This is a genomic window from Litchfieldella rifensis (assembly GCF_042646605.1).
Classification (GTDB): domain Bacteria; phylum Pseudomonadota; class Gammaproteobacteria; order Pseudomonadales; family Halomonadaceae; genus Litchfieldella; species Litchfieldella rifensis.
Window position 1 is genome coordinate 1 of record NZ_JBHRUG010000026.1, and the last position, 54,748, is coordinate 54,748.

Annotated in this window: 57 protein-coding genes, 1 tRNA gene and 1 rRNA gene (1 of these 59 cut by a window edge); 36 read left to right on the forward strand and 23 right to left on the reverse strand. The window is 63.9% G+C overall.

Annotated features, from left to right (window positions below):
- A 5S ribosomal RNA gene (rrf, locus tag ACFOEV_RS22425) occupies positions 1–80 on the forward strand; the annotation flags it as partial.
- 184 nt (positions 81–264) lie between these two features.
- Entirely contained in the window at positions 265–462 is a 198-nt protein-coding gene (locus tag ACFOEV_RS11700; protein ID WP_386774087.1) for a hypothetical protein, read from the forward strand.
- Positions 463–553: 91 nt separating this feature from the next.
- Here the strand turns inward: ACFOEV_RS11700 and ACFOEV_RS11705 are convergent, their stop codons facing one another.
- Positions 554–1,375 (reverse strand): Tim44 domain-containing protein, encoded by an 822-nt coding sequence (locus ACFOEV_RS11705; protein ID WP_386774089.1) that lies wholly within the window; start codon positions 1,373–1,375, stop codon positions 554–556.
- An 89-nt stretch (positions 1,376–1,464) separates the two neighbouring features.
- Between ACFOEV_RS11705 and ACFOEV_RS11710 the strand changes: the two genes are divergently transcribed.
- Positions 1,465–2,037 carry an isochorismatase family protein gene (locus ACFOEV_RS11710; RefSeq protein ID WP_386774091.1) on the forward strand — a complete coding sequence of 191 codons (573 nt, stop codon included), beginning with the start codon at positions 1,465–1,467 and terminating at the stop codon, positions 2,035–2,037.
- Between the two features lie 10 nt (positions 2,038–2,047).
- On the opposite strand, the gene yaaA is transcribed toward ACFOEV_RS11710, so the two are convergent.
- A complete protein-coding gene (gene yaaA / locus ACFOEV_RS11715) occupies positions 2,048–2,827 on the reverse strand; it encodes a peroxide stress protein YaaA (protein WP_386774093.1) in 780 nt (259 codons plus the stop codon).
- Positions 2,828–2,934: 107 nt separating this feature from the next.
- Complete coding sequence (locus ACFOEV_RS11720) at positions 2,935–3,966, reverse strand: NADP(H)-dependent aldo-keto reductase (RefSeq protein WP_386774095.1); 1,032 nt, start codon at positions 3,964–3,966, stop codon at positions 2,935–2,937.
- Between the two features lie 229 nt (positions 3,967–4,195).
- On the opposite strand from ACFOEV_RS11720, the gene ACFOEV_RS11725 reads away from it, so the two are divergent.
- A complete protein-coding gene (locus ACFOEV_RS11725; protein ID WP_386774097.1) occupies positions 4,196–4,705 on the forward strand; it encodes a tetratricopeptide repeat protein in 510 nt (169 codons plus the stop codon).
- Between the two features lie 76 nt (positions 4,706–4,781).
- The gene (locus tag ACFOEV_RS11730; protein ID WP_386774099.1) at positions 4,782–5,306 is read left to right on the forward strand and encodes a hypothetical protein; all 525 of its coding nucleotides are present in this window, start codon (positions 4,782–4,784) and stop codon (positions 5,304–5,306) included.
- Here ACFOEV_RS11730 and ACFOEV_RS11735 read toward each other — a convergent pair whose 3' ends face one another.
- From ACFOEV_RS11735 to ACFOEV_RS11765, 7 genes are all read right to left on the reverse strand, one after another.
- A complete protein-coding gene (locus tag ACFOEV_RS11735) occupies positions 5,307–6,278 on the reverse strand; it encodes an NAD(P)H-quinone oxidoreductase (RefSeq protein ID WP_386774101.1) in 972 nt (323 codons plus the stop codon).
- Positions 6,279–6,297: 19 nt separating this feature from the next.
- Positions 6,298–6,849: an LOG family protein gene (locus ACFOEV_RS11740; RefSeq protein WP_386774103.1), complete on the reverse strand. Its 552-nt coding sequence runs from the start codon at positions 6,847–6,849 to the stop codon at positions 6,298–6,300.
- Positions 6,850–6,916: 67 nt separating this feature from the next.
- Positions 6,917–7,438, reverse strand: coding sequence for a DUF501 domain-containing protein (locus tag ACFOEV_RS11745; RefSeq protein ID WP_386774105.1), 522 nt, complete (start codon positions 7,436–7,438; stop codon positions 6,917–6,919).
- Complete coding sequence (locus ACFOEV_RS11750) at positions 7,410–7,736, reverse strand: hypothetical protein (RefSeq protein WP_386774107.1); 327 nt, start codon at positions 7,734–7,736, stop codon at positions 7,410–7,412. The genes ACFOEV_RS11745 and ACFOEV_RS11750 overlap by 29 nt, the downstream gene beginning before the upstream one ends.
- Before the next feature lie 53 nt (positions 7,737–7,789).
- Positions 7,790–8,260, reverse strand: a complete 471-nt coding sequence (gene ybaK / locus ACFOEV_RS11755; protein WP_386774110.1) for a Cys-tRNA(Pro) deacylase — start codon at positions 8,258–8,260, stop codon at positions 7,790–7,792.
- Positions 8,257–8,667 (reverse strand): acyl-CoA thioesterase, encoded by a 411-nt coding sequence (locus tag ACFOEV_RS11760; protein ID WP_386774112.1) that lies wholly within the window; start codon positions 8,665–8,667, stop codon positions 8,257–8,259. The genes ybaK and ACFOEV_RS11760 overlap by 4 nt, the downstream gene beginning before the upstream one ends.
- A 35-nt stretch (positions 8,668–8,702) precedes the next feature.
- Positions 8,703–9,128 (reverse strand): hypothetical protein, encoded by a 426-nt coding sequence (locus ACFOEV_RS11765; RefSeq protein WP_386774114.1) that lies wholly within the window; start codon positions 9,126–9,128, stop codon positions 8,703–8,705.
- Positions 9,129–9,178: 50 nt separating this feature from the next.
- Here ACFOEV_RS11765 and ACFOEV_RS11770 point away from each other — a divergent pair, with 50 nt between their 5' ends.
- Positions 9,179–10,345 carry a MalY/PatB family protein gene (locus ACFOEV_RS11770; RefSeq protein ID WP_386774116.1) on the forward strand — a complete coding sequence of 389 codons (1,167 nt, stop codon included), beginning with the start codon at positions 9,179–9,181 and terminating at the stop codon, positions 10,343–10,345.
- A 19-nt stretch (positions 10,346–10,364) separates the two neighbouring features.
- Here the strand turns inward: ACFOEV_RS11770 and ACFOEV_RS11775 are convergent, their stop codons facing one another.
- A complete protein-coding gene (locus ACFOEV_RS11775; RefSeq protein WP_386774118.1) occupies positions 10,365–11,297 on the reverse strand; it encodes a tetratricopeptide repeat protein in 933 nt (310 codons plus the stop codon).
- A 141-nt stretch (positions 11,298–11,438) separates the two neighbouring features.
- Here ACFOEV_RS11775 and ACFOEV_RS11780 point away from each other — a divergent pair, with 141 nt between their 5' ends.
- A complete protein-coding gene (locus tag ACFOEV_RS11780; protein WP_386774120.1) occupies positions 11,439–12,209 on the forward strand; it encodes a DUF3750 domain-containing protein in 771 nt (256 codons plus the stop codon).
- 79 nt (positions 12,210–12,288) lie between these two features.
- On the opposite strand, the gene ACFOEV_RS11785 is transcribed toward ACFOEV_RS11780, so the two are convergent.
- Positions 12,289–12,365: transfer RNA gene (locus ACFOEV_RS11785), tRNA-Met, on the reverse strand.
- A gap of 187 nt (positions 12,366–12,552) precedes the next feature.
- Here ACFOEV_RS11785 and phbB point away from each other — a divergent pair.
- Positions 12,553–13,299, forward strand: a complete 747-nt coding sequence (gene phbB, locus ACFOEV_RS11790) for an acetoacetyl-CoA reductase (RefSeq protein WP_386774122.1) — start codon at positions 12,553–12,555, stop codon at positions 13,297–13,299.
- A gap of 93 nt (positions 13,300–13,392) precedes the next feature.
- Here the strand turns inward: phbB and ACFOEV_RS11795 are convergent, their stop codons facing one another.
- Complete coding sequence (locus tag ACFOEV_RS11795) at positions 13,393–16,170, reverse strand: DUF349 domain-containing protein (RefSeq protein WP_386774124.1); 2,778 nt, start codon at positions 16,168–16,170, stop codon at positions 13,393–13,395.
- A 279-nt stretch (positions 16,171–16,449) separates the two neighbouring features.
- Between ACFOEV_RS11795 and minC the strand changes: the two genes are divergently transcribed.
- From minC to sbcB, 4 genes are all read left to right on the forward strand, one after another.
- Positions 16,450–17,193 carry a septum site-determining protein MinC gene (minC, locus tag ACFOEV_RS11800; RefSeq protein ID WP_386774126.1) on the forward strand — a complete coding sequence of 248 codons (744 nt, stop codon included), beginning with the start codon at positions 16,450–16,452 and terminating at the stop codon, positions 17,191–17,193.
- Between the two features lie 61 nt (positions 17,194–17,254).
- On the forward strand, positions 17,255–18,073 hold the full coding sequence (gene minD / locus ACFOEV_RS11805; protein ID WP_386774128.1) for a septum site-determining protein MinD: 819 nt from the start codon (positions 17,255–17,257) through the stop codon (positions 18,071–18,073).
- The gene (gene minE, locus ACFOEV_RS11810; RefSeq protein WP_386774130.1) at positions 18,070–18,321 is read left to right on the forward strand and encodes a cell division topological specificity factor MinE; all 252 of its coding nucleotides are present in this window, start codon (positions 18,070–18,072) and stop codon (positions 18,319–18,321) included. The genes minD and minE overlap by 4 nt, the downstream gene beginning before the upstream one ends.
- 96 nt (positions 18,322–18,417) lie before the next feature.
- Positions 18,418–19,878, forward strand: coding sequence for an exodeoxyribonuclease I (sbcB, locus tag ACFOEV_RS11815; RefSeq protein WP_386774131.1), 1,461 nt, complete (start codon positions 18,418–18,420; stop codon positions 19,876–19,878).
- A gap of 74 nt (positions 19,879–19,952) precedes the next feature.
- On the opposite strand, the gene ACFOEV_RS11820 is transcribed toward sbcB, so the two are convergent.
- Positions 19,953–22,859 carry an insulinase family protein gene (locus ACFOEV_RS11820; RefSeq protein WP_386774135.1) on the reverse strand — a complete coding sequence of 969 codons (2,907 nt, stop codon included), beginning with the start codon at positions 22,857–22,859 and terminating at the stop codon, positions 19,953–19,955.
- The gene (locus ACFOEV_RS11825; protein ID WP_386774137.1) at positions 22,859–23,545 is read right to left on the reverse strand and encodes an SOS response-associated peptidase; all 687 of its coding nucleotides are present in this window, start codon (positions 23,543–23,545) and stop codon (positions 22,859–22,861) included. Before ACFOEV_RS11825 ends, ACFOEV_RS11820 begins: the two co-directional genes overlap by 1 nt.
- A gap of 162 nt (positions 23,546–23,707) precedes the next feature.
- Here ACFOEV_RS11825 and ACFOEV_RS11830 point away from each other — a divergent pair, with 162 nt between their 5' ends.
- Together ACFOEV_RS11830 and ACFOEV_RS11835 are read left to right on the forward strand one after the other, a co-directional pair.
- Positions 23,708–24,322 carry a TetR/AcrR family transcriptional regulator gene (locus ACFOEV_RS11830; RefSeq protein WP_386774139.1) on the forward strand — a complete coding sequence of 205 codons (615 nt, stop codon included), beginning with the start codon at positions 23,708–23,710 and terminating at the stop codon, positions 24,320–24,322.
- Positions 24,319–26,223, forward strand: a complete 1,905-nt coding sequence (locus tag ACFOEV_RS11835) for an MFS transporter (RefSeq protein ID WP_386774141.1) — start codon at positions 24,319–24,321, stop codon at positions 26,221–26,223. The genes ACFOEV_RS11830 and ACFOEV_RS11835 overlap by 4 nt, the downstream gene beginning before the upstream one ends.
- Positions 26,224–26,229: 6 nt before the next feature.
- Here ACFOEV_RS11835 and ACFOEV_RS11840 read toward each other — a convergent pair whose 3' ends face one another.
- Positions 26,230–27,513, reverse strand: a complete 1,284-nt coding sequence (locus ACFOEV_RS11840; RefSeq protein ID WP_386774143.1) for an HlyC/CorC family transporter — start codon at positions 27,511–27,513, stop codon at positions 26,230–26,232.
- 85 nt (positions 27,514–27,598) lie between these two features.
- The gene (locus ACFOEV_RS11845; RefSeq protein ID WP_386774145.1) at positions 27,599–28,399 is read right to left on the reverse strand and encodes a cytochrome C assembly family protein; all 801 of its coding nucleotides are present in this window, start codon (positions 28,397–28,399) and stop codon (positions 27,599–27,601) included.
- A gap of 189 nt (positions 28,400–28,588) precedes the next feature.
- Between ACFOEV_RS11845 and ffh the strand changes: the two genes are divergently transcribed.
- The 10 genes from ffh (at position 28,589) to recJ (ending at position 39,103) form a co-directional block, all read left to right on the forward strand.
- On the forward strand, positions 28,589–29,992 hold the full coding sequence (gene ffh, locus ACFOEV_RS11850; RefSeq protein ID WP_386774147.1) for a signal recognition particle protein: 1,404 nt from the start codon (positions 28,589–28,591) through the stop codon (positions 29,990–29,992).
- Positions 29,993–30,248: 256 nt separating this feature from the next.
- Positions 30,249–30,497: a 30S ribosomal protein S16 gene (gene rpsP / locus ACFOEV_RS11855; protein WP_386774149.1), complete on the forward strand. Its 249-nt coding sequence runs from the start codon at positions 30,249–30,251 to the stop codon at positions 30,495–30,497.
- Positions 30,498–30,546: 49 nt separating this feature from the next.
- Complete coding sequence (rimM, locus tag ACFOEV_RS11860) at positions 30,547–31,113, forward strand: ribosome maturation factor RimM (RefSeq protein ID WP_386774151.1); 567 nt, start codon at positions 30,547–30,549, stop codon at positions 31,111–31,113.
- A gap of 63 nt (positions 31,114–31,176) precedes the next feature.
- The gene (trmD, locus tag ACFOEV_RS11865; RefSeq protein WP_386774153.1) at positions 31,177–31,962 is read left to right on the forward strand and encodes a tRNA (guanosine(37)-N1)-methyltransferase TrmD; all 786 of its coding nucleotides are present in this window, start codon (positions 31,177–31,179) and stop codon (positions 31,960–31,962) included.
- 97 nt (positions 31,963–32,059) lie between these two features.
- A complete protein-coding gene (gene rplS, locus ACFOEV_RS11870; RefSeq protein WP_386774155.1) occupies positions 32,060–32,416 on the forward strand; it encodes a 50S ribosomal protein L19 in 357 nt (118 codons plus the stop codon).
- Between the two features lie 105 nt (positions 32,417–32,521).
- Positions 32,522–33,424, forward strand: coding sequence for a site-specific tyrosine recombinase XerD (xerD, locus tag ACFOEV_RS11875; RefSeq protein ID WP_386774157.1), 903 nt, complete (start codon positions 32,522–32,524; stop codon positions 33,422–33,424).
- A gap of 2 nt (positions 33,425–33,426) precedes the next feature.
- Positions 33,427–34,176, forward strand: coding sequence for a DsbC family protein (locus ACFOEV_RS11880; protein ID WP_386774159.1), 750 nt, complete (start codon positions 33,427–33,429; stop codon positions 34,174–34,176).
- Between the two features lie 125 nt (positions 34,177–34,301).
- Positions 34,302–35,618, forward strand: a complete 1,317-nt coding sequence (locus ACFOEV_RS11885; RefSeq protein WP_386774161.1) for a homoserine dehydrogenase — start codon at positions 34,302–34,304, stop codon at positions 35,616–35,618.
- 86 nt (positions 35,619–35,704) lie between these two features.
- On the forward strand, positions 35,705–37,093 hold the full coding sequence (gene thrC, locus ACFOEV_RS11890) for a threonine synthase (protein ID WP_386774162.1): 1,389 nt from the start codon (positions 35,705–35,707) through the stop codon (positions 37,091–37,093).
- A 201-nt stretch (positions 37,094–37,294) separates the two neighbouring features.
- Positions 37,295–39,103, forward strand: coding sequence for a single-stranded-DNA-specific exonuclease RecJ (recJ, locus tag ACFOEV_RS11895; protein WP_386774164.1), 1,809 nt, complete (start codon positions 37,295–37,297; stop codon positions 39,101–39,103).
- Between the two features lie 91 nt (positions 39,104–39,194).
- Here recJ and ACFOEV_RS11900 read toward each other — a convergent pair whose 3' ends face one another.
- Positions 39,195–39,614, reverse strand: coding sequence for a VOC family protein (locus ACFOEV_RS11900; protein ID WP_386774166.1), 420 nt, complete (start codon positions 39,612–39,614; stop codon positions 39,195–39,197).
- A 333-nt stretch (positions 39,615–39,947) separates the two neighbouring features.
- Between ACFOEV_RS11900 and ACFOEV_RS11905 the strand changes: the two genes are divergently transcribed.
- From ACFOEV_RS11905 to ACFOEV_RS11940, 8 genes are all read left to right on the forward strand, one after another.
- Positions 39,948–41,285, forward strand: coding sequence for an OmpP1/FadL family transporter (locus ACFOEV_RS11905; protein WP_386774168.1), 1,338 nt, complete (start codon positions 39,948–39,950; stop codon positions 41,283–41,285).
- A gap of 196 nt (positions 41,286–41,481) precedes the next feature.
- Positions 41,482–42,580, forward strand: a protein-coding gene (prfB, locus tag ACFOEV_RS11910) for a peptide chain release factor 2 (RefSeq protein WP_386774170.1) whose coding sequence is annotated in 2 segments (ribosomal slippage) — positions 41,482–41,556 and positions 41,558–42,580 — 1,098 coding nt in all. Because the reading frame shifts where the segments join, the coding sequence is not laid out codon by codon here.
- A 129-nt stretch (positions 42,581–42,709) separates the two neighbouring features.
- A complete protein-coding gene (gene lysS / locus ACFOEV_RS11915; RefSeq protein ID WP_386774172.1) occupies positions 42,710–44,230 on the forward strand; it encodes a lysine--tRNA ligase in 1,521 nt (506 codons plus the stop codon).
- 71 nt (positions 44,231–44,301) lie between these two features.
- Positions 44,302–44,688: a hypothetical protein gene (locus ACFOEV_RS11920; protein ID WP_386774174.1), complete on the forward strand. Its 387-nt coding sequence runs from the start codon at positions 44,302–44,304 to the stop codon at positions 44,686–44,688.
- Positions 44,689–44,779: 91 nt separating this feature from the next.
- Positions 44,780–46,198, forward strand: coding sequence for an MFS transporter (locus tag ACFOEV_RS11925; RefSeq protein WP_386774176.1), 1,419 nt, complete (start codon positions 44,780–44,782; stop codon positions 46,196–46,198).
- A gap of 140 nt (positions 46,199–46,338) precedes the next feature.
- Positions 46,339–46,650 carry a BolA family protein gene (locus ACFOEV_RS11930; protein WP_386774178.1) on the forward strand — a complete coding sequence of 104 codons (312 nt, stop codon included), beginning with the start codon at positions 46,339–46,341 and terminating at the stop codon, positions 46,648–46,650.
- Entirely contained in the window at positions 46,647–47,462 is an 816-nt protein-coding gene (locus tag ACFOEV_RS11935; protein ID WP_386774180.1) for a hypothetical protein, read from the forward strand. The genes ACFOEV_RS11930 and ACFOEV_RS11935 overlap by 4 nt, the downstream gene beginning before the upstream one ends.
- Positions 47,455–47,955 (forward strand): GNAT family N-acetyltransferase, encoded by a 501-nt coding sequence (locus ACFOEV_RS11940; RefSeq protein ID WP_386774182.1) that lies wholly within the window; start codon positions 47,455–47,457, stop codon positions 47,953–47,955. Before ACFOEV_RS11935 ends, ACFOEV_RS11940 begins: the two co-directional genes overlap by 8 nt.
- Positions 47,956–47,961: 6 nt before the next feature.
- On the opposite strand, the gene ACFOEV_RS11945 is transcribed toward ACFOEV_RS11940, so the two are convergent.
- The gene (locus ACFOEV_RS11945) at positions 47,962–48,162 is read right to left on the reverse strand and encodes a cell division protein ZapB (RefSeq protein WP_386774184.1); all 201 of its coding nucleotides are present in this window, start codon (positions 48,160–48,162) and stop codon (positions 47,962–47,964) included.
- Positions 48,163–48,290: 128 nt separating this feature from the next.
- A complete protein-coding gene (gene rsmD / locus ACFOEV_RS11950) occupies positions 48,291–48,911 on the reverse strand; it encodes a 16S rRNA (guanine(966)-N(2))-methyltransferase RsmD (RefSeq protein ID WP_386774186.1) in 621 nt (206 codons plus the stop codon).
- Positions 48,912–49,004: 93 nt separating this feature from the next.
- Here rsmD and ftsY point away from each other — a divergent pair, with 93 nt between their 5' ends.
- The 4 genes from ftsY (at position 49,005) to rpoH (ending at position 52,964) form a co-directional block, all read left to right on the forward strand.
- Positions 49,005–50,333, forward strand: coding sequence for a signal recognition particle-docking protein FtsY (gene ftsY, locus ACFOEV_RS11955; protein ID WP_386774188.1), 1,329 nt, complete (start codon positions 49,005–49,007; stop codon positions 50,331–50,333).
- Positions 50,330–50,998: a cell division ATP-binding protein FtsE gene (gene ftsE / locus ACFOEV_RS11960; protein ID WP_386774190.1), complete on the forward strand. Its 669-nt coding sequence runs from the start codon at positions 50,330–50,332 to the stop codon at positions 50,996–50,998. The genes ftsY and ftsE overlap by 4 nt, the downstream gene beginning before the upstream one ends.
- On the forward strand, positions 50,995–51,975 hold the full coding sequence (gene ftsX, locus ACFOEV_RS11965) for a permease-like cell division protein FtsX (RefSeq protein WP_386774192.1): 981 nt from the start codon (positions 50,995–50,997) through the stop codon (positions 51,973–51,975). The genes ftsE and ftsX overlap by 4 nt, the downstream gene beginning before the upstream one ends.
- Positions 51,976–52,097: 122 nt before the next feature.
- Complete coding sequence (gene rpoH / locus ACFOEV_RS11970) at positions 52,098–52,964, forward strand: RNA polymerase sigma factor RpoH (protein WP_386774194.1); 867 nt, start codon at positions 52,098–52,100, stop codon at positions 52,962–52,964.
- A gap of 81 nt (positions 52,965–53,045) precedes the next feature.
- Here the strand turns inward: rpoH and slmA are convergent, their stop codons facing one another.
- The 3 genes from slmA to ACFOEV_RS11985 form a co-directional block, all read right to left on the reverse strand.
- Positions 53,046–53,663, reverse strand: coding sequence for a nucleoid occlusion factor SlmA (gene slmA / locus ACFOEV_RS11975; protein ID WP_386774196.1), 618 nt, complete (start codon positions 53,661–53,663; stop codon positions 53,046–53,048).
- 74 nt (positions 53,664–53,737) lie between these two features.
- A complete protein-coding gene (gene argB / locus ACFOEV_RS11980; protein ID WP_386774198.1) occupies positions 53,738–54,652 on the reverse strand; it encodes an acetylglutamate kinase in 915 nt (304 codons plus the stop codon).
- A 65-nt stretch (positions 54,653–54,717) separates the two neighbouring features.
- Positions 54,718–54,748 carry the final stretch of a phosphomannomutase/phosphoglucomutase gene (locus ACFOEV_RS11985; protein ID WP_386774200.1) on the reverse strand. 1,364 nt of this gene lie beyond the right edge of the window, so 31 of the gene's 1,395 nt are visible here — the last part of the coding sequence; its start codon lies off the right edge, out of view; its stop codon occupies positions 54,718–54,720.

The window sequence follows — 54,748 nt, forward strand, 5'->3', positions numbered from 1 at the left end:
ATGCCGAACTCAGCAGTGAAACCGCTCAGCGCCGATGGTAGTGTGGGGTCTCCCCATGCGAGAGTAGGTCATCGTCAGGCACCTATCCGAAACCCCCGATCTCGCATGAGATCGGGGGTTTTTGCTTTTCGGTGACCCAAAATATCCTGGGGGCATGACGTTCAGTTACGCTGTGACACAAAGGCTTTCTGGATATGGCTGGTGGATCGGGAGCGGGCTCGCTAGGGTGGGATGCTGGCAATGGCTGTCCAGAAGGAGGCACCAATGAAGGCAAGCATGACGCGTAAGCTGGGGTTGGCATTGCTGACGGTGATGATGCTAGGGGGGGTGGTGGCCTGTGATAATGAGGGGCCCGCCGAGAAGACCGGTGAGAATATCGATAAAGCCATGGAAGACACTGGCGAGAGCATGAAAGAATTGGGTGAAGAGATTCAGGATTCTGTCCAGAAGGGGCAGAACTGAGCGAAGTTCACCGGGTAGACGACAAAAGGCCGGGCATTTTGCCCGGCCTTTTTGCTTCCTGATACAAGAGGAAAGTGCGAGAAGATCAAGTTCAGGTGCCGGGATTCTGCTCTATTCCTTGAATGTGCCAAGGTGCTCCAGAGCGCATATCACGCACGAGATGCCAGGTCTCATTGAACTCATTGTGCGCACCATTCTCTTCGATGATGCCGTGAAAAATCACTGTGGCGTCGGCAGTCTTGTCGTACTCGCGAACATCGCCAAGCTCAGCGAATAGACGCACGATATCGGTCCGGTTATTAGCCGGATGGTGCTGTCGCTCTTCACGCAGCAGATTATAGAGTTCGGGGGTGACGTATTCCTGAATGCTGCTGAAATCATTGTTGTCCCAGGCGCGCTGTAGATTCATGAAGTGCTCCTTGGCGTCACCCAGGAAGCGCTCCTTGTCGAACCAACTCGGCAGGGAGGCGAAACCGTCGTTGCCCCCGAGATGCCCGGCAGTCTGGAAGGGGAGAGGTGGCATGCGGGAAGCCGCCATGTCCGGTCGATCGTCGTGCCTGCCGGCCATGGCGGGGCGGCGTCTCGCCAGGAAACGCCAGGCCAGGAAGGCCAGGCCGGCGATCAGCAGGATATCCAACAGGCGGAGCTCATCGAAGGCGCCGCCGAAGAACAGGGCGGCAAGCAGGCCGCCGGCAAGCAGGCCACCCATCATGCCGCGAGCACGAGAAGGGGGCCTCGCTCCGGCTTGCTGCTGGCCGCTGGTTGGCGACGCACTACGCGTCGGGGCGGTCTCCGTGGAACGCGAAAAGGAACCGAAGCTCTTGCCGCCGCCCAGACGGCGAGCCTCGGCATGGTCGATAGCCAGGCTGAGGCCCATCATTCCCACCAGCAGCATGATAATGAGGTTGCGCATCTTTTCGGGGGTCTCCTTGTTGGCCCGAGAGTCGAGGCCGTTCAGTTTAGCGAGTATTCTCTTCCTCGGGGCAAGTAAGAGGAAGGGATATGCGTATACAGCGAGAAAATAGTCTGCTGTTGATCGTGGATCTGCAGATAGGGTTGTTGCCGGTGATCGATGGCGGTGACCAGGCGACCAACGAGGCGGCCTGGCTGGGTGGGCTGGCGGGCGAATTGGACGTGCCGGTGTGGTTGACCGAGCAGTATCCGGATGGACTGGGCGAGACCGAGCCAAGGCTGCTGAAGGGGCTGCCGGGGGCGATTCGCTGGCGAAAGGTCCATTTTGGCGCACATGATGAGCCCGCGTTTGCCAGTGCGTTGGCGGAGAGTGATCGCCGTCAGATCGTGCTGTGCGGCGCCGAGGCGCATATCTGCGTGATGCAGACGGCGCTTGGGCTGCTGGAGGCGGGATATGAGGTCTACTGGCTAGTGGAGGCCACCGCCAGCCGTCGTCGCGAGGAGGCCAGGCTGGCGATGACGCGCGTCACCAATGCCGGGGCGGTAGCGGTGAGTGCCGATATGGTGGCCTATGAGTGGCTGCAGCGTTGTGACGACGAGCGCTTCAAGCGCGCCCACCGTCATTTTCTGAAGGCTCGCGCATCACGGTCACTGCGGTTCTGATCGGTAGCTGTCAGAGGGTCTCTTCCTCACGAGTGAACACCAGGGTGCCGCCTTCGGACATGGCTGCATTGAAGCGGTAGCCGGCAACGTCGAAGTCCTTGAGGCCTTCGGGGTCGTCGAGGCGTTCACGGATCATCCAGGCACTCATCAGCCCCCGCGCCTTCTTGGCGTAGAAGCTGATGATCTTGTATTGGCCGTTCTTGGCATCCTTGAACACCGGCGTGATGACCTCGGCCTTGAGCTGCCGGGGATCGATGGCCTTGAAGTATTCATTGGATGCCAGGTTGACCAACGCTGGACTGCCACTCGCTGCCACCGCCTTGTCCAGCTCGGCAGTCAAGGTCCCCTTCCAGAAGGCATAGAGATCCTTGCCTGCCGGATTCGGCAGTCGTGTGCCCATCTCCAGACGATAGGGCTGGATCAGGTCCAGGGGGCGCAGCAGGCCGTAGAGGCCTGACAGGATGCGCAGGTGGTCCTGGGCGAAGGCATTGTCGGCCTCGCTGAAGGAGGGGGCCTGGAGTCCTAGATAGACGTCCCCCTGGAAGGCCTGGGCGGCTTGCTTGGCGTTGTCGAGATCGAAGGGGGGTTGCCATTCGGCGAAGCGGGCGGCATTGAGTCCGGCCAGCTTGTCGCTGATGCCCATCAGCTCGGAGAGTTGCTGGGGCGAATAGTCGCGCAGGATGTCGATCAGCACCTGGCTGCGGTCGAGAAACTCGGGCTGGGTGCAGGTCGTGGTAGTGGGCGACGTCTCGAAATCCAGCGTCTTGGCGGGCGAAATCACGCTCAACATATGGCACTCCTGTAGCCCATTGGATGTTGTGGGTCAGTATATCAAGGCACTGGGGTCGGCGGGGCTATCGAGCCGATAGCCCCAACTGCTGTTGCCACCGGCTGGCCTCAGGGACATGGATTGGGCAGGCGCTTGTGCACTGCTTCGATGGCGTCGAGCACGTCATGGTCGAGACGCAGGAATTCGCTCGAGAGGTTGGATTCGAGCTGCTCCATGGTCGTGGCACCGATGATGTTGCTGGTCAGAAAGGGGCGTGAATTGACGTAGGCCAATGCCATCTGGGCTGGATCCAGGCCATGCTCACGGGCGATTTGCACGTAGGCGCGGGTGGCTTCCTCGGCGACGTCCGACGTATAGCGCTGGAAGCGTTCATACAGGGTCAGACGGGCCTTGGGCGGCCGAGCTCCATCGAGATACTTGCCCGACAGCACACCGAAGCCCAGCGGTGAGTAGGCCAACAGTCCCACATTCTCGCGATGGGCAATCTCGGCCAGACCGACCTCGAAGCTGCGATTGAGCAGGTTGTAGGGGTTCTGCACGCTGGCCACCCGCGGGACGCCAAGGGTATCGGCCAGACGCAGGCAACGCATCACGCCCCATGGGGTCTCGTTGGACAGACCGATGGCGCGGACCTTGCCGGCATCGACCAACTCCTTCAGGGCGCTGAGGGTGTCTTCCAGAGGGGTGAACTCTTCCTCTTCCTCGGGAACATAGCCGAGCTTGCCGAAGAAGTTGGTATTGCGATCCGGCCAGTGCAGTTGGTAGAGGTCGACGTAGTCGGTCTGCAGGCGAGTGAGGCTGTCGTCGATGGCCCGGTGGATGTGCTCGCGAGTCAGCCGTGGGCCGCCGCGGATATGGGCCAGTCCTGGACCGGCCGCCTTGGTGGCGATAATCACATCATCGCGGCTGCCGTGGCGCTTCAGCCAACTGCCGATATAGGCCTCGGTGAGTCCCTGAGTGTCGGCCTTGGGTGGGACGGGATACATCTCGGCGGTGTCGATGAAGTTGATGCCGAAGGCCACGGCCCGGTCGAGCTGTTCATGGGCTTCGGCTTCGCTGTTCTGCTCGCCGAAGGTCATGGTGCCCAGGCATAGCCGGCTAACCTCGATGCCAGTGTTGCCAAGGGGTCGAATCTGCATTCGTCACTCCAGTCGAAGGAAGAACAAGGGGATGACATCGCATGGTAGCCGGGGGCTGCCAAGGCGGCAAATTCCAGGGGTTGAGTCGGCTTCGAGGGGAGCGTATGCTTGCCACCCCGTTGCCCCGGTGGAGACCGGATGGCTAGTGGTACAGCGATACAATGGCGTCAGGTACAAGGTGGTACTGCAGGCGCCGTATTCCCGTACACAGGACTCAAGGTTGTTTGCCATGCCGCAGGCATCTTCTCTGTTCACCCGTCTTGAATATCGACTGGCGGAGCAGTTGTTTCATGCTCGTTGGCTACCGCGCTCGCCGCGTACCCAGCGCTTGACCATGCATCTGTTCCAGCGATGTGCCGATGCGGGTCATACGGCAGCGTTGTCTCTTTATGGGCATATGCTCTTTTATCGTGCCGTCAGCCCGCAGGACAAGGCCAAGGGGGCTCGCTATGTATTGCAGGCCGCCCACAGCGGTAACGTGCATGCCCAGTATCAGGCCGGCTGCATCCATGAACATGGTTGTGCCCAATACCCTCGTCGGGACGACCATGCCGTGACCTGGTATGCGCGGGCCGGAGAGGCGGGCCACCCGCTCGCCGCCAAGCGCCTTGCCGACGCCTACCGCGAGGGGGCGCTGGGGTTGGCCGTGGATTCGCAGCGTGCGACCTACTGGCAGCAACTGGCCGATCGAAATGTCGGCCTGTCTCACTCGGCGTTGGAAAGCCCGGTCCGGCACTGAAGTCGACCTGGGGGCGCTTTCGCCTTAGGCTGAACGGGTAAGGACCCATATCGCCACGACAGAGGATGCCGATCACGTGACGCTGCCCACCCTGCTAGACATCGAAGCGTCCGGGTTCGGGCGCGGCAGCTATCCGATCGAGATTGGCCTGGCCCGAGCCGATGGCAGCAGCTGTGCTTTCCTGATCCAGCCACTCGCGGAATGGACCCATTGGGATCCCAAGGCCGAGTTGCTGCACGGCATCTCGCGGGCTCGCCTGATACGCGAAGGGCATCCGGTGATCGAGGTGGCACGTTGGCTCAACGACGAGTTGGCGGAAGTCGGTGTGGCCTACAGCGATAGTTGGGGCTACGACAATACCTGGCTATCGTTGTTGTTCCATCATGCCGGCATGCTGCCGCGATTTCGCCTCGAAGCCCTGCGGCAATTGCTGTGCGATCGTCAGCTCGGATTATGGAATGCCACCAAGGAAGCGTTGATCCGTGAGCGCGGCATCCAGCGACATCGTGCCGGCGAGGACGCCCGTCTGCTACAACTCACCTTCGAGCGCACCCGCCGCATCGTCGACGCCGAAGACGCCCGTCGTCGCCCCGGTGCCTGATCAGCCTTCACCGCTTACCGCGAGCAGGACCTTGCCGATGCTGGCATCGCTTTGCAGGTAGGCCATGGCAGCATCGGCCTGGTCGATCGGCCAGCTCCGATCGACGATGGGGCGTATCTCGCCACGGCCCAGGCGTGGCCAGACATGCGTGTGCAGGGCATCGAGAATCATGCCCTTGGCTTGCGGTGACTTGGCGCGCAGCGTTGAGCCGATCAGGCGTTGGCGCTTCATCAGCAATCGACCGAGATCCAGCTCGGCACGCTGACCGCCCATCAGCCCGATCATGACCAGGCGCCCATCGACGTTCAGCACCTGCTGGTTGTCGGCCAGATAGCTGGCTCCTACCGGGTCGAGAATCATGTCGGCGCCGCCCCAGGCCTTCACCGCATCGATGAAGCTGCCCTGGTGGCGATTCCAGCCGCTTGCGGCACCCAATGCCAGGCAAGCCTCGAGCTTGTCGTCGCTGCCCACGGTGACGAAGCAGGGATGATCGAAGGCCTTGCACAATTGAATGGCGGCGGTACCCACGCCACTAGCACCAGCGTGCAGCAACACGCGATCGCCGGGCCTGAGCGCTCCTTCCATGAACAGGTTGAGCCAGGCGGTGGCGAAGACTTCCGGAAGCGCCGCCGCATCACGCAGGCCCAGGCCCTGGGGTAACGGCAACACTTGCTGAGCGGGAGTTACCACTTCCTCGGCATAACCGCCCCCGCTCAGCAGAGCACAGACCTGGTCGCCGAGGCGATAGCGCTCCACGTCGGGCCCCACCTCCGTGATCGTGCCACTGACTTCCAGCCCCAGGATGCCGGATGCCCCGGGGGGCGGGGGATAACGTCCCGCCCGCTGCATGATGTCGGCACGGTTCATGCCGGCCCAGGCGACACGCAGGCGGACCTCGTCGCGGCCCAGTGGTCCGGGAGACGGCCGTTCACGCCATGCGAGACGCTCCTCCTCGACGACAATGGCTTGCATGAAGACCTCCTGGTGGTGTTCAGGGATTGTCGAGCTGCCGCTCCAGGACATCGAGAAGCGACCCGGGGTGGTCGGCAGCAAGCAGCCTGGTGCGGGTTCGGGGAGCGAGAAACCCGTTGTCCACGGTCGTATCGAGGAAGCTCAACAATGGCGTATAGAAACCAGCGGTATTCAATACCCCGATGGGCTTGTCATGCAGGCCCAGATACTGCCAGGTCCAGATCTCGAATAGCTCTTCCAGGGTGCCGATGCCACCGGGAAGAGCGATGAAGGCATCGGCATGGGCCGCCATGCAGGCCTTGCGGTCGTGCATGTTGGTGACCCGAATGAGCCGGCTCAGGCCATGGTGGGCCTGCTCGCGCTCGACCAGGTGGTCGGGCATCACCCCGATCACTTCCCCACCCTCGGCCAGAGTGGCATTGGCCAGGGCACCCATCAAGCCGATGCGTGCACCGCCGTAGACCAAGCCATGGCCACGGTGGGCGAGCTCGCGCCCCAGGACCTCGGTGGCTTCACGAAAATGTGGCTCGCGACCTTCTCGTGAGCCCAGATAGACGCAGATGTTCGCCATGCTGTCCTCCTTGATGAAGCCTTGATTCTAGCAGGCACGGCGACATGTGGCGGAACCCTTGGGACCCTTAGGGCAGGCAGCCGGCGACGTCATATTCGGCGTCGAGCCACTGGCCGATGACGTTGTCGCCGCACAGATGGTGTGCGTACTGGGTATGCAGGCAGCGCACCTGATCCCAGTTGCCGATGCCGCCGATGCCGCGTTCGCGCAACAGGTCGCCATAGCCGAGGCGCTCGGCCTCGGTCTGTTGCGTCGCCGACATGTATTGCCAGCGTTGTGTCACGTAATCGCGATGACTCTGGTGATAGGCGGCGAGGAAGCCGCGGTCATCCTGAAGCCGGGCCTCGAGCTGCTTGATCACGCCCTGGGCCTCGATTCGCGACAGCTCGATCTTGAGCCGTTCGGAGCACAGCCAGTACAGCGTGGGGAAAGGCTTGCCGTCGACGATGGATTCCATGCGCAGCACCAGTGGGGTCCCTTCGCCGTCGGTGGCGGTCACGGCCTGGATGCCACGCGGCGCACGGCCGAGCTGTGCGGTAATGATCGCTAGTTGCTGTGGGTCAGGAGTCTGATCGGTGTGGATCACCATCGCGTGGGTCTCGCAGGAATTTTGGCGAACGCCCCACGGCACGAAAGAAAGCCTGGTTGAGTTGCACGGGGCTGGGAACATAGCACCACTGCCGCTGGCAATAGTCGTTGGCCCGGGCGATCAAGACGTCATAGAGGCGATTGAACGGGGCATCATAATCGTAGGGGTCGGCCCCGAACAAGCGGATATGCGGGTAATCGGCGAAACGCTCCATGAAGTAGCGTTCCAGGTCGGCCTCCACGGCTCGGTGCTGGGCCACATTGTCGGGGTCGAGCCATAGGTTGTAACGGATCGCCATGGTGGTCTCCTGGGCAGGGCATATACCTGTGACCACGCCAGTCAGCGTTCGGCTCAGGTGCGAGCCAGGTCGGCAAGCCGGGCCTGGGTGAGGCGTTCGAGATCGTGTGGGGCCAGGGCGATTTCCAGGCCGCGACGGCCGCCACTGACATGGACGGTGGCGAGTGCCGTGGCACGGGTGTCGAGGAACGTCGCCAAGCGTTTCTTTTGACCCAGTGGACTGATGCCTCCTATCACATAGCCAGTGGCGCGCTCCGCCTCGTCGGCTTCGGCCATGCGGGCCCTCTTTGACCCAGCGGCACGTGCCAGGGCCTTGAGATCGAGCTGAGTGGATACCGGGACGATGGCGACGACCAGTCGACCGTCGTCGAGCCTGGCGAGTAACGTCTTGAAGACCTCGTCCGGCGACAGGTCCAGCGCCTCAGCGGCCTCTTCCCCATAGGCTGGGGCCTTGGGGTCGTGTGGGTATTCCTTCAGTGCGAAGGCGATACCGGCATGTTCGAGGACACGCACGGCCGGTGTCATCGCCCGACCTCGGCCTGTTCGGACAGATGCTCCTGCAAGGCCTGACGCAATTCGCCGGTGATCGGGGTCGCTTGCTTGCGCTGATGGTCGAAATGGACCATTACCGTGTTGCCTTGTGCCGCCAGGCGGCCGGCTTGCCAGGCCTGCTGGGTCACGGTGAACGAGCTATTGCCCAAGTGGCTGAGAAAGGTGCGGATTTCCACTTCTTGGCCATAGAACAGCTCGGCGTGGAACTCGACATCGAAACGCGCCAGGATCAGGCGCCACTTGTGCGGATCCAGGTCCGGCGTGAATAGGCGGAACAAGTCGGTGCGGCCCTGCTCGAACCAGACCGGCAGGCGCGTATTGTTGATATGGCCCAGCGCGTCGGTGTCGGAGAATGCGGGGTCCAGGGTGCGTATGAACATGCGCCGTTTCCTTGCGGTTGGCCTCTCGGAATGGGTCAGATGAGGCGTTGGTTCCGGGCGTCGGCCCAGGCCTCGTTGAGGGCCTCGCCCAGCACGTCGCTCAGGTGCGCGGGTAACGAGGCCTCGGCTTCGTCAATGCTCTCGAAACGGCGGTTGCGCAGCCAGCAGTAGGCCCAGGCGCAGGCTTCCAGCTCGTCGCGAGGCACTGGGCGTGCCGGTACCTGCATCAGCAGAAACGTGGCCGCGCGCGCCGCCCACAGCGGAGGCTGCATGTCACCGCTCCAGGCCTGTAGCGTGGCGCCGTCGGGAGTGTCCTCGGGTTCGCCGAGCTTGGCGACCCGGGCTGTATCGGCGAGGATCATCGCCAGACGCTCGGGGTCGGCCTGGCCGATCATCAGCCAGTGACCGACCAGACGCGAGGTGCCGCGCATGGCCTTGGCATAGAAGGGGCTTTCAGGCATGTTCAAAACGTTTCCTCGGATTACCATCGGATTGTCATACAGGAGGCGCTATGCGCTTCGATTTTGCCACGCCCGTCGATCGACGCCACCCCAAACCGCACGCCTGGCCATCACAGAAATGGCACCACTACGCGGAGGATGTCCTGCCGTTGTGGGTCGCCGATATGGACTTCCACTCGCCGCCGGCAGTGATCGAGGCACTGCGCGCCCGCGTCGACCATGGCGTGTTCGGCTATGGCCTGGTACCGGACAGTCTACGCCAAACCTTGTGTGCCTGGAGTGCCGAGCATTATGGCTGGGAGATCGCGCCGGAGTGGCAGCTCTGGCTGCCCGGCGTGGTGCCGGCCCTGCACGTGGCCAGCCTGGCGCTCACCGAGCCGGGGGACGGGGTACTGACCCTGACACCGATCTATCCACCGTTTCTCAAGGTTGCCAGCCGTACCGGGCGCCTGAGTCAGACGGCGCCGCTGGGTGAGCCCCTGGCGCCGGGCGAGCCCTGGCGGCTCGATCTTGACGCCCTGGAAGCCGCCATCACGCCCGAGACGCGCCTGCTGCTCTGGTGCCATCCGCACAACCCGACCGGCCGGGTCTGGCACGAGCAGGAGCTGGCCGGCCTGGCGGCGCTGGTCGAGCGTCATGACCTGCTGATCGTCTCGGATGAGCTGCATTGCGACCTGCTGCTCGATGCGAAAGCGCGTCATCGGCCCCTGGCGGCGTTGTTTCCCGAGCTGGTCAAGCGGGTCGTCACCCTGTGGGCCCCGTCGAAGACCTTCAACCTTGCCGGCTTGACCTGTGCCTGTGCGGTGATCGAGGACCCCGAGTTGCGTCGGCGCTTCGCGGCGCAGTGTCGTGGCCTGCAGCCGGATGCCAACGTCATGGGGCTGACCGCCGCCGAGGCGGCCTACGCCCATGGGGACTCATGGCGCCGGGCACTGCTCGAGGTCCTGGGTGAACATCGAGCGCGACTGGTCGCGCAGGTGGCGAACTGGCCGGGGGTCGCCATGACCCCGCCAGCATCCACTTATCTGGCCTGGCTGGACCTGCGTCAGGCCGGCCTGGGTGACAACCCGCAGCAAGCCCTGCTGGAGCGAGCCCGAGTGGCATTGTCCGATGGCGCCGCCTTCGGCTGGCCGGGTTTCGCCCGGCTCAATTTCGGTACCACTGCCGTACAACTTGACGAGGCGCTGCGGCGTCTCGATACGGTGCTGGGGCGTTGATCTCCCGCTACCGCCCCGCTCAGTACAGCAAGGCGAACAGCTTGCGTCGATAGGTTACCGTCAGCGGATGGTCGGCGCCGAGCGCATCGAAGACCCGCAACAGGGTCTTGCGCGCGGCGTCGTCGCCATAACTGCGGTCCGCTTTCATCAGCGCCAGCAACTCGTCCAAGCCAGTCTCGTAGTCGCCGTCGGCCACCCGGCGCAAGGCGCGCTTGAAGCGGGCTTCGCTGTCGTCGCGCCCTTCCAGGTCGGCGAGTTCGTCCTGACTGGGAGCCTCCTCGCCGAACTCCAGGCGTGCCCGTACGCCGCGAGCTCGAGGAGCATCACGGTGCTCCGGGGGCAGGTTGTCGAGAATGGCGCGAGCGTCGACGGCATTGCCTTCGGCGAGCACCGCGCTGGCGAGGTCGATCTGATAGTCGTAGTGCTCGGGGTTGTCCTGCACCAGTTGCTGGTAGATCTCCCGGGCGGTCGTGGCATCGCCGGCAGCGAGTGCCGCCTGGGCCTGCTCCTCGGGACTTTCTGGAGCATCCGCGGGTGGCTGGATATATTGTGAGAGCCACTCGCGAATTTGCTTCTCGGGCAGGGCCCCCTGGAATTGGTCGTATAACTGCCCCTGCATGATCAACTTGACGTCGGGGACCGAACGAATGCCGAGCTGAGCGGCGATCTGCTGGTGCTCCTCGATGTTGAGCTTGGCCAGCACGAAAGCGCCGGCATATTCGCGGGCCAGCTTTTCCAGCACCGGCGTCAGGCTCTTGCAGGGTTCGCACCACGGAGCCCAGCAGTCGAGCAGCACCGGCGTACGCATCGAACCTTCCAGTACCACCTGCTGGAAGTTGCTCATGTCGACATCGACGATATAGCTTGCCGGGTCAGCGCCGGTGGGCGCGGAGGAAGGAGTGCTATCGGGTGCCGTCAATGGCTCGCCACTGTGTGGATCGACGATCTGCATAAGAAAATAACCCTGAAAATGGTGGAATTTACCCTTGAGATGCGGGTGATGAGCGTGTGATTCAAGCCCTTCATATAAGCATCTCTATGATGGTGGCAATGGGCAAGCCCTTGCGGCGATAAGGCGTGGGAGACAAACAGGATGAGACAGGTCGTGCATGGGCTGGCCTTGACCATACTTGGGCTAGCGCTGATTCTGGCTGGCCCCATGTTGATGCTGGCCAGTCAGCGTATCGACCTGGACACGCCCTGGCACAGCGCCGAGCGCACGCCGGCGGGGCTGGCGCCGCCGGCACGGGAGACGACGGAAGCGGTGGTGCAGGTATACGCCGCCAGAGCGTTCAACTGGCGTGGTGCCTTCAGTGTGCATACCTGGATTGCCACCAAGGAGGAGGGAGCCCCAACCTATCGTACCTATCAGGTAATGAGCTGGCGGCGGCCGACGGTCGTCATTCGGATCGATGCGCCGGATCGCGCCTGGTACGGCAGCTCGCCCGCGCTGCTGGCCGATTACCGAGGCGACCGTGCCGCCGCCCTGATCCCCATGATCGACGCCGCCGTGGCCGACTATCCCGCGCATGATCGCTACCGTGTCTGGCCGGGCCCCAACAGCAACTCTTTCGTCGCCTGGGTGGTGCGGCAGGTGCCCGGATTGGAAGTGCCGTTACCCAGCACGGCGATCGGCAAGGATTACCTGTTCGGCGAGGTATTCGCGCCCGCGCCCAGCGGCACCGGCTACCAGTTCACTCTGGGGGGCGTGCTCGGCATCCTGCTCGCTGTCGAGGAGGGGCTGGAGATCAATGTGCTGGGGCTGAACCTGGGCATCGATGGGGTGCGACCGGCGCTCAAGCTGCCAGGGATCGGTCGTGTGGGCATGTCGGCCCCCATCAAGGGGAGGGAGGATGGGTTGTGAAAAGCCGAGCCCGACGAGCGACCGTCACCACAACGAAAAAAGCCAGCACCCTGGGTCAGGTACTGGCTTCCTCTATGTTTGGTAGCGGGGACCGGATTTGAACCGATGACCTTCGGGTTATGAGCCCGACGAGCTACCAGACTGCTCCACCCCGCATCAACAGGAACGTATTCTACGCTTTTTTTGCGATGCGTCAAGGGTTGGTTCAACGCTCGTATCATTGGCGCCAAAGCAGCCATACTATGCTTCGGATGTCACGACGTTGTCATCCACCAACTCGAGACTGGTCACGCCAATTCGTATCACCAGTCGAACAAGTGTCATGAATCAGGGAGATAAAAAAATGGCCAATACAGCACCCGTAGCGTGGGTAACCGGCGGCACCGGTGGGATCGGCACAGCGATCTGCCGAGCGCTGGCCAAGGAGGGCTACCAAGTGGTGGCGGGATACAACAATCCCGACAAGGCCAAGTCCTGGTTGGAGCAACAACGTGCCGACGGCTATGACAATATCGCCCTGTCCGGTATCGACCTGACCGACTACAGTGCCTGTGAGGCGGGCGTTCGCGAAATTCGCGAGACCCATGGACCGATCAGTGTGCTGGTCAACTGCGCCGGGATCACTCGGGACGGTACCCTCAAGAAAATGACCCCCGAACAATGGAAGGAAGTGATCGATACCAACCTGAACAGTGTCTTCAATACGTGCCGCAGCGTGATCGAGGATATGCTCGAGGCGGGCTATGGGCGTATCGTCAACATCTCATCGATCAACGGCCGCAAGGGACAGTTCGGTCAGGTCAATTATGCTGCGGCCAAGGCCGGGATGCATGGTTTGACCATGTCGCTGGCTCAGGAGACCGCCACCAAGGGCATCACCGTCAATACCCTCTCGCCGGGGTATATCGCCACTGACATGATCATGAAGATTCCCGAAAAGGTTCGTGAAGCGATACGCGAGGCGATTCCCGTCAAGCGTTACGGCACCCCCGAGGAGATCGCCCGGGCCGTGGTGTTCCTGGCAGACCGGGAGTCCGGCTTCATCACCGGCGCCAACCTGGATATCAATGGCGGACAGTTCATGGGGTGATGCCCCCGGAGGTGGACGATCGCCCGCGGTGATTCCGTGGGCCAGGTAAGACGCGAGGCTCAGGTCTCGCGTCTCGCATGTCGGGGGCCACGGTCACTGGGATGACTGGTGCAACAACTTCGACAGCAGGGTATCCAACTCGCCGGCTTCCCTGGACCAGAGCGATTCGCTGACCGGCCCGGTAGCGAAGATTTCCCGCAACACGTCATGCAGCTCCTCGGCCCGGGTCAGCTCACGCCCCAGCCCATTGTTCAAGCGCTCGACCTGAATCGCCAGGCGCAAGGCATCGTCCTGAGGGCTGATCCGATCGCCCGCCAGCAAGGCGAGGTGTACCCGCAGTCGGGTCAGCGCTTCCTCGACCTCCAACTCAGGGGGTGGGTGGTGACGGGCAGCGTTGCGATGCTGATGGGCCTGCATCATGTCACCGTCCAGGGTATTGTCGCCGTCGACGTCGATGGCCTCTTCTCCCGCCAAGGTGGCCGCGTCGGCTGCCAGGTGGGCGCTGAGCAGCGGCTGCAGGGCCTGCCAGCGCTCGACCTCCTCGCTGACGGCCAGACGCATCAGGCGCTCACGCCGGGCGCGCAGAATGCCGGACCAGCGGCGGTGCATACCTTCACTGCGGCGCCCCGGTGGCAATGGTTCCAGGGCTTCGGCCTCGGCGATGGCCTGGTCGAGCACTGGCGCTTCCCGGCTGGTGTCGGGGTGCCAGGCGTCGAGGCGGTCGATCAAGGCCTGCATGGCATCGAGCCGTGCCTTGGCGCGCTCGGCGCGATTGTCGCGTTCGGCTTCCCGACTGGCGAAGATGGCGTCGCAGATGTCACGAAACTCCCGCCACAAGGCCTGCTCCTCTCCCTTGGGGGCACGACCCAGTTCGCGCCAGTGGCGTTGCAGTGTCTTGGCCTGTTCGGCGCACTGAACGGCGGACTGTGACGATGCCTGGAGCGCCCTGGCCCGCTCGATCAGCTCTCGCTTGGCATCGGCGATTTCCTGGGCGCGGCGGTCGATCAGTGCCTGCAGGTCGTGGCGTATGCGGCCAAAACGCCGTCCTATGGCTTCGGCGTGATCGCGGGGCACCGGCGAATGCCGACGCCATTGCTCACGGGCACGGTCGCGGATGTCGCGCAGGGCATCGGGGTCGGCGGAGGGATCGGGATGTTCCAGCAGCGCTTCGAGCTGCTCGCATAGCGCCTGGCGGGCCTCGAGGTTGAGCGCGCGTTGGCGATTCAGTGCTTCGCGCCAGGGGGTCAGTCGCTCGTGGATGCGATCGGAAGCGGCGCGGAACCGAGAGGACAGTTCACGGTCGGCGGCGGCATCGCCGAGCTCCCTCCACTCCTTGACCAGCTGTCGGTGACGGCGGTCAAGCTCGGCATCGACGATACTGTCGTCGTCGGCAAGCTCGGCAATGGCCTGGCATAGCTGGTCGCGCTTGGGGCCCGCGACGAAGCCGCGCCAGTCGCGCAGCTCGGCGAGTTGCGCGCCCAGGCGCTTGAGGGTTCCCAAGTGGGGGCGCAGGCGTGATCCGGGCAAGTGCTCGGTACGATGGCGCAGGCTCTGGTGCAGGCGGCTGGCCCCCTTGAAGGCGCCTCGCTGCAACAGGCGCTCGAGTTCCCGCAGGTCATGCTCGAAGGCCTCCAGCCGCTCGTCATGGCTGGGGGGCTCGGAGGCGGTGTCCTGTTCCAACTGGCGCCGGGCGCGTTCGAGAAGTGCCGTGGGTGGCAGCCATTCGGGCCACGCGCAATCATCGAGCAGGGTGGCGAGACGGGGGCGGTCGTTGTCGTCCAGGGCCTGTTCCAGTGCCGCAGCATGTTGGCCCAATCGTTCCCAGGCCTGGCCGAGGCGCTCGTACTCGTCGAGGGCGGCATCGTAGCGTTGGCGCAGTGCGTCATCGGGCGAATGGTGGTCGGAGAGCGTTTGCCAGCGGCTGGCCAGCAGGCGCTTCTGCGCCCGCAGGCTGTCGATGTCCTGGGCGCTGAGACGTTCTCCCAGGCGTAGCCCGTGCAGTGACTCTTCGAGGGCTTCAACCAGTGCCTGGCGCGTCTGGGCGGCATCCTCTCGCTGCCGATCGGCGGCCTCGTGGACGTGCAACTGAGCATCATGATCGGTGATCGTCTTGCGGCAGCGCAGACAGGCGTCCTGGTAGCGGCGTTCCTGCTCGGTGCTCGGCAGGTTCTTGAGAGCCTCCCATTCCCGTTGCAGATGGCGATAGCGTCCGGCATACAAGGGTTCCCAGGCATGCTGGCCATGCTGTTCGAGAGCTTGCAGGATACGCTCGCGTTCGGCATGGGCCGCCGCCACTTGGGCCGCATCGGCTCGCTGTTGATTGAGCCGCTCGCGAGCCAGGCGGGTGACGTGCTTGTCGCGCTTGGCATGGCGCATCAGGCGGACGAGTCCTTCCTCGCTCTGTACTCGGGTCGCGGCGGCATGACGTACCGCGGCAATGCCGTTCTCGCAGGCTTGGTGGATCAGTACGTCCTCGTCGGTAAGGCGCTCCAGGGCGGTCAGGCGCAATTGCTGATTGTCGCCCTGCATGGCGATGTCCGCCAGCAGCGCCTCGTCGTCGAGGCGTTCCACCAAGGCCAGTCTCTCGTGCAAGGCGATGCCGGTTTCGCGCCCCACCAGGAGAGCGACGAGGCGTAAGCGCAGCTGGGGAGAGTCGGCGCCATTCGCCAGCAGGGCCAGCAACTGAGCGGGGTCGTTCAATTTTGCCAAGGCATTCAGGCGCACCTCAGCGTCGTCGTCGACGCAGAGTTGTTCGAGCGCGTGTCGATCCTCTGCGCGCGCGGGATCCAGTCGCGCCACGGCTTGCACCCGGATGTGGGCGTCCGAGTGCTGCCAGCGGGGGCTGAACAAGCGATGAAACCATCCAGACATGAACGATCCTGACATAGTGGCGCGCATCCCTATGGTGACTGGCGAAAACGAGAGGTGCACGGACGACCGGCACTGGCGCCATAAAAAGGTTGGACAACGAACGAGCCAGTGTTATCTAAGCATGTGATGAGATCGTGGAAAAGCCTGACCGCCGTCGATGACATCCACGATGTTGCTTTCTGGAGACACTGACAGCGGCGCAAGCTGGCCTTATGATCAGTTGCAGTCGCGAGACGTGTCGCTTAGCTTTACTCTCATCACCTGACGTGGAGTCCGGCAATGAGTCTTAATGTGGACAGGGCAAGCATGGCATTTTCCTTCAAGGGTGGCATGCTGCCCATGACGGTCATGGAACTGACTAGCGCCGATCCCGAGCGGGTTCGCGAGCAACTGGCCGGCAAACTGAGTCAGGCCCCCGCCTTCTTTCAGCATACCCCTGTGGTACTCAGCGTGGAAAAGCTCGATGAGCCCCACCTGGCGTTGGAGCGTATCTGTGCGGTATGCCGTGCGCACAAGTTGCTGCCGGTGGCGGTGCGCGGTGGCTCGGATCCGGTCAAGCAGTCGGCTTGGGCATTGGGGCTTGGCTGGTTTCCTCCGCAGGAGATCAAGCCGCGCAACCTGGAAAGCGTGGCCGCGGCAAGCGAAGCTCCCAGCGATGCTGGCTGCGACGAGGTAGCACCGACCAGTGTTGCCAGTGGTGGCCGCATTCATCGTGGCACGGTGCGCTCTGGCCAGCAGGTCAGTGCCCCCGACGGCGACCTGGTGGTCATCGGGGCAGTCAATGCCGGTGCCGAGGTGTTGGCAGGCGGCAGCGTGCATGTCTATGGCGCGTTGCGTGGTCGTGCGCTGGCGGGTATCCACGGCGATCATCAGGCCGGCATCTTCTGCCGTGAGCTGCATGCCGAGCTGCTCTCGGTGGCCGGTAATTACAAGCGTCTGGAAGACATCGATCCGCGTCTGCTGGGATCCTCGGTGCAGGTACAATTGAGCGATGATCAGTTGACCATTGCCTCTCTTGCCTGATCCCGGGGCCCGCGTGACGCCTCACTCAGTACCCTATCCCACTAGCAACAGGAAGCTTATCTTGGCCAAGATCATTGTAGTGACCTCCGGCAAGGGCGGGGTCGGCAAGACGACCAGTGCGGCAGCCATCGCCACCGGGCTGGCGCTGCGTGGCAACAAGACGGTGGTGATCGATTTCGATGTGGGCCTGCGTAACCTGGACCTGATCATGGGCTGCGAGCGCCGCGTAGTCTACGACCTGGTCAACGTCATCCAGGGTGAGGCCGGCTTGAATCAGGCGCTTATCCGTGACAAGCGGGTCGATAACCTGCATATCCTGCCGGCCTCGCAGACCCGCGACAAGGATGCGCTGACCAGCGAAGGCGTCGAGAAGATTCTCGATATGCTGGGCAAGGATTTCGATTACATCATCTGCGATTCGCCAGCGGGCATCGAGCGTGGTGCTCAACTGGCCATGTACTTCGCCGACGAGGCGGTCGTCGTCACCAATCCCGAGGTATCATCGGTGCGCGATTCGGATCGCATCCTTGGGTTGCTGGGGTCGAAGACGCGCCGCGCCGAGCGCAACCAGGATCCGGTCAAGGAACATCTGTTGATCACCCGCTATAACCCGTCGCGTGTGGATGACGGTGACATGCTGAATCTCGAGGATATCCAGGAGATCCTGGCCATCGATCTGTTGGGATTGATCCCCGAATCCGAGGCAGTGCTGCGAGCATCCAACCAGGGGATTCCGGTGACCCACGATGCCAAGAGCGATGCCGGTCAGGCTTATACCGATACGGTGTCGCGCTTGCTGGGTGAAGACGTGCCGCTGCGTTTTCATGAGTTTCAGAAGAAAGGTTTGCTAAGCCGCATGTTCGGAGGAGGTCGCCGTTGAAACTGCTGGATTTTCTCAGGGGCGAGCGCAAGAAGACGGCATCTGTGGCCAAGGAACGGCTGCAGATCATCGTGGCGCACCAGCGAAGCCAGCGCGATCAGCCGGATTACATGCCGATGCTGGAGCGTGAGTTGCTGGAAGTGATTCGTCGCTATGTCAAGGTGGAGCAGGATGCCATCAACATCAGCCTCGATCGCGATGACGACTGTTCGGTGCTCGAACTCAATGTGACGCTGCCGCGTAGCTGAGCCGGCGTCCGTAGTGGATAGTGGTGGCTGAGTGAAACCGAGCACTGTGCTAGGCTGAGCGTCTTTGGCATCCCGGCCCGTTTGGAGAGATCGCCCATGGCGCAGCCCCTCGCCGCCCCTCGAAGCTTTTTGTGGCACGATTACGAGACGTTCGGTGCCGACCCTCGCCGTGATCGTGCCTCGCAGTTTGCGGCCATCCGCACCGATGCCGAATTCCAGGAGATCGGCGCGCCGGTGACGTGGTATTGTCGGCCTGCCGACGATTATTTGCCGCATCCGCAGGCGTGCCTGATCACCGGCATCACGCCGCAACAGGCCACTCGGCGTGGGCTGTCCGAAGCCGAGTTCGCCGGGCGTATCAATGCCTTGATGAGCGAGCCCGGTACTTGCGTGCTGGGCTACAACAGCTTGCGCTTCGATGACGAAGTCAGCCGCCATCTGTTCTACCGCAACTTCCTCGACCCTTATGCGCGCGAATGGCAGAACGGCAATTCGCGCTGGGATTTGATCGATGTGGTCCGGGCTTTCCACGCCTTGCGCCCGGAAGGCATCGAATGGCCCGGACGCGAGGATGGGGCGCCCAGCTTCAAGCTCGAGCACCTCACCGCTGCCAATGGCATCGAGCATGTCGGTGCTCACGATGCCCTGGCCGATGTGCGTGCCACTATTGCCCTGGCGCGTCTGCTGAAGACACGCAATGCCAAGCTGTTCGACTATCTGCTGCGCTTGCGCAGCAAGCGCGAGGTGGCCAGGCTGCTGGATATACCCTCACGCAAGCCGGTGCTGCACATTTCGCGACGCTATCCCGCCAGTCGCGGTTGTGCGGCACTGGTGGTGCCGCTGGCCGCGCATCCGAGCAACCCCAATGGCATCGTCGTCTATGATCTGTCGGTGGATCCGACGCCGTTGTTTTCACTCTCGGTCGAGGCGGTTCGTGAACGGGTCTTCGTCGGTGCCGATGACCTCGCAGAGGGCGAGTCGCGCATTCCGCTCAAGGTAATTCATATCAACAAGAGTCCGGTGGTATTGCCGATCTCGACTGTCACCGATGATGTGGCCGCGCGGGTCGGCCTCGACAGAGGACTGTGCGAACGGCATTGGCAGGCGCTATGCAACGATGCCGACTCGGCCCGCAAGGCCGCCGCCGTCTTCGCCGAGGCCCCGCCGGAGGGGCCCCGCGATCCGGACCTGATGCTCTATTCCGGCGGGTTCTTCTCGCCGGCGGATCGTCAGGAGATGCAGCGCGTGCGTGACACCGACCCCTGGCAACTCGCCGAGACATCATTCGCCTTCCAGGACCCGCGGCTGGAGGAAATGCTGTTCCGTTACCGAGCGCGCAGCTATCCCGAGACCCTGGCGGCGGAAGAGCAGACCCAGTGGGAGGCTTATCGCTGGGCACGGATGAACGATGCAAGCCTTGGCGGGTTGACCTTGGCGGGATTTGCGCGCGAGATCGAGCGCCTCAATCAGACCGCGCTGTCCGATCGTGACCGCCAGCTCCTCGAGGAACTGGTGATGTATGTGGAGGCGATCATGCCGCCGCAAGCTTTCGGCTGAGTCGGCAGCCGCCTTTTGCCTGTGCCAGCGCCCGGATCCATGATCCGGGCGCTGGCGTTTCCAGGGTGGGTATTTCAGTCATCGCCTTCGGGCAACGGTGGCAGCTCGGCGGTCAGGGCCAACACATCGCTCGGTGTATCGCCGGGATCGTAGGTGATATTGACCGCGGTGCCGTTGCGCAGCCCGCGCCAGCTCTCGCGCAGCGCGTCGGGTGTGACCGCCATCACTTGCGCGGCCAGTCGCTTGCGGCGATCGAAGTCGGTATCGCCATAGGCCAGGGCGCGCCATAGGCGGTTGGTCATGCCGTCGAGCGATGTATCGCGCTCCAGGAGTTGGTCGCGGACCGCCCGACGGAAGGGGGTCAAGTCTTCGTCGTCGAAGCCTTCCAGCCGCTGGGTGAAGTCTTCCAGAAAGGCGTCGATATGCGCCTGGATCTGATCGCTCGGGGTGTCCGGCGACTGAACCAACAACGCCACTCCAGGCGCATCGAGCAGTGGCGCATAGCTGGCATTGACGATATAGCCGAGCTGCTGTTCGGTACGCAGCTGTGTATAGAAGGGGGTCTCGATCAATTGTCCCAGCAGGGCCAGGCGTGCCTGGCTGGTCAGGGAACGGTCGGGACCTTGCAGGTAGCGTAGTGCCAGCGAATCCTGGCGGGTGGTCTCGGGGTGTAGCTCGGGCAGTGCGGCCGATGCCTGTAGCGGCGCGAGATCGGGAATCTGGTCGGCGGCCAGGCGCGGGAGTAGCGCGTCGGCGACCAGGCGCGCTTCGCGTTTGGCCAATTTATCATCCAGGTTGCCGACTGCCATGGCTTCGATCCGCAAGTCGTTGAGGAAGCGGTGACGGAATTCGCGCAGGTCCTCGACGTCGAGCGTCCTCATGGCCTCGAGCAGTCTGCTGGTTGGCCACTGCGGGCGAATCAGGGCCTCGCCGAGGGTACGGTTGGCTTGTTGGTAGAGGGAGTCCTGCGGCGCATTCCGCCATTCGCGCTCCAGCCGGTAGCGCACGCGATTCACACTGGCAGCGCCGATCTCGCCCTCGATCAACTGCGCCAGGACCTGGCGCATCACCAGGTCCTGGCGGTCACGCCAGCCCGAGAACGACAAGGTGATCCCTCGGGCATGGGCATAAGCTTCGAAGTGGTGTCCGGCCAGGCGGGCCGGATAGAGGTCTTCATTCAGGCTATCGTCGAGCCAGCCCGCCAACAGTCGCGAAAGGGCGGCATCACGGGCCTTGGCGGCGGCGTCGGGATGCTGCAGGCTGAAGCGCCACTCCACCTTGGGAGTGTTGAAGCGAGCATCGGCCTGGTGCCATAGCGAGAAGCCGTCCTCGTCGATCAACCGCTGCGGCACGTCATCCTGCATCTCGAGCAGGTTCAGGTTCTCGGCGATGAAGGGGTTGGGAGGCGGCAGCGAAAGGCCGGCCAGGGGGGCGCCGTCGGGCCAGTCACGCGGGTGCTCCACGCGGTAGGGAGCCTGGAACCAGGGGGAGACCTGGTCACCGTCGACCTCGGGTCCGCTGTAGACACGCAAGAGGTTGTCGGGGCGCAGGGCATCCAGGTATCCGTGGATCTGTGCGCGCGGGAAGCCGTCCATGCGGTAAGGCGCATAGTTGACGTCTTTCAACGGGAAAAGCGCCAGGTTCATGGACAGCTGCATGGCGCTGTGCAGCGGCGAGCCGTGCTGCTGGAAGCGGAACTCCTGCTCGGACAGGCTGGCTTGTTCCCGGTAGCGCCATGCTTCCAGCCCTTCTTCGGCGATCAGGGCGATGGCCTCGAACAGGCTGGCCTGGATGCGCGGCAATTGTCTGGCGCCGGCCGGCGTCAGGCTGATATCGATCGAGAACAGTGCTTCGTTACCGTCGCCGTGGGTGACGCCCGCCGAGAGCCCATCGGCCAGGCCGGCGTCACGCAACGCCGCCAGCAGGCTGCCCTCGCCCTCGTGGCCCAACAGGTTGGCGAGGTAGGCGGCCGGTTTGTGGCGATAGTGGTTGATGGGGTCGACGACCGGAAACAGGAAGCGTACCTGGCGGCTATCGCGCACCGACTTGACGTCGACAGCCAGCGGCAGACTGCCCTTCTCGACCAGAGGCGCGTCCACCTGGGGGCGTGACAGGTCGCGGTCGGCAATATCGATGAAACGCTCTTGCACCATGGCTTCGAGTCTGTCCAGCGGCTGTGGTGCCACGATCGCCAGGTGCATGACGTTGGCGCCGTAGTGATTCTCGTAGAAGTCGATGACCCGCTCGCGCAGGCTCGGCTCGCCTTCCTCGCGGTCGGCCAGGGTCTCGCGGCTGCCGACCGAGAAGCCGGTGGTGGGATTGTCCGGATTCAGCACCTGGTTGAGTGCGTCATTGACCCGACGTCCGTCGTCACGAAGACGGGCCTGGTACTCCGAGTGGACGATATTGCGTTCGCTTTCGAGCTGGTCGGCATTGAACAACGGTGCGATGAAGAAACGGCCGAAGCGGTCCAGGGCACCGGGCAAGGCCTCTGGCTCGATATCGAAGAAGTAGTTGGTATCCTGAGGTGCAGTGAAGGCGTTATGGGTGCCGCCGTGCCGGTTGAGGTAGTTCTGGTAGGCGTCGGCCTCGGGGTATTTGTCGGTACCCAAGAACAACATGTGTTCGACGAAGTGAGCCAGGCCGGCGAGATCGCTGGGGTCGCTGGCGCTACCCACACCGACGTTCATCGAGGCGGCGGCCTTGTCGGCTTTCGCATCGCTGACCAGCAGCACGGTCAGGCCGTTGGCGAGCGTCAGGATGCGGTAGTCGCGCTCATCGTGGGGACTGACGCGCGGAGTTTCCACGCGGGCGATGCTTTCACCAGCATCGCTGTCATCGGCGAGCAAGGGCGCGGCAGCCAGGACCGCAAGGCTCACTGCCAGACCGCCGAGGAGTCGGCCAAGACGCCACCACCCGTGACGGATGGTGACATGATGGTGCCGACGGGAGTCGGCAGTCGAGAGGTAGGGGATATGCATCATGTCTCCTTGGCGATGTTCCAGCGCAGCATGGGGCCGGTAGGATGGCCGCAAGCCCAGTCCTGGTTCGAGGGGTCGTTCACTCGCCTTGATACCGGAAAAGCGCCCAACAGTTCCAGCGGTGCGGGAGTCAACAGGTGGCCGGCTTCGTCTTCTGGCGTCGCCGGATCGAGCCAGGTCGCGGCCGCGGCACGGTCGATGACGGCCGGCAGGCGCTCGGTCAGGGGGGCCAGCAGGGAGTTGGCGGCCACGGTGATCAGGGCAGTGGAGTCGTTATGTTCGGTCAGGGTGGTGTGATAGCGACACCATAACGCAGCCAGCAGCAGGGGTCCCCGGTCGACACGCGTCACCAGGAAGGGCTGCTTGAAGCGTGGCTGGGGTTTCCAGACGTAGATGCCGGTGGCAGGGATCAGGCAGCGCCGGGCGCTGAAGGCTTCCTGGAACATGGGGCGCGACGCTAGGTTTTCGGCACGGGCGCAGTGAGGCGCATGGTCGAGCACCTTGAGCCAGGGGGGAGTCAAGCCCCAGAATGCCGTGACCAGTTGTACCTGCCCATGGGCCTGGCGAATCATCGACAGGGGCCGACGTGGCGCCTGATTGGCACTGATCAGCAACGACGTTTCGCTGACCAGGCTGGGCAGCAGGGCAGCGAGGTCGAAGGGTGCGATATGCAAGCGGCCAGCCATGGGGACTCCTGATGAAGCGGGGGGTCAGAGTAACCAAGACGTCGCAGGTGGGAAAGCTCGATTGCGGCGCAGGCCATGCCTTGGGCTTGCGTTTACGCGCGGTGTCGATATGCTGGTCGGAAACACTGTTCGACCTACGTCGCTACCAACGAGAGGATGTCGATGGCTCGTCCCAGACAGCATGCGCCAGAGGCGTTGCATGCCCAGGTCATGGCGGCATGTGACGCCTGGTTGCAGGACAATCCTGCACACACGCTGTCGCTAAGGGCGCTGGCGAGGGAGGTTGGCTGTGCACCGAGCACATTGTTGAAGCTCTATGGCAGCTTCGGCAATCTGCTGCAGCACGTCAACATCGAAACGCTTGCGCGATTGCGTGGTGCCGTGGAGGGATTGTCGGAGGCTCATCCCGAGCCGCGCCTCAAGTCGCTGGCTACCGCCTATTGGCAGTTCGCCCACCGCGCTCCCTATCGCTGGCAGTTGCTGTTCGATTACCCCCTGGCGCAGGAGGGCGAACTCGACCAGCGCCAGAACGATATGATCGAGGCGCTGTTCGTGCGCGTCGAGGCCACGCTCAAGGAGTACCAGCCAGCGCTGGATGACCCGGCGGCGCGGCGCATGGCCCGCACCTTGTGGGGTAGCGTGCACGGCCTGGTACAACTGGGTCTGAATGAGCGGCTGGGATACTGGCAGGGGCAGCCGTTGGAAGTCGGCGAGTTGATCGATCAGCTGCTGTCGACCATCCTTGCCGGGCTCAGGCATGACCCGAGGGCCTCGTGAGTTCACGCCTTCTCATTCAGCGCCGCTTCGCACCTCTGTTCTGGACCCAGGCGCTGGGTGCCTTCAACGACAACCTCGTGCGAATGGTCCTGCTGTTGCTGGTCTGGAGTGTGGCTTCGCAGCAGGATCGGGAGTATGGCTGGATCCCCAGCCTGGCGGCGGTGGTTTTTCTGCTGCCCTTTCTGTTGCTGTCCTCCTGGGGCGGGATGCTTGGCGACCGGCTCGACAAGCAACGCCTGATTCGTCGCTTGAAGCTGCTGGAATTGGTAATCATCGGTATGGCGTCGGTGGCGGTATGGTTCGAGAGCATCGTCATGCTGTTCGTCGTGCTACTGCTGCTGGGAGTGCAGTCGGCGCTTTTCGAGCCGGTGAAGTATGCCATCCTGCCGCAGCACCTGGTGCCCACCGAACTGGTGAACGGCAATGCCTGGATCGGGGCGGGTTTCTTCGTTGCCATCCTGGCGGGCACCTTGCTGGCCGAGTCGTTGATGACGCTGCCCGAGCCCTGGGCGCGGCTGACGGTCATTCTGGCCTTGGTCGGGACGGCGAGCCTGGGGCTGATGGCAAGCTTTGCGGTGCCGCCGGCCCCGCCGCGCGCCAGGATCCGTGTGACCTGGCATCCGTGGCGCAGTACCTGGGAAGTGCTGCGCCAGGGCGTGCGTGAAAAGCACCTCTTTCCCGCCATGCTGGGTATCGCTGCCTTCTGGTTCTTCGGTACCTGCTACTTGACGCTGCTGCCGGCCTGGGCACGCAATATCGTTGGCGGTGCATCGTCGTTCAGCTTGTTGTTGACGGCATTTGTCCTGGGAGTGGGGGGAGGCGCCCTGCTCTGTGCGCGTTTTTCGGCAGGGCGACTGGAGTTGGGCCTGGTGCCGCTGGGCGCGCTCCTGATCGGTGCCGCGAGCTTGTATCTGGCCAGCCTGGCGCCATTGCCGGGTGGCATGCATGAGCTGGCCATCCTGATGGGTAGCGGCGGCTTCTGGCAGATGTTGGTGGGCTTCGCCCTGGTGGGGGTCGGGGGAGGCCTCTACAGCGTGCCGCTCTATACCCTGATCCAGGTGATCAGCCGCGAGGAACAGCGTGCCCGCCTGATCTCCGCCGCCAATATCATCAATGCACTGCTGGTCGCCATGGCGCTCGCTTACGGTATCGCCATGCTGGTGTGGCTGGAGAGCGGTCTGCGGATGTTCGTCGCCAGCCTCGGAGCCATGGCGCTGATCATCGGGGCCGGCTTGTTGCTGCGTCGGCCCCGCCCGGTGCTGCGTTTGATGATCTTCGCCCTGGTGCATGTGATCTATCGGCTGCGCTTCCACGGGCGCCAGCATATTCCCGTACGCGGCGCGGCGCTGGTGGTGTGCAATCATGTCAGCTTCATGGATGCCTTGGTACTGGGCGGCGCCAGCCCTCGACCATTGCGTTTCCTGATGGATCAACCCATCTACGAGTCGCCGTGGCTCAACTGGTGGTTTCGCATTGTCGGTGCCATTCCGGTGAATTCCGATCGTCGCGACCCCGGCAATGTGCGTCGCGCTCTGAACGAGGTCAGCCATGCCCTGCGCCAGGGCGAGGTGGTAATGCTGTTTCCCGAGGGGCGATTGACCCCGGATGGCGAGATCCAGGGGTTCCGGCGAGGGCTGGACATGATTCTGGCGCGCGATCCGGTACCGGTGGTGCCGGCGGGATTGGCGGGGTTGTGGGGATCCTGGACATCCCACTACGGAGGCCGCGCCTTGACCAAGCTGCCGCGACGCTTTCGCGCGCGAGTCGCGCTCTCTTTCGGTGAACCGCTATCGGCCCGTGAGGCGCGCTCGGCGCTGCTGGAGACACGTGTGCGCAAACTCAAGGCCGAGGCCGAGGCCTGGGTCACTGATCGAGGCAAGTCACCGTTGGCTCAGTCCTGAAGCCGTTCAGGTGTGGCGAATCGGGCGCCGTGATGCCTGCCAGCAGCGCGCCGAAGTGATCAGCTTGTCCTTGGCCTGAAGGATTTCCATGCGGATGACACCGACCTGCAGGCAGGCTGGCCCATCGGGAAAGGATTCGAGGTGCTCGAGGATCAGGCCATTGAGGGTCTTGGGGCCGTCGGTCGGTAGCTGCCAGCCCAGCGACTTGTTGATTTCGCGAATGTTGGCGGTACCTTCGATCATGTAGCTGCCATCGTCCTGTAGATGAATCTCCTGGTGCATGCCTGCCACGTCGGTGGTGAATTCGCCAACGATCTCCTCGAGAATGTCCTCCAATGTCACCAGTCCCTCCACGTCGCCGTACTCGTCGACCACGATGCCGATGCGACGCTTCTGCTGCTGGAAGTTGAGCAGTTGGGTATGCAGCGGGGTGGATTCCGGAATGAAGTAGGGTTCGCGGGCCTCCTGGACGATGGCGGCCTTGGTCACCTCCTGCCTGGAAAGGAAGCGTGCGGCATTACGCAGGTGCAGCATGCCGATGATATTGTTGATGTCGCCCTTGTAGACCGGCAACCGGGTGTGCTGGCTGGTGCGGATCTGTGCCAGGATGCTGTCCAGGTCGTCTTCCAGGTCGATGCCTACCACCTCATGACGCGGCACCATGATGTCGTTCACGGTGACGTTTTCCAGGTCGAGGATCGACAGCAGCATGGCCTGGTGGCGATGGGGGATCAGAGTGCCGGCTTCATGGACTACGGTGCGCAGCTCATCACGGGTCAGGTTGTCGGCACCGCCGTCGAGGCTCTTGACGCCTACCAGCCGAAGTAGGCCATTGGAGAGGGCATTGACCAGCCATACCACGGGATAGAGCAGCTTGAGCAGAGGTTCCAGCGCGAACGAGGCGGGATAAGCGATGCGCTCGGGCTTGATCGCCGCATAGGTCTTGGGACTGACCTCGGCGAAGATCAGGATCACGATGGTCAGGATCAAGGGGGCTATCGCCGGACCGGTGACCTCACCGAAGAAATGGATCGCCAGCACGGTGGCGATCGCTGCCGCCAGGTTGTTGACGAGGTTATTGCCGATCAGGATCACCCCGATCAGTCGGTCGGGCCTGGCCAGTAGGCGCATGACCCGCTTGGCAGGACGTTCACCGCTGTTGGCCTGGTGACTCAGGCGATAGCGGTTGATCGACATCATGCCGGTCTCGGAACTGGAGAAGAAGGCAGACAGGCAGATAAGCAGAAACAGCAAGCCGAACAGCAGTCCCAGCGGGAAGTCGTCGCTCAAGATCGATGGATCCTCAATGGCGTATCAGGCTCGTTTGTAGGGATTCCCCGGAAGACTGTCAAGGCGGACTCCATCGATAGGGCACTCAGCCCTGGGGGAAGATGATTTCCAGGGCAAACTTGCTGCCGAAGTAGGCCAGCACCAGCAGCGCGCAGCCACCGAGGGTCCAGCGTACCGCACGCAGCCCGCGCCAGCCAAACCAGTGGTGGCCGGCCAGCAGCGTCGAGAAGATCACCCACGCGGCCAGCGACAGCAGCGTCTTGTGAGCCAAATGCTGAGCGAAGAGATCGTCGACAAACACGAAGCCACTGACGATGGCGGCGGTGAGCAACAACATTCCGGCCCAGATCAACTCGAACAGCACGCGTTCCATGGTGGTCAAGGGGGGCAGCGCCTGGATGATGCCGCGGGTATGGTGGTGACGGAGAGCCTGGTTCTGCATGGCCAGCAACACTGCCTGCACGGCGGCGATGGCGAACAGGGAAAAGGCCAGGGCCGAACTGATGGCGTGGAAGGCGATCCCCGGTGTCATGCCGGTGCCGTGCCCGGAGCTGGGCAGTCCGACGGCGAGCAGCAGCGTGACAGCGGCCAGCGGGAACAAGCCCACGGAGGCATTGAGGATCGGCTTGATCAGGCTGACTGCCAGCAGCAGGGCGGCGATGAGGGCGCTGGCCAGCATCGCGCTGTACGACAGGCCCAGCCCCAGGCCGCCGGCTTCGCGCAGAATGGCGATGATCGTCAGGGCATGGCAGAGCAGTGCCAGCAGCCCCACGCCCCGCACCAGGACGGGGCGTTGCGGCACGCGGCGTGACAGCGCCAGGCCCTGCCAGGAGGCGGCGCCGAGATAAAAGATGATGGCCAGGAGGGCAAAGGGAAGCGCCTGCATTGGATGCTGTCCGTGCGCCGTCGACATCGGCGGAATGAGAATCGGGGACGTTGCTGAAGGCCATCACTATACCGAATCCCGTGCGCTGCGCCCAGCCACCGGCAAGTGTGACAACGCGTGCATGGAGACTGACGTCGCTAAGGCGTATAATTGCCGGTCACAGCCAAGGCATCGCTGCCGGAGAGGCCCATGTTCGAGAGTTTGACAGAGCGTCTATCGCGGACGCTGAAGACCATCAGCGGTCAGGCCAAGCTGACCGAAGACAATATCAAGGATACCTTGCGCGAGGTGCGCCGGGCGCTGCTGGAGGCCGACGTGGCCCTGCCGGTGGTCAAGGCGTTCATCGACCGTGTGCGCGAGCGTGCCGTAGGTCAGGAAGTGTCGAGGAGCCTGTCGCCGGGCCAGCAGTTCGTCAAGATCGTCCAGCAGGAACTCGAGGCGATCATGGGCGAGGCCAACGAGGGCCTGAGCCTCAAGGGCGCGCCGGCGGTGATCCTGATGGCCGGCCTGCAGGGGGCGGGCAAGACCACCTCGGTGGCCAAGTTGGCGCGCTATTTGCGGGAGCGCGAGAAGAAGAAGGTGCTGGTGGTCTCCGCCGACGTCTATCGTCCGGCGGCCATCGATCAGCTCGAGACGTTGGCCAAGGAAGTCGCCGTCGACTTCTTCCCGTCGCAATCCGACCAACGGCCTGTGGCCATCGCCGAGGCAGCACTCAAGCATGCTCGGATCCAGTTCCATGACGTGGTGATCGTCGATACCGCCGGTCGCCTGCATGTCGATGCCGACATGATGGACGAGATCCAGGCCCTGCATAAGGCGGTGGCCCCTCAGGAAACGCTGTTCGTGGTCGACGCCATGACCGGTCAGGATGCCGCCAACACCGCCAAGGCGTTCCACGAGGCACTGCCGCTGACCGGGGTGATCCTCACCAAGGCGGATGGCGATGCCCGTGGTGGCGCAGCGTTGTCGGTGCGGCACATCACCGGCAAGCCAATCAAGTTCATGGGCATGGGGGAAAAGGTCGATGCCCTCGAGCCCTTTCATCCGGATCGCGTTGCCTCGCGCATCCTCGGTATGGGCGATGTGTTGTCGCTGATCGAGGAGGCGGAGCGTACCGTCGACAAGACCAAGGCCGAAAAACTGGCCAAGAAGGTCAAGAAGGGTGAGGGGTTCGATCTCGAAGACTTTCGTGATCAGCTCGTGCAGCTCAAGAAGATGGGGGGCATGGGCGGTCTGATGAGCAAGTTGCCCGGGATGGGGCAGATGGCTGAAATGGCGCAGGGGCCGGGGCCCGAAAAGGAGTTTGGCAAGCTCGAGGCCTTGATCAACTCGATGACCCCCAAGGAGCGTCGCAAGCCGGAGATCATCAACGGCTCGCGCAAACGCCGCATCGCCGCCGGTGCCGGCCTGCAGGTACCGGACCTCAATCGCCTGCTCAAGCAGCACAAGCAGATGCAGAAGATGATGAAGAAGGCGGGCAAGAAGGGCGGCATGCAGAAGATGATGCGCGGCATGTCCGGGATGATGGGGGGCGGTGGTCCCGGTGGTCCTGGCGGTATGGGCGGTCCCGGTGGCGGCTTCCCCTGGCGTTGAACTGTCGGGAGGGGCGAGCGGAAAAAGGTTTCCAAGCGTCGCCGATTTCCGTAGAATGCTGCCTCTTCGTGGCAGGACCGCGCGGAAGCGCGCGCCACGGTCGTGACAATCGGCCAGTCGACGGCGTCTTGCGTCTCGTCATTGCGCCGCAGCGGCATGGCCTTCCCTGGAAGGCTTGCCGGCATGATAGGGGCTCGGTGATATTGCCGGGTTCCGGCAATATTTCAGTAACTTCAACCGAAGGACAGTTAACGCAATGGTTACCATTCGTCTGGCACGTGGTGGCGCCAAGAAGCGTCCCTTCTACCACCTGACTGTTAGCGACTCTCGCCAGTCTCGTGACGGCCGCTTCATCGAGCGCGTCGGCTTCTTCAATCCGGTCGCCCGGGGCCAGGAAGAGCGTCTGCGTATCGATCTGGACCGTGTCACTCACTGGCAGAGCCAGGGTGCTCAGGTTTCCGATCGCGTCGCCGAACTGATCAAGGAAGCCCGCAAGCAGGCCTGAGCCTGTGGCGGTGCTGGCCGAACCAGGCAACGACGGATCGCGAACGGTCATGTCCAACGAGGTATCGGCAGTGGTAGAGCGCGCCACCCATGACAGTGACGACCACTACGTGGTGCTGGGTAAGCTGACCAGTCCCTATGGCGTCAAGGGCTGGCTGCGGGTGTATTCGTACACCAGTCCCATGGACGGCATCCTCGATTACCCCGAATGGGTGCTGAGGCGTGCCGGCGAGATCGAGACCCGCCGGGTCAAGCAGGGGCGGCGACAGGGCAAGGGCCTGGTGGCCAGCCTCGATGGTGTCGCGTCTCGTGAGCAGGCCGAGTCGCTGGCAGGGGCCGAGGTGCTGTTGCCCAAGGACACGCTGCCCGAGCTCGCTCCGGGCGATTATTACTGGCATCAACTGGAAGGCCTGCAGGTGGTCACCCGGGAAGGCACGAAACTCGGTCGGGTGAGCTATCTGTTCGAGACCGGTGCCAACGATGTCATGGTCGTGGCGGGGGATGCCGAGGCCATCGATGACCGGGAGCGACTACTGCCCTTCCTGCCCGGTCAAGTGGTATGCGACGTGGATCTTGATGCCGGGATCATGACGGTGGACTGGGATCCGGATTTTTGAACGAATTCTGACGTACCGCTTCCCGGCCATGGCGGTCGGAAAGAGGAAACGGGACATGCTGCCGTGTGGATTGGGGTCGTTTCGCTATTCCCGGAGATGTTTGACGCGGTTACCCGCCACGGCGTGACAGGGCGGGCGGTCAGGCAAGGGCTGCTGGAACTGGAGTTCTGGAACCCCCGCGACTATGCCACGGACAAGCATCGCACGGTGGACGATCGCCCCTACGGCGGCGGTCCGGGCATGCTGATGAAGGTCGAGACCCTGCGTGGTGCCATCGCGGATGCTCGTCGGGGAGCTGAAGCGGCGACAGGCCGCCCTGCCAAGGTGATCTACTTGTCGCCACAGGGGCGACCTCTGGATCAGCGGGGCGTGCAGGAGTTGGCCGGCGCTACCCCTCTGGTGGTGGTCGCTGGCCGTTATGAAGGCATCGACGAACGTGTCGTGGAAAGCGATGTCGATGAAGAGTGGTCGATCGGTGACTATGTGTTGAGTGGCGGCGAGCTGCCGGCCATGGTGCTGATCGATGGCGCGGCACGCTTGGTGCCCGGGGTGCTGGGCCACCAGGACTCGGCGGTGGAGGACTCCTTCAACGACGGACTGCTGGACTGCCCGCACTATACGCGCCCCGAGGAAGTCGAGGGGCGGTCGGTGCCGGAGGTCCTGCTCAGCGGCAATCATGCGGCGATCAAGCGCTGGCGGCTGAAGCAGTCGCTGGGACGTACCTGGCTCAGGCGTCCCGATCTGTTGCATGGCAGGACCCTGAATCGTGAGCAGCAGGTGTTGCTCGACGAATTCATCGAGGAATACGCCACTCAGGCGGAGGTGCAGGCCAGCCCGGACCAAGACTGAACCGAGGCACCTGCGTCATACACAGAGTCGACTCCCGCGTCATCGCCCGTTTCGGGTCGAGTGTCGGGATCACACAGGAAACATCGAGGAGCGAGCAATGAGTAGCAAGAGCAAGGTGATCCAGGCGATCGAAGCCGAGCAGATGAGCAAGGAAGTCCCGGCCTTCGCCCCGGGCGACACCGTGGTCGTCCAGGTCAAGGTCAAGGAAGGCAACCGCGAGCGTCTGCAGGCTTTCGAAGGCGTGGTGATCGGCAAGCGTAACCGGGGTCTGAACTCCGCCTTCACCGTGCGCAAGATTTCCCACGGTGTCGGCGTCGAGCGGACCTTCCAGACCTACAGCCCGCTGGTCGCTGCCATCGACGTCAAGCGCCGTGGTGACGTGCGTCAGGCCAAGCTGTACTACCTCCGTGAGCGCAGCGGCAAGTCCGCTCGTATCAAGGAAAAGCTGGCCTAAGCGCAGGCGTTGGCTGGACCGGTGCGGAGCCTGCCTGGCCCGTACCCAGCGAAACCCCGTCACCGCTCGCGCGGGGCGGGGTTTCGGCGCTTCTGAGGGAGGCCGATGAGTGACGTGACCGAGCAAGATCGCCAGCTGGAGGCTTTTCTCGATGCTCTGTGGCTCGAGCAGGGGGCGAGCGAGCATACCCTGGCCGCCTATCGACGCGACCTGCAAGCCTGGTTGCACTATCTGGGAAAACGGGGACTCGCGCTATCGGCGCCGGGACCGCAGGCCCTGCCGCAATGGCTGGACGAGCGGCGCGCCGCCGGTTATCAGTTGCGCTCCAATGCCCGCTTGCTGTCGAGCCTGCGACGCTTCTATCGCTGGGCGCTGGCCAGTGGGACGATCGATCATGATCCACTGGCCGAGGTGCGGCTGCCCCGGGTGCGTCCCAGCCTGCCCGAAACGCTCGACGAGCCCGAGGTCGAACGGCTACTGGAGGCGCCGGACCTGGATACCGCCATCGGGCTGCGCGATCGCGCCATGCTCGAAGTGCTCTATGGCAGCGGCCTGAGGGTCTCCGAACTGGTCGGCATGACAGTGGATGCGGTCAATCTGCGCCAAGGAGTGATCCGGGTGCTGGGCAAGGGCGACAAGGAACGGTTGGTGCCGATAGGAGAGGAGGCGATTGCCTGGCTGGAACGTTATCTGCGTGCCGGGCGCGGTGCACTGATGAGCGATATCACCCGGCTGCCGCTGTTTCCCGGGCGTGGCGATGGCTTCATGACGCGCCAGACCTTCTGGCACCGCATCAAGGCCCATGCCAGGACGGCGGGTATCGACAAGCCATTGTCGCCGCATACCCTGCGCCATGCTTTTGCGACCCATTTATTGAATCATGGCGCCAATCTGCGTGTCGTACAGCTGCTGCTGGGGCATAGCGACCTGTCGACCACGCAGATTTATACGCATGTCGCTCAGGCGCGCCTGGAAGCGTTGCATGCCGATCATCATCCCCGAGGTTAACCATGAATCGACTCCTGATGTCCGCTCTCACCGGTCTGTTTGCCGCTGCTTTGACCGGCATCGCGTTTTCCACTACGACCCTCGCCTCGACCCACCATGAACTGGCCGAGCGCCTGACCGTGAATGGCGAACCCATGCCGGTCGCCGAGGTGCGCGAGACGCCGCTCGACGGTTTCTTCGAAGTGCGCCTGGAGAACGGCGAAACCTTCTACAGCGATGCCGCGGGCAAGCATTTCCTGGTCGGGGATCTCTACGAGAATAGCGATGCCGGGCTGGTCAATCTCACCGAGCAGCGGCGCAACGCCGAGCGCGCCGAACGCCTGGCGCAGGTGCCGGAAAGCGAGCAGGTGATCTTTCGCGGGCCCGGCGAGACGCGGGCCGTGGTCAAGGTATTCACCGATACCACTTGCCCCTATTGTCGGCGTTTTCACGAGGAAGTGCCCAAGCTCAACGAGATGGGCATCGAGATCCACTATCTCGCCTTCCCGAGGGCCGGCATGGGCTCCGAGGGCGGACGAGCGCTGAGTCAGGTGTGGTGCGCCGACAATCGCACCGAGGCCATGACCACGGCCAAACGCGAGGAAGCGCTGTCCAACTCGCCGGACTGCGACAACCCGGTCGAGGAACAGTATCATCTGGGCATGGAGATCGGCGTTCAGGGCACGCCGGCGATCGTGATGCCGGATGGGCGCATGGTACCGGGCTACGTGCCGGCCGAGCGCCTGGCCGCCATGCTTGGCCTGAACGACTGACATCGATACCGTTGACGCCTTCCGGCCATCTCGGCACGCTGGATGGCAGGGCACGATACCAGGGGCATGAGGCGACATACGAAAAACTGCCTGAGACAACACGACACAAGCAAGGGGATAAGACGTTGAAACCGGTGAGAGTAGGAATCTGTGGTCTGGGCACCGTGGGTAGCGGTACCTTCAATGTGTTGATGCGCAATGCCGATGAGATCGCTCGGCGTGCGGGACGGCCGATCGTCATCGAGCAGGTGGCGATGCGTCGCGACAACCCGGACTGCGATACCGCCGGTGTCAAGACCACTGCGGATGTCTTCGAGGTGGCCAGAAACCCGGACGTGGACGTGCTGGTCGAGCTGATCGGCGGCTATGAGGTGGCCCGGGAACTGGTGCTGACCGCCATCGAGCACGGCAAGCACGTGGTGACCGCCAACAAGGCGCTGATCGCCGTACACGGCAATGAAATCTTTCAGGCCGCCCACGAGCAGGGGGTGATCGTCGCCTTCGAAGCCGCCGTGGCCGGCGGCATCCCGGTCATCAAGTCGCTGCGTGAGGGCCTGGGGGCCAACCGCATCGAATGGCTGGCCGGCATCATCAACGGTACCGGCAACTATATCCTCACCCATATGCGCGACGAGGGACGAGCCTTCGAGGACGTGCTGGCCGAAGCCCAGGCCCTGGGATATGCCGAAGCCGACCCGACCTTCGATGTCGAGGGCATCGATGCCGCGCACAAGCTGACCATCCTGGCCTCGATTGCCTATGGCGTGCCGCTGCAGTTCGAGAAGGCCTATACCGAAGGTATTTCGCGAATCACTGCCGAGGATGTCGAGCAGGCCGACAACCTGGGGTATGTCATCAAGCACCTGGGGATTTCCAAGCGCACCGAGGCCGGTTTCGAGCTGCGCGTGCATCCGACGCTGATCCCCAAGGAGCGCATGCTGGCCAACGTGCACGGCGTCAAGAACGCCATCGCCGTGATGGGCGACGCCGTGGGGCCGACTCTCTATTACGGCGCCGGCGCCGGGGCCGAGCCCACTGCCTCGGCGGTGGTCGCCGACCTGCTCGACGTGGCACGGGACATCACCACCGATCACCACTACCGGGTACCCTATCTGGCCTTCAGTGGCATCCACGATGAGATCAACGCCCTGTCCATCCTACCCATGGAGGAGATCGTCACCGCCTACTACCTGCGCCTGCTGGCGGTCGACCGTCCGGGGGTCCTGGCCAGGGTGGCGACCATCCTCTCCGAGCAGGGGATCTCCATCGAGGCGATCATCCAGAAGGAGGCCACCGAGGGCGAGTTGGTGCCGATCATCCTGCTGACCCATCGGACTCGCGAGAAGAACATGAATGAGGTGATTCGCCAGATCGAAGCGCTGGCCGATATCGCCGGCTCGGTAACCCGGATTCGCGTCGAGAGCCTGGACGAGCACGAATAACCCAGCCGCGAGCCTCGGGTCACGGGCGTCGAGCAGCGGGTGCTCGTGGCCCGTCGCTCGCCGCTCGTGGCCCACGGAGTGGAAAGATGCGCTATATCAGTACTCGCGGGCAGGCGCCCGCACTGAGTTTCGAGGATGTCGTGCTGACCGGCATGGCCAGCGATGGCGGCCTCTACGTTCCGGAAAGCGTGCCGCAGCTTAGCCACGATGACCTGGCCGCCATGGCCGGCCTGTCCTACGCCGAGATCGCCTTCCGGGTGATGCAGCCCTTCGTCGCCGGGGCCATCGACGACGACACCTTCCGCGGCCTGGTGCGCGATGCCTATGCCACCTTCAGCCATGACGCCGTGGTGCCGCTCAACCAGCTCGATGCCAACCATTTCCTGCTCGAACTGTTCCACGGCCCGACCCTGGCCTTCAAGGATGTGGCCTTGCAGTTGTTGGGCCGGTTGCTCGACCACTTCCTGGCCAAGCGCGGCGAGCGCGCGGTGATCATGGGGGCCACGTCGGGCGACACCGGCTCGGCGGCGATCGAGGGCTGCCGCCACTGCGACAACCTGGACATCTTCATCCTCCATCCGTACAACCGGGTCTCCGAGGTGCAGCGTCGCCAGATGACCTCGGTGCTGGCCGACAATGTCTTCAATATCGCCATCGAGGGCAATTTCGACGACGCCCAAGCCATGGTCAAGGCCAGCTTCGCCAACCAGGACTTCCTGAACGGCACGCGGCTGGTGGCGGTCAACTCGATCAACTGGGCGCGCATCATGGCCCAGATCGTCTATTACGTCGCCGCCGGCGTGGCGCTCGGCGCGCCGCACCGCCCGGTCAGCTTCTGCGTGCCGTCGGCCAACTTCGGCAATGTCTTCGCCGGCTACATGGCCTACCGCATGGGCTTGCCGGTCAAGCAGTTCATCATCGCCACCAACGCCAACGATATCCTGCACCGCACGCTGGCCGACAACGACTTCTCCAAGCGCGAGCTGAAGGCAACGCTGGCGCCGTCGATGGATATCGTGGTGTCGTCGAACTTCGAGCGACTGCTGTTCGAGGCCTATGGCCGCGACGGCGACGCCGTACGCGAGCTGCTCGAGCGCTTCCAGCAGGAACCCACGACACTCGCCGAGGCACCGCTGGCCAGGCTGCGCGACCTGTTTGCCAGCCATAGCGTCGATGACGCCACCATCCTCGAGGTGATTCGTGAGGCCCACCATCGCACCCAGGAGATTCTCGACCCGCATACCGCCACCGGCTATCGCGCCGCCGAGCGGGTGCGTGCCGATGCCGCCACGCCGGTGGTGACGCTGGCCACCGCGCATCCGGCCAAGTTCGCCGAGGCGGTGGTCAAGGCCGGGTTCCCCGGCGTCCCCTTGCCGCCGCATATGGACGACCTGCTGGAACGCGAGGAACGCTATACGGTGCTGCCGGCGGAGCTTGCGGCGGTGCAGCGCTTCGTGGCCGAGAACCGCCGCTGATTGATGGCATACTCTGCTCCCTTTTTGGAGCGGACAGCACCCAAGGCCAGGCCAGGAAGAAAGCGGAACTCGTGCGGCAGGGATAGCCGCACGGGAGTGCCCAGGGAAGGGGGCATTCGGCCATGACCTGTCGCGACAGGAATTTTCCCAAGGGACCCACGCCCGCTCTGCCCGGGCGTTCTTTCGCAAGGAGAGTTCCGTTTGGATACGGAGATCGCCCAACCCCTCATCCAGGACCTACTCCGGACGCGCATTCAGCCGCGGCAGCGTGACGCGGCGCTCTATGCACGGGCGCAGGCCGAGGGACTGACCGAGCTGCAGGCGCGGATACTGGCCGGTCGGCTGGCCGGTTACCGTGGCGAGATCGGCCCGCTGGTCTCGCCCAGTCTGCGTCATCTCGAGCATCCCGAGCGCCTGGCGGACGCGCGTCGCGCCGCCGAGCGCCTCGGCCAGGCGGTGGTGGAAGGCGAGCATATCGGCATCCTCACCGACTACGACGTCGACGGCATCACCTCGCATGTGGTGATCCTGCGGACCCTGAGCGAACTGTTCGGAGTGCCGTCGCACAAGCTGCACAGCCTGATCGGCCACCGCATCAATGACGGTTACGGCATCAGCCTGCCGCTGGTGGAGCGTACCCTGCGGCTGACACCACGCCCCAGCCTGGTGATCACCGCCGACTGTGGCAGCAGCGACGAGCCGCGCATCGCCCGCCTGAAGGAGGCCGGCATCGAGGTGATCGTCACCGACCATCACGCCCTGCCCATCGAGGGGCCGCCGGCCTCGGCCCATGCCACCGTCAATCCGACGCGCGACGACTGCGACTATCCCGACCCGACTATCGCCGGCTGCATGGTGGCCTGGCTGGTCATGTCGCTGACCCGCTCGGTGCTGATCGAGTGGGGCGCGCTGGCTGCTGCGACGCCCAAGCTCTCGCCGTGGCTCTCCTATGTGGCCCTGGGCACCGTGGCCGATTGCGTGTCGCTGGGGGGCAGCGCCGCCAATCGCGCGGTGGTCACGCACGGGCTGAGCCTGATCAACCGCATGGAGGCCGCCTGCTGGCGTGCCATGGCCGTGCGTCTGGGAGCCGACAGCGTACCCTTCGACGCCGAAACCCTGGCCTTTCAGATGGGGCCGCGCATCAATGCCCGCTCGCGCCTGGACGACCCTTACGCAGCGCTGCACTTCATGCTGGCGGCGGACGATGCCATCGCCCAGCAGCACCTGGATGTGCTGGATCAGGACAACCAGTCGCGCAAGGCGATCGAGGCCGACATGACCGAAGAGGCGCGACGGCTGGCGATGCCGCAGTTGTCCGCCGGTGCGCCGGCGCTGGTGGTGTATCTCGAGGACGGCCATGCCGGCGTGCAAGGCATCGTCGCCTCGCGCCTGGTCCAGGCCTTCGGCCGCCCGACGCTGGTGCTCACCCGTGCCGCCGCCCCGGGCATGCTGACCGGTTCAGGGCGCTCGATCGACGGGTTGCATCTGCGCGATGCCCTGCAGCGAGTCCATGAGCTGGCACCCGAGGCCCTGCCGCGTTTCGGTGGCCACCGCGGGGCCGCCGGTATCGGGTTGCCCATCGAGCAACTCGATTGCTTCCGCGAGACCTTGCTGGTGGCCGTGAGCGAGCAGTTGGGTAGTCGCGAACTCTATCCCTGCGTGTTCACTGACGGTGAGCTGGAGACCGAGCAACTGTCGTTGGCGACGCTCGACGAGCTGGAACGGCTGGCCCCCTATGGCCGCGAGTTCGACGCGCCGCTGTTCAGTGGCGAGTTCCTGGTCGAGAACCTGCGCGTTGTCGGTGCCGATGGCAATCACTTGATGCTCGAACTGTCGCGCGGCGGCGTCGCCGTGCGGGCGATCTGGTTCCGTGCCCTGACGCCCGGCGAGGTGCCGGCCTTCGCCCTGGGCGCACGACTGCACTGCGCCTACAAGCTGTCGCGCAATCGCTGGAAGGGGCGGGAGTCCCTGCAGTTAATGGTGGAACACGCCGAGATATTGGCAAGCTGAGGAGGCTGCAGGAGAGTTTCTTCCAGGCACTAGCGCTATTTTCCTTCTACAAAACGCGAAGCGTCGTACTTCCTTCTTCCGTCTTTTTTCCTCAATAATTGGGCCAGACGCCCGGTGTAGCCAGTTCCAGCAAATGGCCGTCCGGGTCGCGAAAATACAGGCTCTCCCCTCCCTTGGGCCAGTGGGTACGCCCTTCGATGGTCACACCGTGGTCGCTGAGTTGCGCCTCCCAGGCGGGGAGCTCGCGTGCGGCAATGGCGAATGCCATATGTACGCGACCCTGGCCGTCGTGAGGAGGGATGGTGCCCATCTCGCCCGGGAGCACCACCGTTTCCAGGGTTTCGCCACGCAGGAACAGCAGCAGCACCGAGCCAGCGCCGGCATCGTAGGCGGTGAAGCGGTGATCGGCGGTGAAGGCCTCGAGTCCCATCACGCCTTCGAAGAAGGCCCGAGCCCGGGCCATGTCCTCGACGTAGAGTGCCGTTTCCAATACGCCATTGAGCTTGGGCATCGGCGTCTCCCGATCGTGCACTTGTCTTTTATCCTAGCAGGCGTCAGCACTTGACCTGCCATAATCAGTGGACAATCAGCGGAGCGGCGGTCAGCGCGCAGTCGTCGGTCAGCATCACGCCTTGGACCTGCCTGGGCGTGACTCCCTAAGTTGATGAAAGTTCAAGGAATCAAATATTCATCATACTAAAGTATGCTCGCTTTGAAGATTAAAACGAACGTTTGCCCTTGATCATTGTGGCGCTTTGCGCCAAAAAGAGTAGGGCACGCCCTTGCCCGGAGCGGGCAAGACCGCAACTACTTCCAGCCTTTCCCTGGAAAAGGACGTCAGACGATGCAAAACAAGTTCAACAAGCTCTCCATCGCCGTTGCCATCGCCTCCACGGCGCTGGTCTCCAGCCAGGCGCAGGCCGCGGGGTTTCAGGTCCGAGAGCAGAGCGCCAAGACACTCGCCAATGCATTCTCCAATGCGGCGGCCGGTGCCGAGGATGCCAGCTTCATGGCCCATAATCCGGCCGCGATCGGCAATATCGACGGCACCCAGGTGACCGGTGGCCTGTCCTATATCGATGCTGATTTCGAACTTCGGAATGGTGAGGCATCGAGTGCATTCGGGTTCCCCTATGGCTCGGATGCCTCGGGTCAGGGCGGCGAGACTGCCTGGGTCCCCAGTTTTGCCGCCAAGACGCAACTCAACGACCAGTTCGACCTGGGCCTGGCGATCTATTCGCCCTACGGGCTGTCGACGCAATACGACAAGGACTGGATCGGGCGCTATCACGGCATCGAGACCGAACTGAAGACTATCGATATCCAGCCCACGCTGAACTATCGCGTAAACGATCGCCTCTCCATTGCCGCCGGTCTGCGCGCGGAATATGCCGATGCGACGCTGTCCAACGCCAGCGATTTCGGTTCTTTGGCGGCCTCTCAAGGGGTTCCCGGTGCCGCTCCCGGACAGAACGATGTCATCGGTGAGGTGACAGGCGATGATTGGGGCTACGGCTATACCCTGGGCGCCCTGTTCCAGGTCACCGACAAGACCCGCCTGGGGATCAGCTATCGCTCCAAGATCGACCTGACACTCGACGGCGAACTGAACGTCGAGGGGACGGATCCCCTGTCGGACGGCGCCGTCGCGGCTGGGCTGGTGACGGGAACGGGGGGAACCGCCGACTTGACCACGCCGGCCAATTTGAATCTGGGGGTCTATCATCAGCTCACGGATCGCCTTGCCCTGATGGCCAATGCCGAGTGGATCGAATGGAGCTCTTTCGATGAGTTGGTGGTCGAGTTCGATGATGGGCGGGACTCGAGCGTCACCGAGGAAAACTGGGATGACACCTGGGCCTTCTCGGTAGGGGCCAACTATGCGCTGACCCCCCAGTGGCTGCTGCGGGCCGGCCTGGGATATGACCAGACCCCGGTGCCCAGCAGCCGTTATCGCACGCCACGGGTGCCGGATTCGGATCGCCGTTGGGCCTCTGTCGGGGCGACTTACATGCCGACGCCGGAGCTGGGTATCACCGCCGGCTACTTGCATGTCTTCGGCAAGGACGTGGATATGGATCAGGATGCCACCGATACCGGCAACGCGAGCCGCGGCAACCTCGCCGGCACCTATGAGGTGTCGGCGGACGTGTTGGCCCTTTCCGTCGACTATCGCTTCTGAGGCTGGCAGCGCGCCGCGCCTCGTGGCAGGAAGATCACCACACCCGGCTCCGGCCGGGTGTGGTGCTTGCTGACGCTATCCGCCGGGATGGCTGCTGGGAGGGGATTTCGCTACAATGAGGGCCTTTATCCGGCCGCCGCCTGTCTTTCGAGTGTGGCGGCCGCCTTCCCTGCAGCAAACGTCAGGCAGACCATTCATGCTAGAGATCAACCCGATCAACAACCTCATCAAGGACCTGTCCGAGCGGACAGACGTCCTGAGGGGGTATCTTTGACTATGCCGAGAAGAAGGACCGGTTAGAGGAAGTCTCCCGCGAGCTGGAAAACCCCGACGTCTGGAACGACCCGGCGTATGCCCAGAAGCTCGGCAAGGAGCGCGCCGCGCTCGAGCTGGTGGTGCAGACCATCGACGAGCTGGATCGGGGCGTGACCGATAGTGCCGATCTGCTCGAGCTGGCAGCGTTGGAAGACGACGAGGATACCGTCGCCGAGGTGCAGCGCGAACTGGAAAGCCTGCAGCAAAGCCTCGAGAAACTCGAGTTCCGACGCATGTTCTCCGGTGAAATGGACGAGAACAACGCCTACCTGGATATCCAGGCCGGTTCGGGCGGCACCGAGGCCCAGGACTGGGCCAACATGCTGCTGCGCATGTACCTGCGCTGGGCCGAGCATCATGGCTTCAAGGCCGAGATCATCGAGGCCTCAGCCGGCGAGGTGGCGGGTATCAAGTCGGCGACGGTGCATATCCAGGGCGACTACGCCTTCGGTTGGCTGCGTACCGAAACCGGGGTACATCGCCTGGTGCGCAAGAGCCCCTTCGACTCCGGTGGCCGCCGCCACACCTCCTTCGCCTCGGTGTTCCTGTCACCGGAGATCGACGACAGCTTCGAGGTCGAGATCAACCCGGCGGACCTGCGTACCGATACCTACCGCTCTAGCGGCGCCGGCGGCCAGCACGTCAACACCACCGACTCGGCGGTACGCATCACCCATGAGCCGACCGGCATCGTGGTGGCCTGCCAGAGCCAGCGCAGCCAGCACGCCAACCGCGACTTCGCCATGAAGCAGCTCAAGGCGAAGCTGTGGGAACACGAAATGCAGAAGCGCAACGCCGCCAAGCAGGAGGCCGAGGACTCCAAGGCCGATATCGGCTGGGGTAGTCAGATCCGCTCCTATGTGCTCGACGACCAGCGCATCAAGGACCTGCGGACCGGCGTGCAGACCAGCAACTGCGAGAAGGTGCTCGACGGCGATCTGGACCAATTTATCGAAGCGAGTCTCAAGCAAGGCCTATAAGAGCTGGTGGCGAACGGCGGACTGCGAGCTGGGAATACTATATTGCTAGCCCGTAGCCCGTAGCCCGTAGCCCGTAGCCCGTAGCCCGTAGCCCGCAACTCGTAGCACAATTTTTTCACAGGTAGCGTAATGGCCAACCAGAGCTCTTCCCAGGACAGCCCCCAGCACGACGAGAACCATCTGATCGCCGAGCGCCGTGCCAAGCTGGCGGCGAGGCGCGAGCGTGCCGCCGAGAGCGGCGAGAGTGCCTTCCCCAACGATTTCCGCCGCGACGGCCTGGCGGCCGATCTCCTCGCCGAACTGGGCGACAGGGACAAGGACGCGCTGGAGTCCCTGGATCGCCAGGCGGCCGTGGCCGGGCGCATCATGCGCAAGCGTGGCCCCTTCATCGTCATCCAGGACGTCTCCGGACAGATCCAGTTGTACGTCGACAAGAAGGGCCTGCCTGCCGATGTGCTCGAGGACATCAAGGGCTGGGACATCGGCGATATCGTCGCGGGGCGTGGGCCGGTGCACAAGTCCGGCAAGGGCGACCTGTACGTGAAGATGAGCGAGGCCAAGCTGCTGACCAAGAGCCTGCGCCCGCTGCCCGACAAATTCCACGGCCTGACCGATCTGGAAGCACGCTATCGCCAGCGCTATGTCGACCTGATCATGAACCCCGAATCGCGGCGTACCTTCGAGGTGCGCGCCGGGGTGATCGCGTCCATCCGGCGCTTCTTCGAGTCGCGTGGTTTCATGGAGGTCGAGACGCCGATGCTGCAGCAGATCCCCGGCGGTGCCGCGGCTCGGCCGTTCATCACCCACCACAACGCGCTGGACCTCGACATGTACCTGCGCATCGCCCCGGAGCTGTATCTCAAGCGGCTGGTGGTGGGGGGATTCGAGCGGGTCTTCGAGATCAACCGCAATTTCCGCAACGAGGGGTTGTCGACGCGTCACAACCCCGAATTCACCATGCTCGAGTTCTACTGGGCCTACGCCGACTATCATGACCTGCTCGATCTCACCGAAGAGATGGTGCGCCAGGTGGCTCAGGAAGTGCTGGGGACCACTACCCTGGTCTACCAGGGCACGAGCTACGACCTGGGGCAGCCGTTCGCGCGTCTGACCCTGCGTCAGGCGATCCTCGAACACGGCGATGGCCTCGGCGAGTCCGACATCGATACCGAGGACGGTGCCCGCGCTACCTGTGACCGTCTGGGCATCGCCGTCAAAAACAGTTGGGGACTGGGCAAGCTGCAGACCGAGATCTTCGAGGAGGTGGCCGAGCCCAAGCTCGATCGGCCGACCTTCATCGTCGAGTACCCGGCCGAGGTCAGTCCGCTGGCGCGGCGCAACGATGCCAATCCCTTCGTCACCGACCGCTTCGAATTCTTCGTCGGCGGCCGCGAGATCGCCAATGGTTTCTCGGAGCTCAACGATGCCGAGGACCAGGCCGAACGTTTCCGCGAGCAGGTGGCCGAGAAGGACGCCGGTGATCTGGAGGCGATGTATTACGACGCCGACTACGTGCGCGCCCTCGAATACGGCCTGCCGCCCACCGCGGGCGAAGGCATCGGTATCGATCGGCTGGTGATGCTGTTTACCGATAGCCCGTCGATTCGGGATGTGCTGCTGTTCCCGGCGATGCGCCCCGAGGCGGAGTGATGCAGGGAATAGTTGGTAACCGGGGTGCCTAGCACTCATAATGTCAGCGTTTCGACGTCGAGGAGAGTCCGATGAAACTGCTCAACCGCTCCGCCCTGAGCGTCAAGCCGACCCAGGCATTCCTGGACTGGATCAACTCCCTGGAGCCGACCGTCGGTGATGACGACCTGACACTCGACGACGTCGACCGCGAAAGCACCGTCTACCTGATTCCCGAGATGGATACCCCGGAGTCGCTCGAGGCCTTCGTTCGCGAGCGCTACATGGAAATTCTCGAGAGCGAGTTGCGCGCCTGGGAAGAAGACGAACGCCAGTGGCCGGAAACCCTCGATTGGGCGCTGTTCCAGCGCTTCGTGAACGTCGAGCACAGTTATCTGGCCATCGACCTCGACGACGAGGCTCCCTTGGAAGTGGCCGAGGTCGACGATTCGCTGCTGCTGGAAATCGAGCAGGACTGAGCGCCGTTCGCCGATTTGCGGCTGTCGTCGGGTGCGCTGGCACCCCTCATGAACCGGCTTCGGCCGGTTTTTGTCGTAGGTGAAGACCTCCATGAGCCGATTGTTCGAGACCCGTCCCGATGACGATGGCTTGCCCGGGCCGGAGCGACGCATTGCCGTGCTGGTGTTGGTGCTGGGTACCCTGATGGCGGTGATCGATACCACCATGATCAATATCGCCCTGCCATCGATCGCCCGTGATCTGAACGTCTCGGCCTCGCGGGCGGTATGGGTGCTCAGCCTGTTCCAGATCGTCTGTGCGGCGACCCTGCTGCTGTTTGCCTCGCTCAGCGAGCTCCTCAGCCGGCGCCGGCTATATGTCGCGGGCTTGGCACTCTTCACCCTAGCCTCGCTGGGGGCCGCGCTATCCAGATCCCTGGAGACGTTGCTGGTCTTTCGTGCCCTCCAGGGGCTCGGTGCGGCGGCGACATTGTCCATCGGGCCCTCCCTGTATCGGGTGATCTTTCCGACGCGTCTGCTGGGAGCGGCCATGGGGGTGAGCGCGCTGGTAGTGGCCGGTGGCTATGCCTCGGGGCCGACCCTGGGCGGGTTGGTGCTGGCCGTGACCGACTGGCCCTGGCTGTTCGCCATGCACGTCCCCTTGGGACTGCTCGCCTTGTCGCTGGCGTTGCGGGCGTTGCCGGCCGAGCCACGTCGTCGGGGAGGCTTCGATATGCTCGGGGCGGCGCTCTCGGCGACCATGCTGGCCAGCTTTTTCCTGGGTCTGGATGCCTTGGGGCACGGCGCCGGTGTGGGCAAGATCCTGATGCTACTGGCGGCAAGCCTTGTGGCGGGCTGGCTATTCCTGCGTCGTCAAAGGCGCGCCTCGCATCCCTTGCTGCCGCTCTCGCTGTTCGACGAGCCGCGCTTCACCCTGGCGGTACTGGTGTCAGGCTTGGCCTTCGTCGGGCAGGGCTTGGCCTTCGTGGCCCTGTCGTTTCTCTATCAGCAGGAAATGGGGCTGTCGCCGCTGCAGACCGCCTGGCTGTTCACCCCTTGGCCGCTGACCATCATGTTTGCCGCTCCACTGGCCGGCCGGCTCGCCGATCGGGTCAACCCGGCTGCCTTGTCGACATCGGGGCTGGTGCTGCTGCTGTGCGGGCTAATGTCGCTGGCGATGCTCGCTGACGATGCCGGCGTGATCGATAGCCTGTGGCGTACCGCCCTGTGCGGACTGGGTTTCGGGCTCTTCCAGGCACCCAACAATCGCGAGATGATGAGCAGCGTCCCCAAGGCGCGCAGTGCCAATGCCTCGGGCATGATGAGTACCACGCGGACTATCGGCCAGTCGCTGGGCGTAGCCTTGGTAGGCTTGTTTCTCGCCGCGGGCCTGGGCTCGGTGCAGGCTTCGCTGTGGCTAGGGTGCGTGGCGCTGAGCGGGGCCGTGCTGATCAGTCTGCGGCGTATTCCGCTGACTTCGGCACCGAGCCGCGAGTCGGAACGGCAATGCCCGTCGCCGCACTCGGATTGAGCCGTTACAATGGAAATTCTCTCCCCTGAGGGGGTGCCGAATGACGCGACGAGCCGAGTCAAGCACAACGCAGCGACTCGCCCGCGCAGGCAGCCATTCGCTGCTTTCTCGAGGAGACCTCTGACGATGAGACATCAGCCATGAGCATTCAGGCGAGTATCGAAGACAAGCTACAGGCACTCGACCCCACCTACCTGAAGGTGGAGAACGAGAGTCATATGCATAACGTGCCGGCCGATTCCGAAACCCACTTCAAGGTGACCCTGGTCTCGGAGCGCTTCACCGGCCTGATGCCAGTCAAGCGGCATCAGCAGATCTATGCGCTGCTGGCCGATGAGCTGGCCGGGCCGGTACACGCCCTGGCACTCCACCCCTATACCCCCCAGGAATGGGAAGCGCGTGGTGGCAGTCGCCCGGATTCTCCACACTGCCGGGGCGGTGGCGGGTCGTGACCACCGAACCCCAGCGCCTGCAGTATCTCGAGGCGATGGGCCTGACCGCCTGGGTCGGGCGCTATCGCCTACCCAATGCCCGGCCGAGCCCCGAATGCGAGTGGGAGCTGCCCGAGGCGGAGCCTGCCAAGCCCCCTGGCGAACGTCTGCACGCCCTGCTCGATCAGCGTACCGAGGTGCCGGCGCCCAGGCCCGAGCCCGAGCCGCCGCCGGCCCGTCATGCCGGGCGCGCCCGCGCCTTGCTGGGCGGATCGCCAGCGGCGCCCGCCGAGCCTGCGTCGCAGGACACGTCACCGGTTGCGACGCCCGGGCCGGAGCCGGCACCGGCCGAACCACAGCAGCCGCTGCGCTTTACCCTCCAGGTCGCCGCCCTCGATGGGCGCTGGCTGATAGTGGTGCCGAGCGAGACGCCGCCGACGGCCACCGCGCAGCGGCTATTGGCGAATCTGCTGCAGGCTGCCGGCATCGTGCCCAACACCGCACCGGACTTCCAGACCTTCCGCTGGCCGATGATGGACGAACTGCCGGTCGAGGCGCCGCAGGATGAGGCGCGTGATGGCCTGCGCGCCTTCGTCGATGGGCGGCGTCGCGATGGCTGGCGCCCCGAGCGGATCCTGGTGTTCGGCTCGCACGCGGTGCTGGAAGCGGTACTGGCACTGACAGGTGGGCATTGCGCGCTGCTGGAGATTCCCGGTTGGCAGGGGCCGGCACTCGACACCCTGGCCACGGATGCCTCGGCCAAACGCGGGCTGTGGCCACTACTGCGCCGCTGGGGGAAGCAGTGGCGCGTTGCGGAGCCTGACGGTGAGTGACATCGCTCTGCAGCGACTCGATGTCGGCTGGAAGACGGCCTTGGCGGCCGTGGAGCTGGCCGGTCAGCCTCACCCCTGGACGCCGGCGCAGCTTGCCGAGGCGCTGGCCGATCCGCACATCCGAGTCTGGGGAGCGCTGGATCGACAGGCGCGGCTGCTGGGCTTCGCCGTGTTGCAGCGCCTGCCCTTCGATGCCGAGTTGCAGGCGATTACCGTGGCGCTGCCGGCGCGGCGCCGAGGGATCGCCAGCACCTTGCTGGCGAGGGGGGGCGATGATGCTGCCGAGTGGGGCAGCGAGCGGTTATTGCTCGAAGTGCGAGCCGGCAACACGGCCGCCATCGCCCTGTATCGCCAGTGCGGGTTCGAGGAAGATGGCCGCCGCCGCGGCTATTACCCGCCTGCGCGGGCAGGCGGCGAACGCGAGGATGCATTGTTGATGTCGCTGCGGCTTGGGATACCTTCACCCGACGATGTGTCGGGCCGAGCCTGGTAGGGGGAGTCAGGACACGTCGGCGTCGCTGCTTTCCAGCTCCTGGAACTTGCTCAACAGGCCATTGAGGCGGCGCTCCCAATCGTCGTGCTCCTGCTTCAGGCGAGCGTTTTCCTCGCGCAGCTCCTCGGCTTCCATCTTCAGCATCTCGATGGCTTCGACGGCGTTGGTGACCTTCTGCTCGAGCTGATTGAAGAGTTCGATGCTCATCCTGTTCTCCTGGTGTCTTGCGTCTGAGGCTTGCGTGCCATGTGAGGCGTAGGGCGTGTTCAATAATCGTCAGGGCGCAGCGTACGATGGCGAGCAGCGCTCGGCAAGCGTCTCTGGGTAGCGACGGGTCATGACGAGGAGGTGCGCCGATACAGGCGTCCGGTACCGTCGCCGGCGCGTACCTCACGCTGCAATTGCCAGGTGACGGGGACCCGGGGCATGAGCTCCCGCTCGGTTTCCAGATAGATGAAGGCGTCCTCGGTCAGCCAGCCGTGCGCTTCCAGCGCGGCACAGCTCGGCTCGGCGAGGCCCTGGCGGAAGGGCGGGTCGAGAAACACCAGCGCAAAGGGCGTCGCCGCGCGGTCCAGAAAGGCCAGCGTATCGGCAATTTCGACGCGTCCCGCGGCCTCCAGCGTTGCCAGGTTCGCTTCGAGGACCGCCGCCACGGCGGGAGCGCGCTCGACGAAGACAGCCTGCCGCGCGCCACGCGACAGCGCTTCGAGTCCCAGGGCACCGGTGCCGGCGTACAGGTCCAGCACCCGGGCACCCGGCGTGACGGCCGTCAGCCAGTTGAATAGGGTCTCGCGTATCCGGTCCGGGGTCGGACGCAGGCCGGGACTATCGAGTATCGGCAACAATCGACGACGGTACTCGCCACCGATGATACGCAGCTTGCCGCCTCCGCCGTGACGAGAGGCAGGAGACGCCTTGCGGCGAGACGGGGGGCGGGAAGGTGGACGGCGTTTCATGGTGGGAGAATTGTACCCGTCGGCTTGTCCACAGTCATGGCCCGCAATGGTACGATGAGCCGATCGTTCAGGTCTCGAGGTCAGATCACGCCCATGTTCGGACGTTTCAAGCGCAAGAAGAAGCAGGACGACGCTCAGGAGTCGCGAGAGCAACGGACAGCACCACTGTCGGAGGAGGAAGATCGCGGCGCCGATGAGGTCGGTGACTCGGGGCACGAAGAGTCCCGGGCAGCGGTCGACACACAGGATTCGCAGTCGGCCCGGGCTGCCGAGTCAGCGTCGGAGGCGCCCGACGTCGAGGTCGCTCGTCAGGTGCAGGACGATGAGGAGGCTGCCGGCCACCAGGGCGCCACGGCACTCGGGGACACGCCGCAGGACGTGGCCTCCGCCGACGCGGTGAAAGATACGCCCGAGTCAGGTCCCGATGTGGCCGCGGCGCCGGCCGCGATGCCCAAGGCCGAGAGAAAAGGCTGGTTCGCGCGTATCAAGGCCGGGCTCGACAAGACCCGTGCCAATCTCTCCGAGGGCATCGCCGATCTGTTCCTGGGCAAGAAACAGATCGACGACGAATTGATGGAGGATCTCGAGACCCAGTTGCTGATGGCGGATGTGGGGATCGAGGCCACCAGCGAGATCATCGACAACTTGGCTGCGCGGGTTTCGCGCAAGGAGTTGAACGACCCGCAGGCATTGTATGCCGCGCTGCAGGGCGAGCTGACGGCATTGCTCGACCCGGTCGCGACCCCCTTGCGCCTGCCGCCGAAGGGCGAAGGGCCCTTCGTGATCCTGATGGTCGGTGTCAATGGGGTGGGCAAGACCACCACCATCGGCAAGCTGACCCAGCACTTCCAGCGTGAAGGGCGCAGCGTGATGCTGGCCGCGGGCGATACCTTCCGCGCCGCCGCGGTGGAACAGCTCAAGGTGTGGGGCGAGCGCAATCGTGTGCCGGTGATCGCCCAGCATACCGGTGCCGACAGCGCTTCGGTGATCTACGACGCCCTCGCTGCGGCCAAGGCGCGCAAGGTCGACGTACTGATCGCCGACACCGCCGGGCGATTGCACAACAAGAGCCATCTGATGGAAGAGCTCAAGAAGGTGCGCCGGGTGATGGCCAAGCTCGACGAGCAGGCTCCTCACGAGGTGATGCTGGTGCTCGATGCTGGGACCGGGCAGAACGCCCTGTCCCAGGCCAGTACCTTCAACGAGGCGGTACCGGTCAGCGGTATCACCCTGACCAAGCTCGACGGCACCGCCAAGGGAGGCATCATCTTCGCCCTGGCCAAGCAGCTCGGAACGCCGATCCGTTATATCGGCGTCGGTGAATCACTGGATGACCTGCGTCCCTTCGCGGCGAAAGAGTTCGTCGAAGCGCTCTTCTCGCGGGACGACAGTAGTGAGATAGGCGGTCGCACTGATTCATGATCGCTTTCGAGCACGTCGGCAAGCGCTATGGTGGGCGCTTCGAGGCCCTGGCCAACATCGACTTCCGCATCCAGCGTGGCGAGATGGTCTTCCTGACCGGCCATTCCGGGGCGGGCAAGAGTTCGTTGCTGCGCCTGATCATGCGCCTGGAGCGGCCCTCCCGTGGCCGGGTGCTGGTGGCCGGCCACGATATCGGTCGTCTGCACGCCAGCCAGGTGCCTTTCTATCGGCGCCAGATCGGTGTGGTCTTTCAGGATCACCAGTTGCTGTTCGATCGCTCGGTCTATGCCAATGTGGCCTTGCCCCTGGAGATCCAGGGCGTCGAGCCCCGCGAGGCCGCCCGTCGGGTGCGGGCGGCACTCGACAAGGTCGGCTTGCTGTACCGCGAGAAGGCACTGCCCATCGAGCTGTCCGGCGGTGAGCAGCAGCGCATCGGTATCGCGCGGGCGGTGGTCAACAAGCCGGCGCTGCTGTTGGCCGATGAGCCTACCGGTAACCTCGATCCGCAGCTTTCCGCCGATATCATGCAGCTGTTCGAGGATTTCAATCGCATCGGCACCACGGTGATGATCGCCAGCCATGACCTGGCGCTGATCGCCCGCTTGCGCCATCGGGTATTGCGGCTGCGCGAGGGGCGTCTGGTGGCCGATGAGGGGGCGTCATGAATCGCCGCGAAAGCCCGCAGGTACCGCGTCGCGGTGCGCGTAGCCAGCGAACCGGGGTCGCAAGCCGCGCGCGGGCCTGGGCGCGCCATCATCGTGCCATGTGCCTGGACAGCGCGTGGCGTCTGATCCGCTATCCGTTGGGCAGCCTGCTGACCATGCTGGCCATCGCCATTGCCCTGGTGCTGCCGGCCGCCTTGTGGCTGACGCTCGACAGCGCACGGCTGCTGGACGCCGAACTGGAGGAGAGCGCCACCCTGACGGTCTACCTGGCATCCGATGTCGGCGAGGCCCAGGCCATGCGGGTGAACCAGGCGCTGCAGGCCCATGATGAGGTGGCGGCCACGCGCCTGATCACCGCTGCCGAGGGCATGGCCGAGTTCCAGCAGGCGCTGGGACTGACCGATGCCCTGAGCCGGCTCGATGGCAATCCCTTGCCGGCCAGCGTGGTGGTGTCGCCGCGTGACACCGCGCCGCAGGCGGTGCGCCTGCTGTCCGAGGAGTTGGAGACCGTCAGCGGCGTGGCCGACGTGCGTCTCGACCTGGCCTGGCTGGAACGTCTGCGGCGCCTGGCCGAACTGGGGCAACGACTGACCCTGGCCCTGGGGGTGTTGTTCGGGCTCGGCGTGCTGCTGATCGTCGGTAACACCGTTAGGCTGGCGGTGGAAAGCCGGCGCCAGGAGATCGAGGTGGTGACCCTGATCGGTGCCACTCATGCCTTCGTGCGCCGTCCCTTTCTTTACAGTGGCGCCTGGTATGGCCTGGGAGGCGGCCTGTTGGCCTGGGGGCTGCTGACCCTGGGCGGTGGGTGGCTGTCCGCCCCGGTTTCGGCCCTGGCCGAGAGTTACGGGGCTCACTTCGCCTTGCCGCGATTGGACGCCCTGGGGTCGGCAGGTCTACTGTTTTCGAGTACACTGTTGGGTCTTCTGGGGGCCTGGATTGCCGTGGGACGTCACTTGGCTGACATCCGGGCCCGTTAGGCTTCACACTTGGGTGCCGCAGCACCTCGACGCTGAGCTTGGAACTTTCGCGCTGACTTGTGTTCTCACACAGCGCAGATATCATTAGGCAACTAATTGGCAATCATGGAGACACCTTGCACATGAGCACCAGTCTTCAGCCTGTCGGCCATCTTTCGCCGGGCCACGACTTAAATGGCTATATCCAGGCGGTCAACGGCATCCCCGTATTGACCGCCGAGGAAGAGCGTGAATTGGCCTTTCGTCTGCACGAGCAGAACGATCTGGAGGCAGCGCGTCGCCTGGTCATGTCGCACCTGCGTTTCGTGGTGCATATTGCCCGTAGCTACTCCGGCTATGGTCTGCCCCAGGCGGATCTGATCCAGGAGGGCAATGTGGGGCTGATGAAGGCGGTCAAGCGCTTCGACCCCAATCAGGGGGTGCGTCTGGTGTCTTTTGCCGTGCATTGGATCAAGGCCGAGATTCACGAGTTCGTGCTGCGCAACTGGCGGATCGTCAAGATCGCCACCACCAAGGCCCAGCGCAAGCTGTTCTTCAACCTGCGCAGCGCCAAGAAGCGCCTGGCCTGGCTCAACAACGACGAGGTCGATGCGATCGCCAAGGACCTCGATGTCAAGCCCGAGGTGGTCCGTGAGATGGAAGGGCGCCTCTCGGCCTACGATGCCGGCTTCGATGCCTCGCCCGGCGAGGACGACGAGCAGGGCTACCAGGCACCGGTGCACTTCCTCGACGATAACCGTTACGATCCCGCCACCCAGCTCGAGGACAGTGACTGGGAGGAGGACTCCACTCGCCGCCTGCAGTTGGCCCTGGAAGAGCTCGATGAGCGCTCGCGGGACATCCTGCAGCGCCGCTGGCTGAATGAGCCCAAGGCGACCCTGCACGAGCTGGCCGATGTCTATGGGGTGTCCGCCGAGCGCATTCGCCAGCTCGAGAAGAACGCCATGAAGAAGATCAAGCACCAGATCGGCGATGCCCTGGTGGCGTGAACATCCCGCCACGGCGATCGATCCAGACCAGAAAACCCGGCCCAGGCCGGGTTTCTTGCTTTCTTGGTGGCGGCTACGGGGTCAGGCGCGTACCACCTGCGGCACCTCCACCAGCAACTGCCGGGACAGCAGTTGCCACTGCTCGTCCCAGTGCTCGGTCGGGCGCCGCCGAAAGTCGCTGCGCACGTACTGGGTGATGCGTCCTTCGGCATGAGCCAGCAGCAGATTGGCGGCGCTGGAAGCCGGTAGTGACGGTCGCAGGCGCTCGCGGATCTCGGCCTCGCGCAGGATCTGCTTGAGCTGGGTTTCCAGGCGCTCGAAGAGCTGGTTCATGCGCGCGCGCAGGCGCGCGGTCTCGCCTGTCAGAGCGTCGCCGCCGAGCAGCCGCGAGAGGCCGGGGTTCTTCTCGGCGAAGCCCAGCAGTAGGGTGAGGATCTGCTGGCAGCGGGGGAGGGCGTCGGGGGTGTCGTCGAGAATGCGCCGGATGCGCTCGAACAGGCTCTCCTCGATGAACTCGATCAGCCCCTCGAACATGCGCGCCTTGCTCGGGAAGTGGCGATACAGCGCCGCTTCCGACACCCCGACCTGTCGCGCCAGGGAGGCGATGGTAATGCGTTTGCCGCTGTCTTCCTCGAGCATCAGGGCCAGGGCCTGAAGAATCTGCTCGCGGCGGCTTTGTTTGGATGATTCCTGCGTCATGATGTTCTTCTAATGATCCCTTGGTTCGCTCATCCTACTGTCGCCTCCGTGGAGGGGCAAACACTGCCGCGGGTTCACACCCCATCGCCGCGGCCGGTGGGAGTGATCTGGGTGCCGACCCCGGCATTGGTGAAGATTTCCAGCAGCGACGCATGAGGCACGCGGCCGTCGATGATATGGGCACTCCTCACGCCGCCCTTGACGGCTTCCAGGGCGCAGCGGATCTTCGGCAGCATGCCGCCGTGGATGGTGCCATCGGCGATCAGGGCGTCGACGGCGTGGGTCGACAGGCCGGTCAATACCTCGCCCTCGGCATTCATCAGGCCGGCGACATTGGTCAGCAGCATCAGCTTTTCGGCATTCAGGGCCTCGGCGATCTTGCCGGCCACCAGGTCGGCATTGATGTTGTAGCTGTGCCCCTCGGCGTCCACCCCGATTGGGGCGATGACCGGGATGAAATCCCGCTCGGCGAGCATCTCGATCAGGTCGGTGGAGATATGCTCGACCTCGCCGACATGGCCGATGTCGATGATTTCCGGGGCGGTCATCTCCGGGGTCTTGTGACTGACCTTGAGCTGGCGGGCGGTGATCTGGGCGCCATCCTTGCCGGTCAGGCCAATGGCCTTGCCGCCGCACTGGTTGATCAGGTTGACGATGCCCTTGTTGACCAGGCCGCCGAGGACCATTTCCACCACGTCCATGGTTTCGGAATCGGTCACGCGCATGCCGTTGACGAAGCGCGACTCGATCTTCAGCTTGGCCAGCAGGTCGCCGATCTGCGGGCCGCCGCCATGCACCACCACCGGGTTGATGCCGACCTCCTTGAGCAGCACCATGTCGCGGGCGAAGGAGTCGATCAGGGTATCCTCGGTCATGGCGTTACCGCCGTACTTGACCACTACCGTCTTGCCGGAAAAGCGCTGGATATAGGGCAGGGCTTCGGAAAGTACTTCGACCACCAGGCGGGGGTCGCGTGTCTGTTCGGTCATTGGTGTCTCTCGATTCAGGCGCGGTGCCCGCTTGCGGGGGCGGGCGCCGCACCAGCCATGGAAGATCAGAACGGCAGTTCGATACCGGGGGCGACC

Excerpts from the sequence above, each read along its gene's own strand:
- rplS (WP_386774155.1), top strand. The coding sequence starts at position 32,060 with ATGAGTAGCAAGAGCAAGGTGATCCAGGCGATCGAAGCCGAGCAGATG.
- ACFOEV_RS11880 (WP_386774159.1), top strand. The coding sequence starts at position 33,427 with ATGAATCGACTCCTGATGTCCGCTCTCACCGGTCTGTTTGCCGCTGCT.
- ACFOEV_RS11830 (WP_386774139.1), top strand. The coding sequence starts at position 23,708 with ATGGCTCGTCCCAGACAGCATGCGCCAGAGGCGTTGCATGCCCAGGTC.
- ACFOEV_RS11765 (WP_386774114.1), bottom strand. The coding sequence starts at position 9,128 with ATGCCTGAAAGCCCCTTCTATGCCAAGGCCATGCGCGGCACCTCGCGT.
- ACFOEV_RS11750 (WP_386774107.1), bottom strand. The coding sequence starts at position 7,736 with ATGGCGATCCGTTACAACCTATGGCTCGACCCCGACAATGTGGCCCAG.
- ftsY (WP_386774188.1), top strand. The coding sequence starts at position 49,005 with ATGTTCGGACGTTTCAAGCGCAAGAAGAAGCAGGACGACGCTCAGGAG.
- ACFOEV_RS11795 (WP_386774124.1), bottom strand. The coding sequence starts at position 16,170 with ATGTCTGGATGGTTTCATCGCTTGTTCAGCCCCCGCTGGCAGCACTCG.
- ffh (WP_386774147.1), top strand. The coding sequence starts at position 28,589 with ATGTTCGAGAGTTTGACAGAGCGTCTATCGCGGACGCTGAAGACCATC.
- ACFOEV_RS11780 (WP_386774120.1), top strand. The coding sequence starts at position 11,439 with ATGAGACAGGTCGTGCATGGGCTGGCCTTGACCATACTTGGGCTAGCG.
- ACFOEV_RS11700 (WP_386774087.1), top strand. The coding sequence starts at position 265 with ATGAAGGCAAGCATGACGCGTAAGCTGGGGTTGGCATTGCTGACGGTG.
- rimM (WP_386774151.1), top strand. The coding sequence starts at position 30,547 with ATGTCCAACGAGGTATCGGCAGTGGTAGAGCGCGCCACCCATGACAGT.
- ACFOEV_RS11770 (WP_386774116.1), top strand. The coding sequence starts at position 9,179 with ATGCGCTTCGATTTTGCCACGCCCGTCGATCGACGCCACCCCAAACCG.
- thrC (WP_386774162.1), top strand. The coding sequence starts at position 35,705 with ATGCGCTATATCAGTACTCGCGGGCAGGCGCCCGCACTGAGTTTCGAG.
- xerD (WP_386774157.1), top strand. The coding sequence starts at position 32,522 with ATGAGTGACGTGACCGAGCAAGATCGCCAGCTGGAGGCTTTTCTCGAT.
- ACFOEV_RS11775 (WP_386774118.1), bottom strand. The coding sequence starts at position 11,297 with ATGCAGATCGTCGATCCACACAGTGGCGAGCCATTGACGGCACCCGAT.
- ACFOEV_RS11740 (WP_386774103.1), bottom strand. The coding sequence starts at position 6,849 with ATGGCGAACATCTGCGTCTATCTGGGCTCACGAGAAGGTCGCGAGCCA.
- ACFOEV_RS11920 (WP_386774174.1), top strand. The coding sequence starts at position 44,302 with ATGAAACTGCTCAACCGCTCCGCCCTGAGCGTCAAGCCGACCCAGGCA.
- ACFOEV_RS11745 (WP_386774105.1), bottom strand. The coding sequence starts at position 7,438 with ATGGTGATCCACACCGATCAGACTCCTGACCCACAGCAACTAGCGATC.
- lysS (WP_386774172.1), top strand. The coding sequence starts at position 42,710 with ATGGCCAACCAGAGCTCTTCCCAGGACAGCCCCCAGCACGACGAGAAC.
- ACFOEV_RS11845 (WP_386774145.1), bottom strand. The coding sequence starts at position 28,399 with ATGCAGGCGCTTCCCTTTGCCCTCCTGGCCATCATCTTTTATCTCGGC.
- yaaA (WP_386774093.1), bottom strand. The coding sequence starts at position 2,827 with ATGTTGAGCGTGATTTCGCCCGCCAAGACGCTGGATTTCGAGACGTCG.
- ftsE (WP_386774190.1), top strand. The coding sequence starts at position 50,330 with ATGATCGCTTTCGAGCACGTCGGCAAGCGCTATGGTGGGCGCTTCGAG.
- phbB (WP_386774122.1), top strand. The coding sequence starts at position 12,553 with ATGGCCAATACAGCACCCGTAGCGTGGGTAACCGGCGGCACCGGTGGG.
- ACFOEV_RS11760 (WP_386774112.1), bottom strand. The coding sequence starts at position 8,667 with ATGTTCATACGCACCCTGGACCCCGCATTCTCCGACACCGACGCGCTG.
- rpoH (WP_386774194.1), top strand. The coding sequence starts at position 52,098 with ATGAGCACCAGTCTTCAGCCTGTCGGCCATCTTTCGCCGGGCCACGAC.
- argB (WP_386774198.1), bottom strand. The coding sequence starts at position 54,652 with ATGACCGAACAGACACGCGACCCCCGCCTGGTGGTCGAAGTACTTTCC.
- sbcB (WP_386774131.1), top strand. The coding sequence starts at position 18,418 with ATGGCGCAGCCCCTCGCCGCCCCTCGAAGCTTTTTGTGGCACGATTAC.
- ACFOEV_RS11710 (WP_386774091.1), top strand. The coding sequence starts at position 1,465 with ATGCGTATACAGCGAGAAAATAGTCTGCTGTTGATCGTGGATCTGCAG.
- slmA (WP_386774196.1), bottom strand. The coding sequence starts at position 53,663 with ATGACGCAGGAATCATCCAAACAAAGCCGCCGCGAGCAGATTCTTCAG.
- ACFOEV_RS11925 (WP_386774176.1), top strand. The coding sequence starts at position 44,780 with ATGAGCCGATTGTTCGAGACCCGTCCCGATGACGATGGCTTGCCCGGG.
- ACFOEV_RS11825 (WP_386774137.1), bottom strand. The coding sequence starts at position 23,545 with ATGGCTGGCCGCTTGCATATCGCACCCTTCGACCTCGCTGCCCTGCTG.
- rpsP (WP_386774149.1), top strand. The coding sequence starts at position 30,249 with ATGGTTACCATTCGTCTGGCACGTGGTGGCGCCAAGAAGCGTCCCTTC.
- ACFOEV_RS11905 (WP_386774168.1), top strand. The coding sequence starts at position 39,948 with ATGCAAAACAAGTTCAACAAGCTCTCCATCGCCGTTGCCATCGCCTCC.
- ACFOEV_RS11720 (WP_386774095.1), bottom strand. The coding sequence starts at position 3,966 with ATGCAGATTCGACCCCTTGGCAACACTGGCATCGAGGTTAGCCGGCTA.
- rsmD (WP_386774186.1), bottom strand. The coding sequence starts at position 48,911 with ATGAAACGCCGTCCACCTTCCCGCCCCCCGTCTCGCCGCAAGGCGTCT.
- ACFOEV_RS11820 (WP_386774135.1), bottom strand. The coding sequence starts at position 22,859 with ATGCATATCCCCTACCTCTCGACTGCCGACTCCCGTCGGCACCATCAT.
- ybaK (WP_386774110.1), bottom strand. The coding sequence starts at position 8,260 with ATGACACCGGCCGTGCGTGTCCTCGAACATGCCGGTATCGCCTTCGCA.
- ACFOEV_RS11725 (WP_386774097.1), top strand. The coding sequence starts at position 4,196 with ATGCCGCAGGCATCTTCTCTGTTCACCCGTCTTGAATATCGACTGGCG.
- ACFOEV_RS11705 (WP_386774089.1), bottom strand. The coding sequence starts at position 1,375 with ATGCGCAACCTCATTATCATGCTGCTGGTGGGAATGATGGGCCTCAGC.
- ACFOEV_RS11900 (WP_386774166.1), bottom strand. The coding sequence starts at position 39,614 with ATGCCCAAGCTCAATGGCGTATTGGAAACGGCACTCTACGTCGAGGAC.
- minC (WP_386774126.1), top strand. The coding sequence starts at position 16,450 with ATGAGTCTTAATGTGGACAGGGCAAGCATGGCATTTTCCTTCAAGGGT.
- ftsX (WP_386774192.1), top strand. The coding sequence starts at position 50,995 with ATGAATCGCCGCGAAAGCCCGCAGGTACCGCGTCGCGGTGCGCGTAGC.
- ACFOEV_RS11735 (WP_386774101.1), bottom strand. The coding sequence starts at position 6,278 with ATGCAAGCCATTGTCGTCGAGGAGGAGCGTCTCGCATGGCGTGAACGG.
- ACFOEV_RS11930 (WP_386774178.1), top strand. The coding sequence starts at position 46,339 with ATGAGCATTCAGGCGAGTATCGAAGACAAGCTACAGGCACTCGACCCC.
- ACFOEV_RS11945 (WP_386774184.1), bottom strand. The coding sequence starts at position 48,162 with ATGAGCATCGAACTCTTCAATCAGCTCGAGCAGAAGGTCACCAACGCC.